General features: G+C 59.3%; 53 protein-coding genes, 3 tRNA genes and 1 pseudogene (2 of these 57 cut by a window edge). 26 read left to right on the top strand and 31 right to left on the bottom strand.

Features of this window, described 5'->3' with window-relative positions:
* The 3 genes in view from ACTG2G_RS01565 to ACTG2G_RS01575 are tightly spaced (at most 59 nt apart) and all read left to right on the top strand, a layout consistent with a single transcriptional unit that may run on beyond the window.
* Positions 1–74, top strand: the 3' portion of a protein-coding gene (locus tag ACTG2G_RS01565; protein ID WP_041210334.1) for an isochorismatase family protein. It extends 664 nt beyond the left edge of the window; 74 of the gene's 738 nt are visible here — the last part of the coding sequence; its start codon lies off the left edge, out of view; the stop codon is at positions 72–74.
* A 59-nt stretch (positions 75–133) separates the two neighbouring features.
* Complete coding sequence (locus ACTG2G_RS01570) at positions 134–1,033, top strand: pirin family protein (RefSeq protein WP_429205011.1); 900 nt, start codon at positions 134–136, stop codon at positions 1,031–1,033.
* Complete coding sequence (locus tag ACTG2G_RS01575; protein ID WP_439985096.1) at positions 1,030–2,256, top strand: MFS transporter; 1,227 nt, start codon at positions 1,030–1,032, stop codon at positions 2,254–2,256. Before ACTG2G_RS01570 ends, ACTG2G_RS01575 begins: the two co-directional genes overlap by 4 nt.
* 31 nt (positions 2,257–2,287) lie before the next feature.
* On the opposite strand, the gene ACTG2G_RS01580 is transcribed toward ACTG2G_RS01575, so the two are convergent.
* Entirely contained in the window at positions 2,288–3,172 is an 885-nt protein-coding gene (locus ACTG2G_RS01580) for a LysR family transcriptional regulator (RefSeq protein WP_429205015.1), read from the bottom strand.
* A gap of 101 nt (positions 3,173–3,273) precedes the next feature.
* On the opposite strand from ACTG2G_RS01580, the gene ACTG2G_RS01585 reads away from it, so the two are divergent.
* Complete coding sequence (locus ACTG2G_RS01585) at positions 3,274–3,912, top strand: NAD(P)-dependent oxidoreductase (RefSeq protein WP_021231373.1); 639 nt, start codon at positions 3,274–3,276, stop codon at positions 3,910–3,912.
* Between the two features lie 52 nt (positions 3,913–3,964).
* On the opposite strand, the gene ACTG2G_RS01590 is transcribed toward ACTG2G_RS01585, so the two are convergent.
* On the bottom strand, positions 3,965–4,213 hold the full coding sequence (locus ACTG2G_RS01590) for a hypothetical protein (protein ID WP_429205017.1): 249 nt from the start codon (positions 4,211–4,213) through the stop codon (positions 3,965–3,967).
* A gap of 122 nt (positions 4,214–4,335) precedes the next feature.
* Here ACTG2G_RS01590 and ACTG2G_RS01595 point away from each other — a divergent pair.
* Together ACTG2G_RS01595 and ACTG2G_RS01600 are read left to right on the top strand one after the other, a co-directional pair.
* A pseudogene (locus ACTG2G_RS01595) lies at positions 4,336–5,378 on the top strand (isopenicillin N synthase family dioxygenase).
* 133 nt (positions 5,379–5,511) lie between these two features.
* Positions 5,512–6,675, top strand: coding sequence for a trans-sulfuration enzyme family protein (locus tag ACTG2G_RS01600; RefSeq protein ID WP_429205021.1), 1,164 nt, complete (start codon positions 5,512–5,514; stop codon positions 6,673–6,675).
* A gap of 113 nt (positions 6,676–6,788) precedes the next feature.
* Here ACTG2G_RS01600 and ACTG2G_RS01605 read toward each other — a convergent pair whose 3' ends face one another.
* The 3 genes from ACTG2G_RS01605 to ACTG2G_RS01615 form a co-directional block, all read right to left on the bottom strand.
* Positions 6,789–8,453, bottom strand: coding sequence for an AMP-binding protein (locus ACTG2G_RS01605; RefSeq protein WP_429205023.1), 1,665 nt, complete (start codon positions 8,451–8,453; stop codon positions 6,789–6,791).
* A 98-nt stretch (positions 8,454–8,551) separates the two neighbouring features.
* A complete protein-coding gene (locus ACTG2G_RS01610; protein ID WP_005333639.1) occupies positions 8,552–8,830 on the bottom strand; it encodes a YfcL family protein in 279 nt (92 codons plus the stop codon).
* Positions 8,831–8,929: 99 nt separating this feature from the next.
* A complete protein-coding gene (locus tag ACTG2G_RS01615) occupies positions 8,930–10,045 on the bottom strand; it encodes an ATP-NAD kinase family protein (RefSeq protein WP_429205025.1) in 1,116 nt (371 codons plus the stop codon).
* Between the two features lie 120 nt (positions 10,046–10,165).
* On the opposite strand from ACTG2G_RS01615, the gene ACTG2G_RS01620 reads away from it, so the two are divergent.
* Positions 10,166–10,903, top strand: coding sequence for a TerC family protein (locus tag ACTG2G_RS01620; protein ID WP_042083356.1), 738 nt, complete (start codon positions 10,166–10,168; stop codon positions 10,901–10,903).
* A gap of 95 nt (positions 10,904–10,998) precedes the next feature.
* On the opposite strand, the gene ACTG2G_RS01625 is transcribed toward ACTG2G_RS01620, so the two are convergent.
* The 18 genes from ACTG2G_RS01625 to pspA form a co-directional block, all read right to left on the bottom strand.
* The gene (locus ACTG2G_RS01625; protein WP_280531486.1) at positions 10,999–11,487 is read right to left on the bottom strand and encodes an OmpA family protein; all 489 of its coding nucleotides are present in this window, start codon (positions 11,485–11,487) and stop codon (positions 10,999–11,001) included.
* Positions 11,488–11,522: 35 nt separating this feature from the next.
* Positions 11,523–12,752 carry a diguanylate cyclase domain-containing protein gene (locus tag ACTG2G_RS01630; RefSeq protein WP_058056947.1) on the bottom strand — a complete coding sequence of 410 codons (1,230 nt, stop codon included), beginning with the start codon at positions 12,750–12,752 and terminating at the stop codon, positions 11,523–11,525.
* Positions 12,749–13,258, bottom strand: a complete 510-nt coding sequence (locus ACTG2G_RS01635) for a YfiR family protein (RefSeq protein ID WP_234916425.1) — start codon at positions 13,256–13,258, stop codon at positions 12,749–12,751. Before ACTG2G_RS01635 ends, ACTG2G_RS01630 begins: the two co-directional genes overlap by 4 nt.
* A 236-nt stretch (positions 13,259–13,494) precedes the next feature.
* Positions 13,495–15,042, bottom strand: a complete 1,548-nt coding sequence (gene tyrR, locus ACTG2G_RS01640) for a transcriptional regulator TyrR (RefSeq protein WP_005333656.1) — start codon at positions 15,040–15,042, stop codon at positions 13,495–13,497.
* Positions 15,043–15,190: 148 nt separating this feature from the next.
* Positions 15,191–15,328: a 4a-hydroxytetrahydrobiopterin dehydratase gene (locus ACTG2G_RS01645; protein WP_080559464.1), complete on the bottom strand. Its 138-nt coding sequence runs from the start codon at positions 15,326–15,328 to the stop codon at positions 15,191–15,193.
* 12 nt (positions 15,329–15,340) lie between these two features.
* On the bottom strand, positions 15,341–15,679 hold the full coding sequence (locus ACTG2G_RS01650) for a 4a-hydroxytetrahydrobiopterin dehydratase (RefSeq protein ID WP_040097539.1): 339 nt from the start codon (positions 15,677–15,679) through the stop codon (positions 15,341–15,343).
* A 63-nt stretch (positions 15,680–15,742) separates the two neighbouring features.
* Complete coding sequence (phhA, locus tag ACTG2G_RS01655) at positions 15,743–16,537, bottom strand: phenylalanine 4-monooxygenase (protein WP_429205028.1); 795 nt, start codon at positions 16,535–16,537, stop codon at positions 15,743–15,745.
* A 153-nt stretch (positions 16,538–16,690) separates the two neighbouring features.
* The gene (locus ACTG2G_RS01660; RefSeq protein ID WP_429205030.1) at positions 16,691–18,121 is read right to left on the bottom strand and encodes a gamma-aminobutyraldehyde dehydrogenase; all 1,431 of its coding nucleotides are present in this window, start codon (positions 18,119–18,121) and stop codon (positions 16,691–16,693) included.
* Positions 18,122–18,150: 29 nt separating this feature from the next.
* Positions 18,151–18,978, bottom strand: a complete 828-nt coding sequence (locus ACTG2G_RS01665) for an ABC transporter permease (RefSeq protein WP_227342658.1) — start codon at positions 18,976–18,978, stop codon at positions 18,151–18,153.
* A gap of 35 nt (positions 18,979–19,013) precedes the next feature.
* Positions 19,014–19,982, bottom strand: a complete 969-nt coding sequence (locus tag ACTG2G_RS01670; protein WP_005346227.1) for an ABC transporter permease — start codon at positions 19,980–19,982, stop codon at positions 19,014–19,016.
* Positions 19,979–20,992 (bottom strand): ABC transporter ATP-binding protein, encoded by a 1,014-nt coding sequence (locus tag ACTG2G_RS01675; RefSeq protein WP_139708577.1) that lies wholly within the window; start codon positions 20,990–20,992, stop codon positions 19,979–19,981. The genes ACTG2G_RS01670 and ACTG2G_RS01675 overlap by 4 nt, the downstream gene beginning before the upstream one ends.
* A 143-nt stretch (positions 20,993–21,135) precedes the next feature.
* A complete protein-coding gene (locus ACTG2G_RS01680) occupies positions 21,136–22,281 on the bottom strand; it encodes an ABC transporter substrate-binding protein (protein WP_019444922.1) in 1,146 nt (381 codons plus the stop codon).
* 197 nt (positions 22,282–22,478) lie between these two features.
* Complete coding sequence (locus ACTG2G_RS01685; protein WP_429205033.1) at positions 22,479–23,402, bottom strand: LysR family transcriptional regulator; 924 nt, start codon at positions 23,400–23,402, stop codon at positions 22,479–22,481.
* A gap of 190 nt (positions 23,403–23,592) precedes the next feature.
* Positions 23,593–24,624 (bottom strand): YcjF family protein, encoded by a 1,032-nt coding sequence (locus ACTG2G_RS01690; RefSeq protein ID WP_439985098.1) that lies wholly within the window; start codon positions 24,622–24,624, stop codon positions 23,593–23,595.
* Positions 24,625–24,691: 67 nt separating this feature from the next.
* Complete coding sequence (locus ACTG2G_RS01695) at positions 24,692–26,098, bottom strand: YcjX family protein (RefSeq protein ID WP_439985100.1); 1,407 nt, start codon at positions 26,096–26,098, stop codon at positions 24,692–24,694.
* Positions 26,099–26,199: 101 nt separating this feature from the next.
* Positions 26,200–26,604: an envelope stress response membrane protein PspC gene (gene pspC / locus ACTG2G_RS01700; RefSeq protein WP_005333670.1), complete on the bottom strand. Its 405-nt coding sequence runs from the start codon at positions 26,602–26,604 to the stop codon at positions 26,200–26,202.
* Positions 26,601–26,837, bottom strand: a complete 237-nt coding sequence (gene pspB, locus ACTG2G_RS01705; protein WP_005333672.1) for an envelope stress response membrane protein PspB — start codon at positions 26,835–26,837, stop codon at positions 26,601–26,603. The genes pspC and pspB overlap by 4 nt, the downstream gene beginning before the upstream one ends.
* Before the next feature lie 3 nt (positions 26,838–26,840).
* A complete protein-coding gene (gene pspA, locus ACTG2G_RS01710) occupies positions 26,841–27,527 on the bottom strand; it encodes a phage shock protein PspA (RefSeq protein ID WP_005361184.1) in 687 nt (228 codons plus the stop codon).
* A gap of 196 nt (positions 27,528–27,723) precedes the next feature.
* On the opposite strand from pspA, the gene pspF reads away from it, so the two are divergent.
* The 6 genes from pspF (at position 27,724) to ACTG2G_RS01740 (ending at position 34,165) form a co-directional block, all read left to right on the top strand.
* Positions 27,724–28,752: a phage shock protein operon transcriptional activator gene (pspF, locus tag ACTG2G_RS01715; protein WP_421387834.1), complete on the top strand. Its 1,029-nt coding sequence runs from the start codon at positions 27,724–27,726 to the stop codon at positions 28,750–28,752.
* Between the two features lie 108 nt (positions 28,753–28,860).
* A complete protein-coding gene (sapA, locus tag ACTG2G_RS01720) occupies positions 28,861–30,456 on the top strand; it encodes an ABC transporter substrate-binding protein SapA (protein ID WP_041202111.1) in 1,596 nt (531 codons plus the stop codon).
* Positions 30,457–30,458: 2 nt separating this feature from the next.
* Positions 30,459–31,418: an ABC transporter permease gene (locus tag ACTG2G_RS01725; protein ID WP_021231386.1), complete on the top strand. Its 960-nt coding sequence runs from the start codon at positions 30,459–30,461 to the stop codon at positions 31,416–31,418.
* Positions 31,419–31,453: 35 nt separating this feature from the next.
* On the top strand, positions 31,454–32,347 hold the full coding sequence (locus ACTG2G_RS01730; protein WP_216953434.1) for an ABC transporter permease subunit: 894 nt from the start codon (positions 31,454–31,456) through the stop codon (positions 32,345–32,347).
* Positions 32,347–33,345, top strand: coding sequence for a peptide ABC transporter ATP-binding protein (locus ACTG2G_RS01735; protein WP_227342654.1), 999 nt, complete (start codon positions 32,347–32,349; stop codon positions 33,343–33,345). Before ACTG2G_RS01730 ends, ACTG2G_RS01735 begins: the two co-directional genes overlap by 1 nt.
* A gap of 34 nt (positions 33,346–33,379) precedes the next feature.
* Positions 33,380–34,165 carry a peptide ABC transporter ATP-binding protein gene (locus ACTG2G_RS01740; RefSeq protein WP_005333681.1) on the top strand — a complete coding sequence of 262 codons (786 nt, stop codon included), beginning with the start codon at positions 33,380–33,382 and terminating at the stop codon, positions 34,163–34,165.
* Positions 34,166–34,270: 105 nt separating this feature from the next.
* On the opposite strand, the gene htpG is transcribed toward ACTG2G_RS01740, so the two are convergent.
* Together htpG and recR are read right to left on the bottom strand one after the other, a co-directional pair.
* Positions 34,271–36,184, bottom strand: coding sequence for a molecular chaperone HtpG (gene htpG / locus ACTG2G_RS01745; protein WP_421387839.1), 1,914 nt, complete (start codon positions 36,182–36,184; stop codon positions 34,271–34,273).
* A 177-nt stretch (positions 36,185–36,361) separates the two neighbouring features.
* Positions 36,362–36,964 carry a recombination mediator RecR gene (gene recR / locus ACTG2G_RS01750; protein WP_421387841.1) on the bottom strand — a complete coding sequence of 201 codons (603 nt, stop codon included), beginning with the start codon at positions 36,962–36,964 and terminating at the stop codon, positions 36,362–36,364.
* A gap of 214 nt (positions 36,965–37,178) precedes the next feature.
* Here recR and ACTG2G_RS01755 point away from each other — a divergent pair, with 214 nt between their 5' ends.
* The gene (locus ACTG2G_RS01755) at positions 37,179–37,904 is read left to right on the top strand and encodes a DUF2982 domain-containing protein (RefSeq protein ID WP_266134807.1); all 726 of its coding nucleotides are present in this window, start codon (positions 37,179–37,181) and stop codon (positions 37,902–37,904) included.
* 468 nt (positions 37,905–38,372) lie between these two features.
* Positions 38,373–39,404 carry a LacI family DNA-binding transcriptional regulator gene (locus tag ACTG2G_RS01760; protein WP_439985103.1) on the top strand — a complete coding sequence of 344 codons (1,032 nt, stop codon included), beginning with the start codon at positions 38,373–38,375 and terminating at the stop codon, positions 39,402–39,404.
* 145 nt (positions 39,405–39,549) lie between these two features.
* Here the strand turns inward: ACTG2G_RS01760 and ACTG2G_RS01765 are convergent, their stop codons facing one another.
* Together ACTG2G_RS01765 and ACTG2G_RS01770 are read right to left on the bottom strand one after the other, a co-directional pair.
* Positions 39,550–39,969, bottom strand: coding sequence for a GNAT family N-acetyltransferase (locus ACTG2G_RS01765; protein WP_421263228.1), 420 nt, complete (start codon positions 39,967–39,969; stop codon positions 39,550–39,552).
* A 96-nt stretch (positions 39,970–40,065) separates the two neighbouring features.
* A complete protein-coding gene (locus ACTG2G_RS01770; RefSeq protein WP_439985105.1) occupies positions 40,066–42,087 on the bottom strand; it encodes an alpha-glucosidase in 2,022 nt (673 codons plus the stop codon).
* 289 nt (positions 42,088–42,376) lie between these two features.
* On the opposite strand from ACTG2G_RS01770, the gene ACTG2G_RS01775 reads away from it, so the two are divergent.
* From ACTG2G_RS01775 to ACTG2G_RS01815, 9 genes are all read left to right on the top strand, one after another.
* Entirely contained in the window at positions 42,377–43,765 is a 1,389-nt protein-coding gene (locus ACTG2G_RS01775) for a glycoside-pentoside-hexuronide (GPH):cation symporter (RefSeq protein ID WP_041234289.1), read from the top strand.
* 62 nt (positions 43,766–43,827) lie between these two features.
* A complete protein-coding gene (locus tag ACTG2G_RS01780) occupies positions 43,828–45,285 on the top strand; it encodes a glycoside-pentoside-hexuronide (GPH):cation symporter (protein WP_421255451.1) in 1,458 nt (485 codons plus the stop codon).
* A gap of 64 nt (positions 45,286–45,349) precedes the next feature.
* Positions 45,350–47,104, top strand: coding sequence for an L-arabinonate dehydratase (gene araD / locus ACTG2G_RS01785; RefSeq protein WP_216978944.1), 1,755 nt, complete (start codon positions 45,350–45,352; stop codon positions 47,102–47,104).
* A gap of 11 nt (positions 47,105–47,115) precedes the next feature.
* Positions 47,116–47,904 (top strand): HpcH/HpaI aldolase family protein, encoded by a 789-nt coding sequence (locus ACTG2G_RS01790; RefSeq protein ID WP_216978945.1) that lies wholly within the window; start codon positions 47,116–47,118, stop codon positions 47,902–47,904.
* On the top strand, positions 47,904–48,797 hold the full coding sequence (locus ACTG2G_RS01795; RefSeq protein ID WP_439985107.1) for an aldose 1-epimerase: 894 nt from the start codon (positions 47,904–47,906) through the stop codon (positions 48,795–48,797). The genes ACTG2G_RS01790 and ACTG2G_RS01795 overlap by 1 nt, the downstream gene beginning before the upstream one ends.
* Entirely contained in the window at positions 48,790–49,677 is an 888-nt protein-coding gene (locus tag ACTG2G_RS01800; RefSeq protein WP_439985108.1) for an SMP-30/gluconolactonase/LRE family protein, read from the top strand. The genes ACTG2G_RS01795 and ACTG2G_RS01800 overlap by 8 nt, the downstream gene beginning before the upstream one ends.
* Complete coding sequence (locus tag ACTG2G_RS01805) at positions 49,674–50,540, top strand: NAD(P)-dependent oxidoreductase (RefSeq protein ID WP_069556391.1); 867 nt, start codon at positions 49,674–49,676, stop codon at positions 50,538–50,540. The genes ACTG2G_RS01800 and ACTG2G_RS01805 overlap by 4 nt, the downstream gene beginning before the upstream one ends.
* 95 nt (positions 50,541–50,635) lie before the next feature.
* Complete coding sequence (ompL, locus tag ACTG2G_RS01810) at positions 50,636–51,325, top strand: porin OmpL (protein WP_216953422.1); 690 nt, start codon at positions 50,636–50,638, stop codon at positions 51,323–51,325.
* Positions 51,326–51,367: 42 nt separating this feature from the next.
* Complete coding sequence (locus ACTG2G_RS01815; protein ID WP_266134800.1) at positions 51,368–52,135, top strand: SDR family NAD(P)-dependent oxidoreductase; 768 nt, start codon at positions 51,368–51,370, stop codon at positions 52,133–52,135.
* Positions 52,136–52,491: 356 nt separating this feature from the next.
* Here the strand turns inward: ACTG2G_RS01815 and ACTG2G_RS01820 are convergent.
* Positions 52,492–52,579, bottom strand: a tRNA-Ser gene (locus tag ACTG2G_RS01820).
* 183 nt (positions 52,580–52,762) lie between these two features.
* Positions 52,763–54,499 (bottom strand): C4-dicarboxylic acid transporter DauA, encoded by a 1,737-nt coding sequence (dauA, locus tag ACTG2G_RS01825; protein WP_139739904.1) that lies wholly within the window; start codon positions 54,497–54,499, stop codon positions 52,763–52,765.
* A gap of 487 nt (positions 54,500–54,986) precedes the next feature.
* Here dauA and ACTG2G_RS01830 point away from each other — a divergent pair.
* Both ACTG2G_RS01830 and ACTG2G_RS01835 read left to right on the top strand, forming a co-directional pair.
* Positions 54,987–55,062, top strand: a tRNA-Asn gene (locus ACTG2G_RS01830).
* A 2-nt stretch (positions 55,063–55,064) separates the two neighbouring features.
* Positions 55,065–55,140: transfer RNA gene (locus tag ACTG2G_RS01835), tRNA-Asn, on the top strand.
* 44 nt (positions 55,141–55,184) lie between these two features.
* Here ACTG2G_RS01835 and ACTG2G_RS01840 read toward each other — a convergent pair.
* Together ACTG2G_RS01840 and ACTG2G_RS01845 are read right to left on the bottom strand one after the other, a co-directional pair.
* The gene (locus ACTG2G_RS01840; RefSeq protein ID WP_439985110.1) at positions 55,185–56,258 is read right to left on the bottom strand and encodes an HNH endonuclease; all 1,074 of its coding nucleotides are present in this window, start codon (positions 56,256–56,258) and stop codon (positions 55,185–55,187) included.
* On the bottom strand, positions 56,242–56,513 hold the 3' portion of the coding sequence (locus ACTG2G_RS01845; RefSeq protein ID WP_421387749.1) for a class I SAM-dependent methyltransferase. It continues 355 nt past the right edge of the window; only the last 272 of its 627 coding nucleotides appear in the window; the start codon falls outside the window, past its right edge — the gene reads right to left on this strand; it ends in the stop codon at positions 56,242–56,244. Before ACTG2G_RS01845 ends, ACTG2G_RS01840 begins: the two co-directional genes overlap by 17 nt.

Here is a 56,513-nt window from a genome sequence, read left to right on the forward strand (position 1 = left end):
ATGTCTACAGCGCCCTCGACATGCCTTTCGCCACCCTGGTGTGGCAGATGCAAGAGGGTGCCAAGAAGTCGTAACTCGCCCCGCCTTCGGTCAGATAACCGAAGGCTTCTTTTGTCTTCAAGAGGTTATATCGATGACCAGACGCCTGACTCTCTCCGACCCCGTCAAGAGCCAACCGCTGCGCATTGGCAGCGGCTTTGCAGCCCGCCATTTTGGCGAACATTTTTTCAACGGTCTGATAGACCCCGTGGTGATGGTGGATCACTTCCAGATGACCGCCCCCACCTTCGAGCCCCATCCCCATGCCGGGATCTCTGCCGTCACCTATCTGTTCGAGGATTCGACGAGCCCCCACGTGAACTACGACTCCCTCGGCAATCAGGGCCCCATCGAACCGGGAGCGCTCCACTGGCTGGCGGCCGGGCGCAGGGCCGTGCATACCGAGCAGCCGGAGGGGGAATCGCCCTATGTCCACGCCCTGCAGATCTTCGTCAACCTGCCTGCCCGTCAAAAAATGATGTCGCCTTTTGCCGTCCACGCAGCCGCTGCCACCATCCCCGAGTTTCATGGCGAAGGGGTGCGAGTACGGGTGGTCGCAGGCCACAGCAACGGGATAACGGCGCCACACTCGGCAGAGCTGCCCCAACCCTTTACCTTGCTCGATGGCCATTGCGCGCTCGGCAGCCGCTTCACCCATCTGCTGGCGGCAGGCTGGAATGGGATGATCTATCCCCTGACCGGATCGCTGACCCTGCAGGCGGAGGGAGAGCGGCACCTCATCCCGGCAGGTCACGGGATGGGTGTCAGCCTCCCTACCGATGGCGGCGAGGCGGTGGCTCTGCAACTGGAGGCCACTGAGCCCTGCCACTTTGTGCTGCTCTCAGGCCAGGCACTCAATGACCCCCTGGTCAAACATGGCCCCTTCGTGATGAACAGCCACGACGCCATTGCAGATCGGCTGCATGCCTATCAGCGCGGCGAATTTGGCCAGCTCAACGATGAGTGGCTGCACAACGGCCAATCTCAGCCATGAGCACGCTCACTTGCCACCAGCCACAAAGCACGCGCTGGCCTCTGGTCTTCCTCGCCATTTTTGCCGGTGCCAGCGGCGCTCTCTGCTTGGGCAAAGTGCCCGCCGTGCTCGGCATACTGCGCAGCGAGCTGGAGCTGACACTGGTTGAAGCCAGCTATCTCGCCTCGGCTTTCAATACGCTGGCGATCCTCTTCAGCCTCTTTCTCGGCCTACTGCTGACGCGCTGGAGTGGACGGCAAACCGGGGTTGTCGGGCTGCTGGTTATCGTGGCAGGCGGGGCGTTGGCGCTGCCCGCCACCGGGCTGGCCATGATGCTGCTGTCGCGCATTGTCGAGGGGATTGGCTTTTTGCTGGTCTCGGTGGCCATGCCCGCCTTTATTGTGGCGGTGACCCGGGAGGAGGATAAGCGACTGGCCTTGAGCCTGTGGGCGGTCAACCTGCCTCTCGGGGCGGCGGCGGGTATGCTGCTCACCCCCTGGCTCACTGCGCAAGGTGGCTGGCGCCTAGCCTGGCTGATCCTGATGGCTCTGCAACTCTCGGCCCTGCTGCTTCTGCTGGCCAGTCTTTCGGCAGATGGGCTGCGGCTCGGGACGCCCCAAAGAGCGATCAATGTGGGCCATCCACTGCGCCAGCTCACGGTGCTCCGGCAGAAGGCACTCTGGCGCTACGGGTTGGCGTTCACGCTCTACAGCCTGATGCTATGGGCGCTCTTTGTCTGGCTGCCGACCATGTTGCAAGGCACTCCCGGGATTGGCCAAAGCCAAATCGCCCTGCTCTCGGCGCTGGCGGTAGTCGCCAATATTCCCGGCAACCTGATGGGGGTATGGCTGCTGCGCCGGGGCGTAGCGCGAGATCGGCTCATCAGCTGGGCACTGAGCCTGATGGCGCTGTGCGGCATGCTCGCCTTCTGGCCCGGCCTGTCGCCGTGGTGGGCCTATGGATTGTGCCTCGTCCTCTCCCTGTCGGGCGGTATGGCGCCGCCAGCGATCCTCTCGTCTGCGCAGGGAGTGAGTCAGGGGCCGGTGCAACTGGCCATCGTGCAGGGCTTTTTTGTCCAGCTCGCCAACCTCGGTCAGCTGCTGGGGCCCTTGCTGCTGGCGGCCCTGATGACGGACAGCGGCCATTGGGGGAGCGCTCGCTGGCTCTTTCTGGGCGGCTTGCTGCTGGCAATCGAACTCTATCTGTGGCGCCGCCAGCCCGTTGGCGGGCAAGAGCCCAACTGACCGCAACTAGGCCAAGCCGCATTGATATGTGTCAGGAGGTGCCTGCGAAGTAGCTGCGCAGCGCCTCCACCACCCGCCGCACCTTCTCCGGGATCTCCCGCTGCGGCGTGATGGCGTGGATCTCCATCGCCGCCACCCGAAAACCGGGCAACAGTTCGAGCAGACGCCCCTGTGCCAGATCCTCGCCAATTTCTCCCTCCGGTTGTAGCGAGATCCCCTGCCCCGTCAGCGCAAACTGGCGCAAGGGCAACACGTTATTGCAGAGCACCTTGGCCTTGAACCTCACCCTGTGCTCGCCCCCCTTCTCATCCTGCAGCAGCAAACCGTTGCCCAGCATATCGCCGCAAAGCCAGTCGTGGGTGGCCAGATCGTCGGGCGTGCGCGGCGCTCCCTTGCGCGCCAGATAGGCGGGGGCGGCGCAGAGCAGCATCCGGGTTTGCCCCAGCTTGCGGGCCACCAAGGTTGAGTCGGGCAAGGTGCCGACCCGCAGTGCCACATCGATCCGCTCGGCAATCAGATCCCGCTTCTCGTCGTCGGCGATGATCTGGATGGTGAGGCCGGGGTGGGCCTGCAGCAGCGGCGAGAGGGCCAGCGCCAGCGGCTGGCCCGCCATCCCCACCGGGGCGGTGATCCGCACTTCCCCTAGCAGGGCGTCGCGCACCTCCGAGAGGCGCAGTTCGGTCTCGCTCAGGGTCTGCTGCAATGCCCGGCATCCTTGCCATACCACCTCTCCCGCCTCGGTCAGACTGAGGCGACGGGTGGAGCGATGGAGCAGGGGCAGCCCGAGCAGGCTCTCCAGCTGGCTGATATGCTGACTGACGGCGGAGGGGGTCATGCCAAGGGATTTGGCCGCCCCTGTCATGCTGCCCGCTTCCACCACGGCGGCGAAGATGGCGTAACGTCTGAGCTGTTCCATTATTAAATCCAGCTTATAAGTGAATGCATTTTTGAGGTGATTATTAAATCATAAATGGCGGCGTAGGATAGCCCCATTCCAACAGTGAAGGAGAGTTCCCCATGAAGATTGCCCTGATCGGTGCCAGCGGTTTTGTCGGTTCAGCCATCCTGAACGAGGCCATCAGCCGCGGCCATCACGTCACCGCCATCGTCCGCGATGTCAGCAAGGTGGCCGCCCATCCGCAGGTCACCGCCGTGGCGGTGGATGCCCAAAACCCGCAGGCATTGGCCGAGGTGCTCAAGGGGCACGATCGGGTGATCAGCGCCTACAACCCGGGCTGGACCACACCGGATATCTACGACCAGTACCTCAAGGGCGCCAACGCGATAGTCGCAGCAGCCAAAGCGGCCAACAGCTGGCTGCTGGTAGTAGGTGGCGCCGGCAGTCTGGAGGTTGCCCCCGGCGTGCAACTGGTGGATACCCCTGAGTTTCCGGCCGAGTGGAAACAGGGGGCGCTGGCGGCCCGCGACGGTCTCACCGCCCTGCGTCGTGAAACCACCCTCGACTGGCGCTTTGTCTCTCCCCCGGTGTTCCTCGAACCGGGCGAGAAGCGCGGCGGCTATCGGATTGGTGGCGATCAGGTGCTGTTCAGCGGCGAACAGCCTGCCGGGATCACCGCCGGAGATCTGGCCGACGGCGTGCTGAACGAAGTGGAAAAACCGGCTCACCAGCGCCAGCGCTTTACCCTGGGTTACTGAGAGCCCACAGTCGGTTAAGGCCAGAATGCGCGGTCACTCGCATACCTCTCGGTCAGGTAATAACCCGCGCAGACAGAAGGGAGGCATCCGCCTCCCTTCTGTTTTCGGCATTTTCTGTTTTGGTTATGTTGCTGCTGGCAGCTTGCCTCTGGTTATCACTCTCCTTCGCATCATTTACCACTCCGCCCTTAATGGCTGCGCAAAAAGCAGCCAGCCCATTACACACCGAATTCCATTTCGAATTTTGCATATAACTAAGAATAATTTGTTGTTTCCGTCTTATAACGCCGAACAGTAGCATCCCCTTTATTCCAGATGGCGCCACACTGTCGCGCCATCCCGTTTGCCGCTTATCAGGTCTGCCAACAGCGGAGGCAGTGCAAGAGATGGCGCCAGAGATAACGAAAGAGTGAGGAGGTGCACATGGAACATTCACCACTGCCGATCATCGATCTGGCTGCCCTCAAGGGGGCGCCCGAGGTACGTCGCCCTATGCTGGCCAGGCTGGCCGCAGCCGCCCGCGACGTCGGCTTTTTCTATCTGGTCGGCCACGGCTTGAGCAAGGTTGAGATGCTAGAGACCCTGGCGCTGGCAGAGCGCTTCTTTGCTCTGCCGGAGCAGGAGAAGTTGGCGGTGCAGATGGTCAACAGCCCCCACTTTCGCGGCTACAACCGGGTCGGTGCCGAGCAGACCCGTCAGCGGCCGGATCTGCGAGAGCAGTTCGATATCATGAACGAAGCGCAAGCCCTGCCTGCGGCGCAGATCCGTGAACCCTGGCAGCGGCTGATCGGCCCCAACCAGTGGCCGACCGCCCTGCCCGAGATGAAAGGCCATCTGCTGGCGTGGCAGGAGCGGCTGAGCGATATCACCCTCACCCTGCTGGCCGCTTTTGCCGAGGTGCTGGAGCAACCGGCCAACGTGTTTGACGACAGTATTCGCGGCGCCCCCTACCAACACATGAAGCTGATTCACTACCCAGGGCAAGAAGCGGGTGGCAGCAGTCAGGGGGTCGGCGCCCACAAGGATCCTGGCTACCTGACGCTGGTGATGCAGGACAATCACTCGGGGCTTGAGGTCGAGACGGCCGACGGCTGGATCTCCGCGCCCCCCTGCCGGGAGCGCTGGTGGTCAATATCGGCGAGCTGCTGGAGCTAGCCTCCAACGGCTATCTCAAGGCGACCCTGCATCGTGTGGTGAGCCCGCCGCCCGGCGTCTCGCGCCTCTCCTGCGCCTTCTTTATGGCGGCGCGGCTCGATTCCACCGTGCCCCTGCTCAGCCTCTCCCCCGCGCTGGCAGCGCAGGCGCAAGGGCCGGAGAGTGACCCGACCAATCCGCTCTTCTATCAGGTGGGGGAGAACGTGCTGAAAGGGCGGCTGCGCTCCCACCCGGATGTGGCGGCCCGTCACTATGGGCCGGTGGAACCCGCTCGCCTCCCACGCACAGAGAGCGAAGCGGTACCGGCCTAAGCAACGCAGAGATCCGCAGGCGGGTATATGCATAAGCCACAAGCCGCATGCACATACCCGCGCTGACAAAATCAACAAGCAACGAACAACAAAACAAGTCATGGCCAGAGCCTGGCCATCACGGAGCAACACGATGAAATTCAAGACCATGAGCGTACACAGCGGCCAGCGGATCGACCCACAGACCGGTGCCCTCACCACCCCGCTCTACCAGAGCAGCACCTTCAGCTACTTCAACGCCCAGGCGGGCAAGGAGCGCTTTGCAGGTCAAGCCCCCGGCTTTATCTACAGCCGCTTTGGCAACCCCACCACTGCCGAGCTGGAGCAGAAACTGGCGGCGCTGGAAGGGGCCGACGAAGCGCTGGTGGTGGCGAGCGGCATGGCGGCGGTGAGCGCCATCATGTATGCCCTGGCCGACAGCGGCGATGAGGTGGCCTATATCGGCCCGCTCTACGGCGGCACCGATGCCTTCCTCAAGCAGACCTTCAGCCGCGCCGGTATCAAGATCACCGCTTACGAGAGCGATCGGGATCTGCTGGCCAACATCCGTCCCGCCACCAAGGTGGTACTGTTCGAAACCCTGACCAACCCCACCCTCAAGGTGGTGGATCCGCGGCTGGTGGTGGAAGCGGCCCGCAAGGTGGGCGCCATCACAGTGTGTGACAACACCTTCCTCACCCCCTACCTGCTGCGTCCGCTGGAACTCGGGGTCGATGTAGTGATGCACAGCGGCACCAAATATCTGGGCGGCCACGGCGACATCATCGCCGGGGTGGTGGCGGGCTCTCACGCCCTGATGAAGTCGATCCGCACCGTGGCCCTCAAGCATATCGGCTCCCCCATCGGCCCGCAGGAGGCCTACCTGCTGCAACGCGGGGTCAAGACCCTGCCGCTGCGGATGGATGCCCACCTGCACAATGCCCAGAAAGTGGCCGAGTTTCTGGCGGCACATCCGGCGGTGAAGAAGGTGATCTACCCGGGGCTTGCCAACCATCCGGGCCACGATGCTCTCAGCGCCTTCGCCAGCGGCTTTGGCGGCATGGTGAGTATTGAACTTGAAGGCGGGTTTGAGCGCTGCGCCACCCTGCTCGACAACCTGCAGCTATTCGTGCAGGCGGTGAGTCTGGGGGATCTCGAGAGTCTCGCTTGCCATCCGGCCAGTACCACCCACGCCGCCATGGACGAGGCGAGCCGCCTCGCCGCCGGGGTCAACGACGACCTCATCCGCTTCAGCATCGGGGTGGAAGATGCGGACGATCTGATCGCCGATCTGACCGCCGCGCTGGCGCAGATCTAACCGGGAGCTCGTTTCTCACTTGCCCGCAACATAGCTGCGAGTGATAACCCCCAAAAACAACAACGGCCCATCAAGGGCCGTTGTTGTTTGTCGCGATGTGGAAAATGGGGGATTTACTCCTCCCACACCACCACTTGCGATGAGGGCCAGCGCTCCCCGACATGGGCATATTTTTGCTCCAGCAGGTGGCGCTTGATCTTCATGGTGGGGGTCAGCACGCCGTTTTCGATATTCCAAGGGGTTTTCACCACCAGAATACCGCGAATTTTGGCATGGGATTCCAGCTGATCGTTGACCCGAACCCGCGCCGCTTCCAGTCTGGTGTTGACCTCCTCCCGATTGCCCTTCATGGAGCTCTCGGCCAGTTGCACCAGCGCAATGGGCTGGGGCATGCCGTAACCAATCACGCAGAGCTGTTCGATAATGGGCTCCTGCCCCAGCAGTCCCTCGATGGGCACCGGCGCCACATACTTGCCCTTGGCGGTCTTGAACACATCCTTCATCCGGCCGGTGATGGTGAGATAACCCTCCTTGTCCAGCTTGCCCATATCGCCGGTGTGGAGCCACCCCTCGGCATCGATGGCCTCGGCGCTGTGCTCGGGATCCTTGTAGTAACCCAGCATCATCCCTTCGCAGCGGCAGAGGATCTCCCCCTCGTCGGAGATCTTGATGGTCACTCCGATCCCCGCCTTGCCGACGGTGCCGATCTTGTCGGCGCGGAACGGGTAGTTGATGGTGGAGTAGGCATGGTTCTCGGTCATGCCCCAGGCTTCCGTCACCTTGAGACCGATGCTCAGATACCACTCAAGCAGCGCAGGGGAGACAGGCGCGGAGCCGCAGCCGAGTACCCGGGCCTGATCCAGTCCCAACCCCTTTTGCAGCTTGCGTTTGATAAGGCCGGAGATAAGCGGGATCTTGAGCAGCAGTTCGAGTTTCTTCTGGGGCAGCTTCTCGTGGATCTTGATGCGGAACATGGCCCACAGCCGCGGCACCGAGATAAAGACGGTGGGACGGCAGCGTTTGACATCTTCGATAAAGGTGTCGAGAGATTCGGGAAAGGCGATGGTAGCGCCGCCATAGAGACTACCGCCGTAGATGTAGACCCGCTCGGTAATATGGGCCAGCGGCAGGTAGGAGAAGCCCCGATCGGCCTGGCTCAGGCTCACCGTCTCAACCAGCTTCTCGCACGACCAGGCGTAACGCTCGACGCTCAGCATGGCCCCTTTCGGCTTGCCGGTACTGCCGGAGGTGTAGACCAGACTCAGCAGGGAATCAGGGGCCTGCACCGGGCTGTCAGGGATCGGCTCATGCGCCTCCAGCAGATCGTCCCACTGGTGGCTGGCCGGCATGGTGTCATAGGGGAAGGCGATGCGCAGCAGATCGGCGGGTACGCCCGCCTCCTGACTCTTCCAGTCATCCAGCTTGCCGACGAAGATCGCCTTGGCCTCGCTGTGGCGCAGCACATATTCGATGGTGTCGACGTTGGCAGTCGGGTAGATGGGCACGCTCACATACTGCCCCATCTGCATCGCCAGATCGGCGATAAACCACTGGGCGCAGTTCTTGGAGAGCAGCGCCACCTTGTCACCGGCCACCAGACCGAGGTGACGCAAGGCCGTCACCATCCGCCGCGCTTCATCGGCCACTTCACCCCAGGTGAAATCGACATATTCGCGGTTGATGGTTTGACGCAGGTAGGTTCGATCAGGACACTGCCGCTCCCAGTGATAGAGCATCTCGAGCGGCAGTTTATTGGCAATGCGTGAGGAGGAGGCCATAGTTTAATCCCTGAAACAAAAGGCGAAACTTATTATTAACCTTTCACTAACTTCAGAGGAAGGATAAACTCAAACTTCAGTTTGAATTGTGTATCCGATCAAGCTTCTGCGTCTTGTTGCAAACGACTCCACATCGCCTGCACCAGTTTTTCATCCTCTTCAGAAAGCTCACCTTGCAAGATCGCCTCGTTGAGGCTGCGCAGCACATAGCTCTTGACGTCCCGCACCAGGGTCTTGCCTTCCAGCTCGGCCCGGGCAACGGCCAATGAGATATGACCTCGCAGGTAACCCCCCGCAAACAGCTCATCGTCGGTCGCGGTGGCAACCATGCTGTCGATCAGTCCCAACAACTTGTGCTCAAAATCGTGAATCGTCATGTAACGCAGCCTCATTTGCGGCAAAAAATTCGGGGGTATGGAACCGCAATCCGGTTGATTGCAGCTCTCTGGCGCCAGGCCAGCAGCGTCCTTGGCGTCCTATTCCGGGTTGGCCACCGGGTAGATGACCTGATCCTTGTATCCTGTGGTTATTCGCAGATAACCACGCAACGCCCGGTTTAATTCGGGATCATCGGTGTCCACCAGCAGCGGCCTGCCCGCAAGGGCGGCAAGCTTGGCTTTGGTTGCCAGCACCTGGATATTGTCCAGCCCGACACACCGAATCACCTCAGGACTCAATTGCTGATTTCCGCGCCCGAACAGATGTCCCTGTCCGCCTATCAGGGTAATGATCAGTCGGCAGCGACGACCGCGGATCCGGGTCAGGATCTCGGCGGCGCTGAGATCCTGCCCGATAAGTCGGCCATTTTCCACCAGATCCACACCGAGCAAAGTATTTTCCAGACCGAGCTCTGCCATACAGGCTGCCACCGTGCTGCCGGAGCCCATCAGATAGAGGGTATCGGGCTCCATCTGCTCCACCACACCGGCGGCGAGATCCGCCAGCACCAGCTCTTCGGACTCCTTGCCCCCCTGCTTGACCGCCTGCACATAACGCAGATCATCGGGCACCTTCAGCTGGCCGTAGTGGCGGGCCCGCACCTTGCCCGCGCGAAACGCCTCCTCGTCGATGTCGCGCACCTCGGTATCGATCAGGCTGAGCAGTTCCCCTGCGATCATCCGCGCCACCACCCGCCCGCTGGCTGCGGGCGTCACCCCGTAGACGCCGGAGTGGATCTTGCACCCCGCGGGAATGCCGAGCACATGGCAGGACTCCCCCACCGCGGCGCAGATATCCCGCGCCGTGCCATCGCCACCGGCAAACAGCAGCAGATCGACCCCGGCTTCGCGCATCAACTCGGCGGCGTGGCGGGTATCATCGGCTGAGGTGTTCTCCCCGGCCGGTTGATAGATGACCCGACAGAGCAACCCCAGCTCGCGGGCCACCGCCTCCCCCATCTCTCCCGCCACCGTCAGCAGTTCGAACGGGACATTCAGCTCGCACAGTGGCAACAGAGCTTGCAGCGCCCGCTCCTGCGCTTTGGGCACAGCGCCTCGGGCCAGCGCCTCGGCAACTACACCGTCACTGCCCTTGAGCCCCACTGCACCGCCAATCCCGGCGACCGGATTAATAATGAACCCTAATCGAAACATGCCTGCCTCCCTTGCGATGGCCACCATTTTTATCTTTTCCCCCCTCTGGGACAAGCAGTGGCGCCCCTGCTAGAATGCGCTGCTTCAATTTTCCAACCAATTTTCAACCAAGGTTCAATCATGCTGGAATGGGTTCTTGATCCCTCTGCCTGGGTCGCACTCGCCACCCTTACCCTGCTCGAGATCGTGCTGGGCATCGACAACATCATCTTTATCTCCATCCTGGTAGGTCGCCTGCCGGAGGCGCAGCGTCAAAAAGCGCGTATTCTGGGTCTGGGGCTCGCCATGGGTACCCGGATCCTGCTGCTGCTCTCGCTGGCCTGGGTGATGCGCCTCACCGATCCGCTCTTCACCGTGCTGGGTGAAGCCATCTCCGGCCGCGATCTGATCCTGCTGCTGGGGGGCCTGTTCCTCATCGGCAAGAGTGCCCACGAGATCCACGTCACCCTGGAAGGGGCGGCCGAGCCGGAAAGCGTCAGCAAAGCGGCCTCGGGCTTCATCAGCACCCTGATCCAGATCGCCATTCTGGACATTGTGTTCAGCCTCGACTCGGTGATCACCGCGGTCGGCATGGCCGATCACGTGCCGGTGATGGTGCTGGCCATCATGATTGCCGTCTTCATCATGATGTTTGCCGCCAAATCCATCGGTGATTTCGTCGATAACCACCCCACCATCAAGATGCTGGCCCTCTCCTTCCTCACCCTGGTGGGCTTCGCCCTGATGGCCGAGGGGATGGACCTGCATATTCCGAAGGGCTACATCTACTTCGCCATGGCCTTCTCGCTGGTGGTAGAGATGATCAACATCCGCCTGCGCAGCCATCACGACAATAACGGGCAAAATAGCGCGCAGTAACCCTGCCCCACATGCCCTCGCGACCCCAGCTGTCGCGATCAAAAAGAGCGCCGGTCGGGCGCTCTTTTTTTATGGGTAACGAAACGATGAAAGGGTTATTGATCGCTGATGACGATGGCAACCCGGCGGTTGGCGGCCCGGCCCTCTCTGGTCTTGTTATCCGCCAGCGGCATGGTCTCGCCACGGCCATGGATCTCCAGATTGGCTGGCTTCATGCCGACCGAGACCAGCACATCGGCTACCGACTGGGCCCGCTTCAGGGAGAGCTGCTGGTTGTAGCTGCTCTCGCCGGTATTATCGGTGTGGCCATCAACCCGCGCCTTGTCCAGCCCTACGCCAAGCAGTGTTTTACCCAGCTTTTCAACGGATTGGCGAGTCTGGGGATTAAGCGCCCCCACGTTGTTGGCAAACAGCACCCGGTTGGCCAGATCCAGCGTCCACCCCTCATCGGTCAGATAAAAGCCCTGCTCCTTGAGCACGGCGATTTGCTCCAGGGTCAACCCTTTGGGGGCACTCTGGCAACCGGCCAGCAGTGACAACATCAACCCCAGCAGGGTCACTTTCAACAGGTGGGTGATCTTCATGGTTTGCTCCTTGTTTATGTTGTTATTCTTGCCAGTCAGGCGATGGTTTGCTGTTCGCTGCGGCGCGCCCGTTTCGCCAGATACATGGCTGCATCGGCCTGATCACACAGCACGCTGGCACTCATGCCCGCCTGATAGACGGCGAAGCCGACACTCACCTCTGCCACCAGCTGACGACCGTCACGCAGCGCCACCGGTTCGCTCATCGCCTGCTGGATGCGGCCAATCACCTCTTCCACCTCATGCTGTCGCTGGAGTGGGCCAACCAGCACCGCAAACTCGTCACCACCGAGGCGAAACACCAGATCATCCGGACGCAGCTGATGCTGCACCCGTCTTGAGAGCGCGATCAGTACATCGTCACCGGCGTTGTGCCCCAGCGTGTCATTAATTTGCTTAAAGCGATCGCAGTCGAGATAGAGCAGCGCAAACCCCTCTTGCTCGCCGAGGGAGATGGCCTGCGCGAGCCGCGCTTCAAACAGGGCACGATTGGGCAGTCCGGTGAGGGCATCGTGAGTCGCCTGATGGAGCAGGCTGGCATTTTCGCGGGCCTGCTGGGCCTGCCAGGCTTGCAGCTCGTCCAGCAGGGAGTTGAAGTCATCCCCCAGCTCGTTAATCTCGACGATATCGGCCGGTGGCGCCCGCATCCCCAGGGTGCGTTGTCGGCGTACCGAGTGGGCGACAAGTGCCAGTTTGCGCAGCGGTGCGGTGATGGAGACCTGCATCCGGTCAGCCACATAGAGTGCCACCATGGCGCTCAGCATCAGGCAAACAACCATCACCAGCAGCGCCGAGAGCAAAAACAGCAACAGATATTCACCGTGGCCGCGCAGCTCGATGGTGGCGATCTGCTCACCACCCCGCAGCATGGGGAGTTTGACAGGCCCCGGCATCAGCAGTTGGGCCAGATAGTCTTCGAGCGTCACCAGCGGATTGCTTCTGGGGCGCTCCCAACTGGCAAGCAGCTGACCATTGGTCAGCACGATAGTGGCTTCGGCCACCTCTTCCTTGGCAACGATGCCGCTGAGCGCCTCGCTCGCCGCCTCCTCATCGTGGAACACCACCGCCGCCTCGGCGCTGTAGCTGATGGCGCGGGCTACCAGCTCCAGATTGTGGTCGGCGTAAAAACGCACTACCAGCAGGGCCACCAGAGTAAAAAAGAGTCCCGCCACGCTGACGGCTGTGATGGCGGCCACCAGATGGGTTCGCCCCAGGCTCTGACGCAGGGTCAGACGGCGGGGAGCCGCGCTCACCTGTCGTCTCATGGAACCCCCTTGTCGGCATGGGCCAGCTTGAGCACGGCGGGATGCACCCGCACGCCGCTCAGGGCCAGGGCATCGAGGTTCACTTTAAACCGCACCCGCACGCTGTCCGGCGAGGTCTGCAGGCAGAACACCGAGCTGGTGGAACAGTCGTGGTTGTATTCGCTGATGCTAAGCACAGGGTGCCCCTGCAGGCGGGCAAACAGCGCAATCCGGGTCGGCTCGTCGAGCACCCCCAGATAGAGCACATCGCAGTGATCGCTGATGGCCGGATCGCTCGCCTCGTAACGATGGACCTGCACGGTACGGCCATTGGCCTGACGATCGATGGTAAAGAGGGCGCCGGCATATTCGGTCGGCGCCGCCACACACATGCGCAGCACCGCAGGCTCGGTGGGCCAGCGGGTATAACTCATGATATCGAGCACCAGCTCCCTGACCGCCGTCGCCCGGCTCTCTGCGGCCGTTTCCGCCAGCGCGCGGGGCAACAGCAGGCCAAACGCAACCAACAGGAGCGCCAGACGGGCAGTTAAACGGGGGAAAAGAGTAACAGCATGATCGGGAGGTGGTCGCCTTGACAATACCGCTGCTATGGCATTGCGGTTCGGGTAGATGAACCCAGATAGTAAGTTGGCTGACTCTGGCCTGACAAGCCTCACCCCGCCATCAACTACAGAGTTCGTGTAAAGAAAACGGAGAGCCCGTCTGGTAACGGGCTCTCTGGTGGCAGGCTGCAAGGTGGAAATCACTTCTTGCTGATGCCGTATTCCCGCAGCTTGTTGGCGATGGCGGTATGCGACACACCCAGGCGTTTGGCCAGCTGGCGCGTCGACGGGAAGGCGGGATAGAGCCGGGCCAGCAGCTGGCTCTCGAAGCGCTTCACCGCATCGTCGAGATTCCCCTCAAACCACTCATCGATCAGCGGCATGGTATCGGCCGCCACCGGCAGGTCGATCTGCTCGGGCCCCAGTTCATCCCCTTCCAGCAGGGTCATGGCACGGTAGAGACAGTTGCGCAGCTGACGCACGTTGCCCGGCCAGCGGTAGGCGGTCAGGTAGTCGGCCATGTTGCGGGTAAAGCGCGGACGGGGTCGCTGCAACTCGCTGGCAAAGCGGGAGACAAACTGCTGGGCCAGCACCATGATGTCTGCCTTACGCTCGCGCAGGGGTGGCAGCGCCAGACTGAGCACGTTGAGGCGATAGTAGAGATCCTCGCGGAAGGTTCCTTCGTGCACCAGATCCAGCAACTGCTTCTGGGTGGTGCAGATGAAACGCACGTTGACCTTCACCTCCTGCTCGTCACCGACCCGGCGGAACACCCCATCCTGCAGCACCCGCAAAAACTTGGTCTGCAGATGGGGAGACATGTCACCGATCTCGTCCAGCATCAGGGTGCCGCCGCTTGCCAGCTCCAGCACGCCGCGCTTGCCCTCGGTGTTGTTGCCAAAGGCGCCGGGGGCATAACCAAACAGCTCGCTCTCGGCCACGTTATCGGGCATGGCGGCGCAGTTGAGGGCCATAAAGGGGTGGCTGGAGCGCAGGCTGGCCCCGTGACAGGCACGGGCCAGCAGCTCCTTGCCGGTACCGGTTTCACCGACGATCAGCAGCGGCGCATCCTGCATCGCCAGTTTGCGCGCTTGCGACAGCACCTCTTTCATCTTGGGGCTCTCGGCCTGCAGATGCTCGAAGCCCCCCACTTCCACCGCATGAAGCGCGCTGAAGTGCAGGCCGACCCGACGGGCAGATTTGAGCACCACCACGGCACCGGCCAGCGCCTGCTTGCCGCGGGCTTCTGCCACGAACAGCGGCATCAGATCTGCCAGATACTCTTCGCCATTGAAACTGAGCTTGCAGGTCTGCGGCTTGATCTCGCTCGCCTCCAGCCAGCGGGTGAAGGAGAAACCCTTGACCAGCGAACCGAGCGCCACGCCGCGCACCTCCTCCACCGGCAAGCCGAGGGTGGTGAGGGCAGACTGGTTGGCCTGGGTCACCTTGCCCTTGCTGTCGAGGGAGAAGACCAGATCCGGCAGCGCCTTGAGCAACGCCTCGATCTCGTGATGCTCTCGCTCGGAAGGCATGTAGGGGATGGTCTTGACGTCGTAGACGCCGGGAATGCGGCGGATCTCCGGCATCAGGTGCTGAAAATCACTGAACTCCAGCTCGGGAAAGTTGAGATAGATGATGCCTGAGGTATCGATTTCGATGCCGCGCAGATCGATATTGTGCTCCACCAGGCGGTCGAGCAGTTCCCGGGTCAGGCCCAGGCGGTCTTCACAGCTGACTTCAAGACGCATTCGGGACACACTTCCTAGCTAACTCTATGAATGAGCGGATAATACAGTCTCGATCCCCCCAGTGCGAGCGTCAGCCCATAAAAATGCGGGCCTGCCCCGCTTTCGCAGGCAGGCCCGGGTCAACCGATGACGCTGGTGTGGGGTGCGATTACCGAAGCAACTGATCGGTGCGCGCCGCCATGATGAAGTCGTTGCGATGCAAACCGCCGATCTTATGCATCCACCAGCTGACGGTCACCTTCCCCCATTCAGTCAGAAATGCAGGAAGGGGGATACTCCGCCTCAACCTGTTCTCAGATTATCTGGGCAATTGGTCTGTACGCGCAGCCATGATGAAGTCGTTGCGGTGTAATCCGCCGATCTTGTGGGTCCACCAGCTGACGGTCACCTTCCCCCACTCGGTCAGGATGGCCGGATGATGGAACTCCGCTTCCGCCAGCTCCCCCAGGCGGTTGGTAAAGGCCAGCGCCTCCTTGAAGTTGCGAAACGTAAATTCCCGCCGCAGTTGCAGCGCCCCCTCCACCACCAGCGGCTGCCAGTCGGGAATAAGCTGCATCAGCTCGCGCAGCTCCTCATCGCTCACCTTGGGGGCATCGGCGCGGCACGCTTCACACTGCTGGCTGGCCAGTTCGGACATGGGTTACTCCTGCTTGAATTAATGAAAAATTAATGAAAATGAAATAGGGTTGTTTGCTTTTGGTCAGCTCGCCTGTTTGCCAGCGGGAACCTCAAAACGTGGCGGATAGAGGCCAAGCCGACTGGCCTCCGCCAGAGCAGCCATGATCTCCTCCCCTGTCAGCTGGTAGAGATGATCGAGACTCGGCAGCACAAAATAGGTGGGCTGCATGATGTCGATGCGATAGGGAGTGCGCAGCACGGTCAACAGATCGAAAGGTTGCAGCAGCGGCTGGCCACAGAGGGCATAAGCTGTCTCGCCGATGGAGGATAGAATGCCGCCACCGTAGATACGCAGCCCGTCCGGCGTTACCAAGAGGCCAAACTCCACGGTGAACCAGTAGAGCCGCGCCAGAAAAACCCGCTGATCCTTGCTCGCCTGCTGCCCCAACTGACCGTAGAGGTGGGTGAAGTGGGCAAAGGCCGGATTGGTCAGCATGGCGCAGTGGCCGAAGATCTCGTGAAAGATATCGGGCTCTTGCAGGTAGTCGAGCTCGTCCCGGCGCCGGATAAAGGTCGCCACCGGAAACTGGCGATTGGCCAGCAGGGCGAAGAAGCGATCGAACGAGATAAGCGCAGGCACCGCTGCCACCGACCAGCCGGTCGCAGGCTGCAAGACGGCGTTGATCTCGGCCAGCTGGGGGATGCGATCACGGGGCAGCCCCAGCCTGTCGAGACCGGCCAGATACTCGTCACACCCCTTGCCATCGAGAGCGGCGAACTGACGTTCGATCAGGATCTGCCAGGTGCCGTGCTCTTCGTTGCTGTAATGGATCACCCCGTCAGCATCCGGCTGGTGGGCGGTGTAGAAGGTTGCCATAGCGGTTCCATCCTCTGGCGCCATATCAAGGCGCCTTGCCGTTTCATCACGGTTTCACTGTAACGAAATGGCAACAAAAAAAGCAGCCGACCCATGAGTCGGCTGCCTGAAACAGTTGTAAATAAATTGTGACAACTCGCTAGCCAGTCCCCACTACAGCTTGACCATGATGTGGCGCGGCACCGTGTAATCCTCCAGCGCATAGAGGGAGAGATCCTTGCCGTAGCCCGACATCTTCATGCCGCCGTGGGGCATCTCGGAGGTGAGCATGAAGTGGGTGTTGATCCAGGTGCAGCCATATTGCAGGTGGCTGGCCACCTTGCTGGCGAGGCTCAGATCCTTGGTCCAGACCGACGAGGCGAGGCCATAGTCCGAGTCGTTGGCCCACTGCACCACCTGCTCGGCATCGTTGAAACGGGTAACCGACACCACGGGGCCAAACACCTCGCGCCGCACGATCTCATCCTCCTGCCGGGCCCCGACAATCAGGGTCGGCTCGAAGAAGAAGCCGTTGCCTGGGCGGATCTTGCCCCCCGCCGTCACCTCCACATGACCGCTGCTCTGGGCCCGCTCGACAAAGCTGGCAACCCGGTTGCGCTGTCTGTCCGAAATAAGCGGCCCCATCTCGACCCCCTCCTCGTACTGGCTACCTACCTTGATGGAGGCCACCGCCTCGGTCATGGCGGCGACGAACTTGTCGTAGATCTTGCCCTGGGCATAGATACGGCAGGCGGCGGTGCAATCTTGCCCGGCATTGTAGAAACCGAAGGTGCGAATGCCCGCCACCACCGCCTCCAGATCCGCATCGTCGAAGATGATCACCGGTGCCTTGCCCCCCAACTCAAGGTGGGTACGCTTCATGGTGCGGGCAGCGCTCTGCAGGATCTTCTGACCGGTGGCGATATCGCCGGTGAGCGACACCATCCGCACCAGCGGGTGCTCCACCAGCGGCGCCCCCACACTCTCGCCCCGCCCGCAGATGACGTTGATAACGCCGCGGGGAAAGATCTCGCTGGCCAGTTCGGCAAGACGCAGGGCGGTAAGCGGGGTCTGCTCGGAGGGTTTGAGCACCACCGTATTGCCCGCCGCCAGCACCGGCGCCATCTTCCAGGCCGCCATCATCAGCGGGTAGTTCCAGGGGGCGATACTGCCCACAACACCTATAGGATCACGGCGGATCATGCTGGTGTGCCCCTCGAGATACTCCCCCGCCAGCGGCCCTTGCAGGCAGCGGGCCGCCCCGGCAAAGAAGCGGAAGCAGTCCACCACTGCGGGCAGCTCGTCGTTGAGCACTGCCAGATAGGGCTTGCCGCAGTTGAGGGATTCGAGCGCCGCAAACTCCTCGGCGTGGCGCTCGACGAGATCCGCCAGACGCAGCAGCAGGTTGCTGCGCAGGGCAGGGGTAGTGCGGCTCCACTGGGCGAAGGCGCGCTGGGCACCGTTCACCGCCCGGTTCACCTGTTCGAACGAGGCTTCGGGCACGGCGGCGATCTGTTCGCCGTTGGCCGGGTTGAGAATGGGTTCGGCCTGCCCCTCGCCGGTCACAAACTGGCCATCAATCAAGAGTTGGGTAGAGAGTTTCATGGTTGCATCCTTGCGCACGCGTTGAGTCATCATTTGCCACTGCCAGCGACATCGTGGGTGTCGCGAGTGAGGTAGTAGGCAAGCAAAATAGGGATAGTGGTGAAGGCCACTATGATGAGGGCCACCACGTTGGTGACCGGCCTGTCACGGGGACGGATCAGCTCCTGATACATCCAGATGGGCAGGGTGGTCTGCTGGCCCGCCGTAAAGGTGGTGACGATCACTTCGTCAAAACTCAGGGCAAAGGCCAGCATGCCCCCCGCCAGCAGCGCCGTGGCCAGATTGGGCAGGATCACGTAGCGCAGGGTCTGGAAGCCGTCTGCCCCGAGATCCATCGACGCCTCGATGAGGCTCTGGTTGGTGCGGCGAAAACGGGCCAGCGCATTGTTGTAGACCACCACCACACAGAAGGTGGCGTGGCCGATAACGATGGTCCAGAAGCTGAACGGGATCTCCATCAAGCCGTAGGCCGAGCGCAGCGCGATACCGGTGACGATACCGGGCAGCGCGATGGGCAGCACCAGCAGCAGTGACACCACCTCCTGACCGAAAAAGCGGCTGCGAGCAATGGCCCCTGCTGCCAAGGTGCCGAGGATCATGGCCGCCAGTGTCGCCAGCCCCGCGACCTCCAGTGACAGCTGGATGGCACGCCACACATCGGGGCGATTGAGGGTCACCTCGAACCACTTGAGGGTGAGTCCGGGGGGCGGAAACTGGTAACTCTTGCTCTCGCTGGTGAAGGCGTAGAGGAAGATAAACAGAATGGGAAAGTGCAGGAACAAGAGCCCGCCGATGGCGGCGTACTTGAGCAGGCCCGAAGGGCGCTCTCCCTGACTGCTCACTGAGCTAGCTGACATGAAGGCCTCCTTGCTGCCGGTTCAAAGCGATAGGGTCAAAGCGCATCAAAGGCTCCTAACCGTTTCGCAATCGCCAGATAGATGGCGATGATAAGGATCGGCACCAGCGAGAAGGCGGCGGCAAAGGGCAAGTTGCCCGCCGTCCCCTGCTGCATGTAGACCACCTGACCGATATACATGGTCGAGTTGCCGATGATGCCGGGGATGATGTAATCACCGAGGGTCAGCGAGAAGGTGAAAATGGAGCCCGCCACCACACCGGGCAACGCCAGCGGCAGGATCAGGTTGCGAAAGGTCTGGGCGGGTGTCGCCCCCAGATCGCTGCTCGCCTCCAAGAGGGATCGCGGAATACGCTCCACCGCCGCCTGAATGGGCAGGATCATGAAGGGCAGCCAGACATAGACGAACACGATAAAGGTGCCGAGCCGCGAGAAGGAGAGCGACGGGCCACCGATCACCGGCAGGGAGAGGATGGCATCGAGCAGCCACTCCAACCCCATGCTGTCGGCCAGCCAGCTCACTACCCCCTCCTTGGCCAAGATCAGCTTCCAGGCGTAGACCCGCACCAGATAGCTGGACCAGAGCGGCAGCATGATCCCCACATAGAACAGCGCCCGGGTCTTGCCACTGGTGTAGCGCGCCATGTAGTAGGCAACCGGAAAACCGAGCAGGGCGCAGGCCAGGGTCACCAGCAGCGACATGCCGACGGTGCGGCCGATCACATCCAGATTCTCCGGCCGTAGCAGGGCGACGAAGTTTTGCAGCCCCAGCTCGTGGCGCACCTGACCGCTGAACTCGTCCAGCCCGAACAAGGAGTTGGAGAGCAGCATCAGCAAGGAGCCGACATAGATGATGCCGAGCCACAGCAGCGGCGGCCCCAGCAGGATCGCCAGCAGCAGGCCGGGCCGACCATAGAGCAGGGTCGAGAGGCGCCGCAGCGGCCTGAAACGGGCAGGTTCGGGCTGATGGTTCATGGCAAGACTCGCACTGTGAGGGGCACTCATGGCTGCGCCCCCTGATGGGCGCCGCTCAGGCGATGGATGGCCTGCTCCGGCCAGCTGAGGCTGACCCTGCTGCCACGGGCCAGACGGGCCTGCCCCTCATTGGGGTGGTTGACGATGATCTCGAGCTGCTCCCCGAGATCAACCCGATAACGGACGAAGGGACCCAGATACTCCACCTCGCGGATCTCCCCCGACCAGCCCGGCGTGCCCGCCTCAGCGAGCCGGATCCGCTCCGGGCGCACCATCATCTGGCTGCCGTCACCGCACAGCCGTCTGGCCTGCTCCCCTTCGAACAGATTGACGGTACCGACGAAGCGGGCCACAAACGGCGTCGCCGGAGCGTCGTAGATGGTATCGGGCGCAGCGATCTGCTCGATCTTGCCCTGACTGAAGATGCAGATCCGGTCGCTCATGGAGAGCGCCTCCTGCTGATCGTGGGTAACGAAGATAAAGGTGATGCCAAGCTGGCGTTGCAGCGCCTTGAGCTCAAGCTGCATCTGCTCGCGCAGCTTGAGATCGAGGGCCCCCAACGGCTCGTCCAGCAGCAGGATGCGTGGCTGGTTGATGAGGGCTCGGGCGATGGCGATGCGCTGGCGCTGGCCGCCGGAGAGCTGGCTTGGGCGGCGCTTGCCGACCCCGGGCAGTCGCACCAGCTCCAGCATCTCATCCACCTTGCGGTAACGCTCCGCCTTGGCGACCCCCTTGAGCATCAGGCCATAGCCGATGTTGTCGCGCACATCCATGTTGGGAAACAGGGCATAGTCCTGAAACACGGTGTTGAGGTTGCGATCATAGGGCGGCACGGTGGAGCAGGGTTCGCCAAACAGGCGGATCTCCCCGTCGCTCGGGTACTCGAAGCCCGCGATCATCCGCAGGCAAGTGGTCTTGCCGGAACCGCTCGGCCCCAGCAGGGTAAAGAATTCCCCGGAGGGGATCTGGAAAGAGATGTCATCGACCGCCTTCACCTCGCCATAGTGGCGGCTGACCCGGTCAAATTGTACGGCGTTCATGGGGCATCCTTGTCTGTGCTGGGATGGGCCGGACTCCTGTCCGGCCCGCTTGATTATCCGCTCTCGGCAGTCGTGCAGAGGAGGCGCAGCTCCCCTGCCGTTGGCAAGGTGGCAGCGGTTCCGACCACCTTGATCACCCCGCCTTAGCGGCCGCCCAGAATGGCGATATAGTCGGAAACCCAGCGGTAATAGGGCACGCAAGTTCCCTGGCTCTTGCACTGGGAGACCGGAGTGCGCCAGAAACGAACCCGATCGAAGTTGTCGATACCGTTGGTTTTGCACCCGGTAGGGCCCAGCAGGGCATTGCCCTCACAGGCGGCAGGTACCACAGGCACCGAACCAAACCAGGCGGCGAGATCTCCCTGCAACTTGTTGCTCAGGGAGTGCTCCAGCCACTTGTAAGCGCAGGTGAGGTTCTTGGCATCGCTGTGCACCATGCTGGTATCGGCCCAACCGGTGACGCCCTCTTTGGGCACAGTGGTGGCGATAGGTTGCTTGTCGGCGATCAGGGCGTTGGCCTGGAACGGCCAGGAGCCTGACGCGACCACCCCTTCGTTCTTGAAGTCATCGATTTGAACGAAAGCATCATGCCAGTAGCGTCCCACCAGCTGGCGCTGCTTGCGCAGCAGATCGAGGGAGGCCTTGTACTGATCCTCGTTCAGCTCGTAAGGATCCTTGATGCCCAGGGCAGGCTGATGGGTCATCAGATAGAGGGCGGCATCGGCGATGTGGATCGGGCCGTCAAAGGCCTGCACCCGCCCCTTGTTGGATTTGCCATCCGCCAGAGTCTGCTCCTCGAACACCACGTTCCAGGAGTCCGGTGCCTTGGGGAACACCTTGGTGTTGTACATCAGGATATTGCCGCCCCACTGGTAGGGCACGCCGTAGTGCTTGCCATCCACAGTGTGCCAGGGGGCATTTTGCAGCCGGGGATCAATCTTGCTGTAGCTCGGGATGAGCGCCAGATTGAGCGCCTGCACCTTGCCACCGGCAATCAGACGCAGACTGGCATCGCCGGAGGCGGTCACCAGATCGAAGCCCCCCTCGTTCATCAAGGCCACCATCTCGTCCGAGGTGGCCGCCGTCTTGACGCTCACCTTGCAGCCGGTCTCTTTCTCGAATCCGGTCACCCAGTCGTAGTTCTTGTCGGTCTCGCCACGCTCAACGTAGCCAGCCCAGGCCACGATATTGAGCTGGCCTTCACCCTTGCCGAGCTCGGTCGGGGCAGCCTGGGTCTGGCCTGCCAGCAGCGCCGGAACAAGAGCCAGCATCAGAGGGGTCAATTTCATCATGCACTCCTTGCATTGTGTTGACTTGCATCAGGTGAAGGAACGCCACCATGGGCGTTAACATCCTGTTAACCAGCAATGAGCTTAGGGGAGTGGCAATACGATGAATATTTCAATTTTTGGTGGCTCAGGTATCAGCTAAATCGATATCGAGTGCAGATGAATCTGATTTTTGGTGGCTACCCCGCAAGAGATGGCTAGCGAGGGAGCGCCTGACGGGCCCGCAACCGGCTCTGATCCCGCGCAATATCGATAAATTCCCGCGCCGTCCAATCCAGCCGAGAACCACGGCGCCACACCAGCCCGATATCGATGGCGGGAATGGGCTCCTTGATGGGGCGCGCCTCGACCCGCTCCTGCTCCAGCGACCAGGGGCGATAGGCAAAGTCGGGCAACAGGGCGACCCCGAGCTGGCTTGCCACCAGACTGCGCACCGCCTCCACCGACGCGGTGCGCAGCACGATACGGGGGGAGATGCCGTAGCGACGCAGGCCGCCACCGATGATCTGATCCAGCTGATCGGCGGTCAGCGAGATCATCGGCTCCTCCCCCAGTGCGGTGAGCGAGAGGGTCGACTCGGCACAGAGCGGGTGGTTGGCGGCCAGCCAGAGCCGTAGTGGCGAGCGGGTCAGCAACTCGGTATCAAACGCCTCTTGGCGGATGGTGCGGTTGGTCATCAGGATCCCCACATCCACCTCGCCGTTGACGATCTGGTGCTCCAGAAAAAGCTGTTCATCCTCCTTCACCTCGATCTGTACCGCCGGAAAGGCGCGGCGAAAGCGGCCGAGCGCCTCTGAGAGGTAGTAACCCGCCACCAAGGTGGTCACGCCGATGGTGAGTCGCCCCTGATCCTGCTGGGCCACCGCTTTGAGGGAGTGGCTCGCCTCGGTCATGGCGCCGAGAATGCGGCGGGCGTGGAGCAAAAACTGGTGCCCCTGAGTGGTGAGGGTGACGCCGCGCGGATTGCGCTCGAATAGCGGGGCGCCGAGCTCGGTCTCCAGCTCGCGAATGGCGCTGGTGACCGCCGACTGGGAGATATGCAGCTCGGCGGCGGCACGGCTCACTGAAAAGCTGTCGGCCACGGCCACAAAATAACGGATCTGGCGAAAGGTAAAGTTCATCGGGCATCCTTGCCGATTGGTACTATTGGTGTGATTGGTAAGATTGACTGCCAGCTTAACCGTAAACGGGCGTCTCGCCAAAACCGGGCACTGCTGCCAACTCAATGATCTGCCGATTAAAACCATGCCCCTGCGGCTTGGCGAGCACGACAGGGGCATGGGTCATCGCAGCAAGGTGCAGACAGGGCTATCAGGATTTGTTGAGATACCCCGCCAGCTGGCCGATCAGCCGCTTGCGCAGCTCGCCGAGTTTGGGTTTTTCGTCCGCACACCAGGGCAGCGGACGGCACGTTTCGATGGTGCGCAGGCCAAGACGGGCGGTGAGCAGCCCGGCCCCCACCCCTTGCGCCGCGCGGGCAGAGAGCTTGGCGGCAAACTCGGCGCCCAGCAAGTCCATCCCCACCTCGGTCACCAGCTCGGTGGCACCGGCGTAGAGCATGTTGCGAAACACCTGACGGATGAGGCGTATGCGGCTCCAGTAGCCAAGTTCGATGGCATAGACATCGGCGATATCCTCGATCATCCGCAAGTTGCGCCACAACATCAGCATCATGTCGACGGTGGCGAGCGGGCTGAGCGCCACCAGAACAGCGGCCTCCCCCGACCATTTGGCCACCCGCGCCTGGGCAAGCTTGTCGCGTTCGCTCAATACCAGCTGACTGTAAAGGGTCAGCACTTCCCGATCGCTGTGGCTCTCGTCGAGCTGGGCCAGCCAGGTTTGATACCCCTCGCGCCCCTTGTCGCCACTTTTGACCGCCAACCCTTCGCAAAAGGCCTGCCCCTGCCCGACTCCCTGATGAGCAAGCAGATCTTCTGCTCGCGAGCGCACATCCTGACGCCGCTTGAGGGTGCGCAGCCGCAGCCACTCGCGCCCCACCACGCTGGCGGTCCCCGCCGCCACCAGCGCCGAGGCCGCCAGCCAAGCGCTGCCCCAGAGCGGGGTGGTGAGGAACTGATCGTAAAGAAAGGCGCCATACTGGCCCAACGAGAGCAGACCGACCGCCCCCAGCCCCCACGCCAGCAGCCGATGACGGCGACGCGGTTTGCTGACGAGGGCGCTCTCCACCTCGGTGAAATCGTCCAGCTCGTCGAGGCGCTCGAAGCTCGCCTCCTCCAGCCGCTGGGCCGGTGCGGGCGGTCGCTCGTCACTGGCCACCGTCAAGACTGGCTCAAGGATCACCTTGCCCTGCAGCGGTGGCCGCTCTTTTATCTGATCGTTCATCGCCTTATTCTCCTGAAAACAGTCTCCTGTGCGCAGCCTTCGGCTCAGGTGCCAAGACCGCACACCGTTATTCGAGGTGATCCCCGAGCAGAAACTCCAGCGCCGCATCGAGCCGGATATGGGGCAGCGCCTGATGGTGGCTCATGGGCATGGGGCGAAACGCCTGAAAATCAAAGCCCTGATTGTTCCACCACTGCGCAGGCGGAATATGGGGCGGCACCTCCCCGGGGAACAGCAGCAGCGGCTCACCGCTCAGGCTGGTGCCACGGATGGCGGGGAACTCGCGGCCATTGGCCACCCCCTTGCCAACTTCGGTCGCCTTGATGGCGGCGAGCGCCAGACACTCGGTGGTGATCCCCTCAAAACGGGCCTGGCCGCGGCCACTGCGCACCAGATGCTGGAGCAGGGAAACCATGGGCGCATGCTGTTCGGGGGTAACGTGATCGGCCTTGCTCGCCACAAACAGCAGCTTGTCGATACGGGGCGAGAAGAGTCGCCGCCACCAGTTGCTCTTGCCGTAGGCAAAGCTCTCCATGATGCGGGCGATGGCCTGCTGCATGTCGCCAAAGCTGGCCGCCCCGGCGTTGAGGGGCTGCAGGCAATCCACCAGCACGATCTGGCGATCAAAGCCTGCAAAGTGCTGCTCATAAAAACCCTGCACCAGATGCTGCTTGTACTGCTCGAAGCGCTGCTTGAGAGTGGCGTAAAGAGTGCCATCGGCGGGCTCGCTGTCAGGCATCTCCCACACCCAGGGGACAAATTGCAGCATGGGGGCACCGGCATACTCCCCCGGCAAGACGAAGCGGCCGGGCTGGATCAGGTGCAGCCCCAGCTCCTGTTTGCAAGCGTGTAGATAGGCGTTGTAGCGCTCGGCCAGCTCAGCCACCGGTCGCTCTTCGAAGCGCTGCTCAGCCTGCCACCCGGGTGTCAGCCAGCTGGCGGCGAGCGCCTGCAGCTCTGGGCGACGAAGTTGCTCGCGCACCTGTTCGCTCCACTGCTCGTAGTTCATCTCAAGGAGCGGCAAGTCGAGCAGCCACTCCCCGGGGTAATCCACCAGATCCACGTAGAGGGTCGAGATCTCCCCCAGATGCTTGCGCAGGGGATGACGGGTGCGATAACGGATTTCGAGGCGCACTTCGGCCACGCCGCGGGTCGGCTCGGGCCAGGCAGGTGGATCGCCAAACAGGGAGTCGAGGCCACGCTCGTAGGCAAAGGTGGGGATGTGGGCATTGAGCTGCGGCACCCGGCGGGCACCGAGGATGCGCCCCTGACGCAGGGCATCCCACAACGGCAAACGGCCGTCGATGGCCGCGTGTTCCAGCTGGTTGACCAGCGCCGTGATAAAGGCGGTTTTGCCGCTGCGAGAGAGGCCGGTCACCGCCAGCCGGATATGGCGATCCCGCACCCGGTTCACCACGTCGTTCGCCTTGTGTTGCAGGCGAGTCAACTTCTGTTCCAGTTTATTGAGTATCAAGGCTTGATCCGTTCTCCCTTGGTGGTTGCATCTGGATAGCTGGTGTCGATGGTGGCGCATCACGGGAGGCGCCGCCATCGACATGGGTGCTTCAGCAAGAACTACAGCTTGCGAAACTCCCGCTGCAGGGTGAACTCCCTGGAGGTCACCAGCTTCTCGATCCGCTGAACTCTGGGCTCCAACGCGTCAAGTTCCTGCGCGATGCGGCCCAGCGCCTGATGAGGGGTGATCCCCGCCTGCCAGCTGCGCGCTTTCATCCGCACCTCGGCAAAGTCGGCATCCTCTTGCGAATAGAGGGTGACCGGCTTTTTATCGAGCAAGAACCAGGCAGCGATATAGGCGGTGAAGGTGATGAAACCGGCGAAGATAAGGCCACTGATGGCGAGCAGCCGCACGATCCAGGTCTCCACCCCGAAATACTCAGCCAAACCGGCACAGATCCCGGCTATCTTGCCACGCTGGGGATCGCGATAGAGGTTACGCCCTTCACGACTGACACTGCTCATACCTTGTTCCTCCAACCGGGTACTTCCGCATCCAGAATCGATTCCAGCGCGCCCACTCGCTCCTGCATCTTCTCGGTGCGAGCCAGCAGCCCTTGCAGCTGTTCCCGCTCGCTATCGGCAAGACCGGCGCCAATCCGCCCCTTGGCACGATAGTGCAGCACCAGCCAGATGGGGGCTACCACCACCATGAAGACCACCATGGGAACCATCAATACGCCCAGCAGATCTTCCATCTGTTACTCCCCCTGTTTGCCTTCGCTTTTGCTGTCGCCCTGGCCCAGCTTCTGGCGCATGGCTTCCAGCTCACGACTTATCTGATCGTCCACTTCCAGCTCGGCAAACTGCTGCGCCAGCGCCTTGTCGGACTGTCCCAGATCGGCGCGCGCTTCCATTTCGTCGATGCGACGCTCCATCCGCTCAAACTTGCTCACCACCGCCTGGCTCTCGCCACGGGCTACCTGGCTCTGCACATTGAGACGGCTGCTGGCCGCTTCGGTGCGAATGGCCATCGCCTTTTGACGGGCGCGGGCATCTTCCAGCTTGGCTTCGAGCTGGCGGATCTCCTCACCCAGCTTCTCGATGCCGCTGTCGACCGCCTGCTGCTCGCGATAGAGGGTCTCTGACAACTCGGTCTGTTTCTTCTTCTCGATAAGGGCTGCGCGGGCCAGATCTTCACGCCCCTTGGTCAGGGCCAGCTCGGCCTTGGCTTGCCACTCGTCGACCCGCTCCTGATGGCGGGCGACCTGACGGCCAATCTCTTTCTGGCTGGCGAGGAAGCGGGCCAGATTGGAACGCTCCTTGACCAGCTCGTCCTCCATCTCCTGGATGATCAGGCGCACCATCTTCTGGGGATCTTCTGCCTTGTCGAGCAGGGCCGTCAGGTTGGAATTGATGATGTCGGCCAGACGGGAAAAAATACTCATGATTGCACTCCTGTTATTGGCATGGCGTTGTTTCTCCATTGACAATGGCAACTTGTGTGCCAATCTGGAACAAAATTTAACTTGTTGATTTATATGGGGCAGAATAGCCGAATTGCAAGATGTCTCGCGCAAGTGATGATTAAAATCACCAACTTTTGGTAAGATTGACCAGCTTTTACAACTGACAGGGATCACTATGACCACGGCCACGGAAAGCCTGCTGGGGGAATCCAACGCATTTCTCGAGATCATTGAGCAGGCCTCACGGCTCGCCCCGCTGCGCAAACCCGTGCTGATCATCGGTGAGCGGGGGACGGGCAAGGAGCTGATCGCCCACCGCCTACATTATCTCTCGGCGCGCTGGGATCAAAGCTTTGTCACCATCAACTGCGCCACCCTGAGCGAGAGCCTGCTGGAGACCGAGCTGTTCGGTCACGAAGCGGGATCGTTTACCGGCGCGGCCAAGCGCCATCAGGGCCGCTTCGAGCGGGCCGATGGCGGCACCCTATTCCTCGACGAGCTGGCCACCACCAGCGCCCGGGTGCAGGAGAAGTTGCTGCGGGTCATCGAGTATGGCGAGTTCGAGCGGGTGGGTGGGGCCAAGCCCCTCAAGGTGGATGTGCGGCTGGTCTGCGCCACCAACGAGGATCTCCCTGCGCTGGCCGACAAGGGGCAGTTTCGCCACGATCTGCTCGATCGGCTCGCGTTTGATGTGATCACCCTACCCCCCTTGCGGGAGCGGCGGGAAGATATCCTGATGCTGGCGGAGCACTTCGCCCACAGCATGACCGGGGAGCTGGGCTATCCGCTGTTTGCCGGTTTCTCGCGCAAGGCAACCCAGCTGCTGCTGGATTACCACTGGCCGGGCAACGTACGGGAGCTGAAGAACGTGGTGGAGCGCAGTATCTATCGTCAGGGCAATCCCCAGTTGCCGCTCTCGACCCTGGTGCTCAACCCGTTTGATTCCCCCTGGCGACCACAGGTCACGCAACCTGCGCAAGAGGCCCGAAGCGAGGTACAATCTGCATCCCCCCTCGCCTTGCCGCTCGATCTCAAGCAGGCTGTGGCGGAGTACGAGATTAATTTACTCAAGCAAGCGATGCAGCAATCCCAGTATAATCAGCGCAAAGCCGCTCAACTGCTGGCCTTAAGCTATCACCAGTTCCGTGGCATGCTACGCAAATATCAGCTGCTGGATGGCGATAACGATGCAGAACAAGAGTGAAGGAGCGCGGTTGATGCCGACTCCAGCAACACGCCAGCCTTCGCGCTGGCACATTTGTATCAAAACGTGCGTACAAAACCCCTATAAGAACATGGTTCAACAATGAGAATGCTCACACCCTTGCTGCTGGGTCTGCTGGTGCTGGTCACCGGCTGCCAGAAGCAACCCGAGGCCTCCAAAACCGGACTCATCTATTGTGCTGAGGGATCCCCCCTCTCCTTCAATCCCCATGTTTCCAACTCCGGGGTGACACTGGATGCCAGTGCCCGTCCGCTCTACGACCGCCTGCTGGAGGTGAACCCCAACACCCTGGCGTTGGAGCCGGCGCTCGCCACCAACTGGCATGTCAGCGAGGATGGCCTCACCTATACCCTGACCCTGCGCAAGGGGGTGACGTTTCACCATACTCCCTGGTTCAAGCCCACCCGCACTTTCAATGCCGATGATGTGGTCTTTACCTATGCCCGCCAGCTTGACGAGCAGCACCCCTATCACAATGTCTCCGGCGGCGATTACCCCTACTTCTACAGCCTGGGGCAAGATCTGCTGATCAAGCGGGTGAGCAAGAAGGGGCCACAGACGGTAGTATTCGAGCTGAACCAGCCGAACGCCTCCTTCCTCGCCACTCTGGCGAGCGACTATGCGGTGATCCTCTCCGCCGAATACGCCGAGCAGATGTTGCAGGCGGGCACACCAGCCCTGCTGGATAGCCGCCCCATCGGCACCGGGCCGTTCAGCTTCAAGGAGTATCGCCACAACGAGTTCATTCGCTATCTGCGCCATCCCGGCTATTGGGGCGGCGATGCCAAGATTGAACAGCTGGTCTACGACATCACCCCCAAATCCGCCAAACGGCTGGCCAAGCTGCTGACCGGCGAGTGCGACGTGATGAGCACCCCTTCCGCCAGCCAGCTCTCGGTGATCAAGCAAAATCCGGCGCTGAGCCTCTCGGTCCAGTCGGGGATGAACGTCGCCTTTTTGGCCCTCAATACCCGCAAGCCGCCGTTCAACAACGTCAAGGTGCGTCAGGCCATTGCCAGCGCCATCAACATCGACAACCTGTTGCAGGCGGTCTATTTCGATACCGGCCTGCCCGCCAACAGCCTGTTGCCGACCCTCTCGTGGGGGTACAACCCCAGCCTGCCCGAGCGCAAACCCGACCTGAAACGGGCGCGCCAGCTGCTCAAGGAGGCGGGACTGGAGAAAGGGTTCGAGATGCAGGTGCTGGTACAGCCAGACGCCCGCCCCTACAACCCGGATGCGGTCAAGACCGCCCAGCTGATCCGCAGCGATCTGGCCAAGGTCGGGATCAAGCTCAAGATCGTGCAACGGGAGTGGCCGGTGATCGAAGGCCGTCTCACCAAGGGGCAGTACGACAGTCTGCTCTCCGGCTGGATTGCCGATAACGCCGATCCGGACAACTTCTTCCGCCAGCTGCTGAGCTGCTCGGCAGTGGAGCGCGGCAACAACTACAGCCGCTGGTGTAGCCCGGCCTTCGATCAGTTGCTGGATGATGCGGTCACCACGCCCCAGCTCTCGTTCCGGCTGCGTAACTACTACTATGCCCAGACCCTGCTTAACGAACAGCTGCCGCTGATCCCGCTGGCGCACGCCTTGCGTACCCAGGTCAGCCGCAGCGACATCGAGGGGCTGACGCTGATGCCCTTTGGCGGCACCTCCTTCAACCAGGCTCACAGGGAGTAAGCATGCTTCTATACACCTTGCGCCGCATCAACCTGCTGCTTATCACTCTACTGGCGCTGACCTTTGTCGCCTACCTGCTGGACTATCGGCTGATCGGCAATCAGCTCAGCTTCTGGAGCGGCTATCCCGACTTCCTGCGCCGCATTTTTGCAGGCGACCTGGGGCTCTCCAGCGTCTCCGGGCTGCCGGTGCTGGACGAGATCCGCCACTACTTCCCGGCGACCCTGATCCTCTGTCTGGCGGCGTTCGCCATCTCGCTGCTGGTGGGGATCCCTCTCGGCACCCTAGCGGCCCTGTCACAGGGAAAGACGCTGGATCTCTCCATCATGACTGCCGGTCTTATCGGCTATGCGGTGCCGGTGTTCTGGCTGGCGCTGCTGGTGGTGATGCTCTTTTCGCTGGATCTCGGCTGGCTGCCGGCATCGGGCCAGATCAGCCTGCTCTACGACGTGCCCCCCATTACCGGCATCGCGGTGATCGATGTGCTGCTCAGCAACGAGCCCTGGCGACAAGCGGCGCTGCATGATGCCCTGCGCCACCTGATCCTTCCGTCACTGGTGCTGGCGGTAGTGCCTACCACCGAGGTGATCCGCCATGTACGCAGCTCCCTCATCGACGTGATGAAGCAGAACTACATCAAGGCGGCGGCGAGCCGGGGCCTTTCCAAGGCGCAGATCGTCTGGCGCCATGGTCTGAAGAACGCCTTGCCGCCGGTACTGCCGCTGCTGGGTCTGCAACTGGGTAGCGTGCTCACCTCCGCCATGATCACCGAGGTGGTGTTCGAGTGGCACGGGATCGGCCGCTGGCTCATCAGCAGCATCGCCCTGCAGGATTACGCCGCCATTCGCGGCGCGACCCTGGTGGTGGCCAGTTTCGTGATCCTGACCAGCGTCAGCACCGAGTTGCTGACCACCCTTATCTATCCGGCACGGCGCAAAGAGTTGTATGCCAAACAAGATTGAACGCGCTCATGGCGTGACCAGGAGCTAGGTATCCTATGCAAGATAAATCGAACATCTATCCCGAGCTCAAGATCCTCTCGCCCCTTGAGCAGACGTGGGCCTCCTACAGCCGCAATCCGTTGGCAATGGCGGGGCTATGGTGCTTTTTGCTGTTGCTGCTCATCACGCTGGTGGGGCCGCTGGTCGTCCCCTACGGCATCGATGAACAGCACACCGACAAGCTGCTGCTCGCCCCCTCATGGGCTGCGACCGGCAACATCGACTACTTCCTCGGCACCGACGATCTGGGGCGCGACATGCTCTCCCGGCTGGTGGTGGGGGCTCGTCTCACCTTCGGCTGTGCCCTTGTCGTGGTGGTGATCGCCATGGTGGTGGGCTCCGCCATCGGCATACTCGGCGGCATGAGCAAGGGGCTGAAATCGAGCGTGCTGCACCACCTGCTCGATACCCTGCTCTCCATCCCCTCCCTGCTGATGGCCATCATCATGGTTGCCATTCTGGGGCCGGGCCTTGGCAATACCCTGATCGCCATTACCCTGGCATTGATCCCCCCCTTTATCCGGGCCACTTACAACGCGGTGCATGCCGAGATGCAGAAGGAGTACATCATTGCCAGTCGGCTCGATGGCTCGCCCCCCTTCAGGATCATGCGGCTGGCTATTTTGCCCAATATCGTCGAGACCCTGGTGGCCCAGACTACCCGCACCTTGTCTGCGGCCATTCTCGATATCTCGGCAGTCGGTTTTCTCGGCCTCGGCGCACAATCCCCTCAACCGGAGTGGGGCACCATGCTGGCCGATTCGAGTGACCTCATCTATCTCGCACCCTGGACCGTCACTTTGCCGGGCATGGCTATCCTGTTCAGCGTGCTGGCCACCAACCTGGTTGGTGAAGGCATCCGCGAAGCACTCAAAGAGGGGAATGACTGATGCCGCTGCTCGATATTCGCAATCTCACCATCGAGATCGACACACCGCAAGGCAAGGTCAAGGCGGTGGACAAGGTGAGCCTGACCCTGACCGAGGGGGAGATCCGCGGTCTGGTGGGTGAATCCGGCTCAGGTAAAAGTCTGATCGCCAAGGTGATCGTCGGCATCGAGAAGGACAACTGGACGGTACGTGCCGACCGGATGCGCTTCAACGACATGGATCTGCTGAGCATGCCTCCCAAGGAGCGCCGTCGCATCATGGGTCGCGAGATCGCCATGATCTTCCAGGACCCCATCAGCTGTCTCGACCCCTCCGAGGAGATCGGCACCCAGCTGGAAGAGGCAATCCCGACCGATTCGTTCGAGGGGCAATTCTGGCAACGCTTCCAGTGGCGCAAGAAGAAGGCCATCGCCCTGCTGCACCGGGTCGGCGTCAAGGATCACCGCAAGGTGATGCGCGCCTATCCCCATGAGCTGTCGGATGGCATGTGCCAGAAGGTGATGATCGCCATGGCCATTGCCAACCAGCCGCGTCTGCTGGTAGCCGACGAGCCCACCAGCGCCATGGAGTCCACCACCCACTCCCAGATCCTGCGACTCCTGGACAAGATGAACAAGCTGGGCAATACCACCATCCTGATCATCAGTAACGACATCGCCGCCATCGCCAACCTGACCGATACCATCAACGTGATGTACTGCGGTCAGATGGTGGAAGTGGGCACCCGGGAGCAGATCCTTGAGACCCCGCATCACCCCTATACCGATGCCCTGCTCAAATCGATCCCCGACTTTGACAAGCTGGTGCGCCACAAGTCGCGCCTCGAGACCCTGCCCGGCGTCATCCCGCCACTGCAACACCTGCCCATCGGCTGCCGTCTGGGGCCGCGCTGCCCCTACGCCCAGAAGCAGTGCGTGCAGACTCCTTTGATGAACAAGATCAAGGGCCATCAGTTCAGCTGTCACTTCCCGCTGAACATGGAGGAGCCCAAAAAATGATGACCGTTAATGCCCCCATGAAGGAGCCCCGCTTGTGATCGAGCCATCCCTGTTGCAGGTCAGAGGCCTTAGCAAAACCTACCAGAACCGTACCGGTCTGTTTCGTCGTCAGGCAGTAGAGGCGATCAAGCCCCTCTCGTTCGATCTCGAAGTGGGCCAGACCCTCGCCATCGTCGGCGAAGCTGGCTCCGGCAAGAGTACCCTCGCCCGCATTCTGGCCGGCATGATCGAACCCACCAGCGGCGACATCGCCATCGACGGCCAACTGATGGTGCATGGCGATTACCAGACTCGCTGCAAACTGCTGCGGATGATTTTTCAGGATCCCAACACCTCGCTGAACCGCAAGATCCGGGTCGGCCAGATCCTGGAAACCCCGCTGCGTCTCAACACCGAGATGACCGAGGAGGAGCGCCGCGAGAAGGTGGTGCAGACCCTGCGTATGGTGGGGATGCTGCCGGATCACGCCCTGTTCTATCCGCAGATGCTCTCCTCCGGTCAGCAGCAGCGGGTGGCGCTGGCGCGGGCGCTGATCCTCAACCCCAAGATAGTGGTGGCCGATGAGGCGCTCTCCACCCTGGATATCTCGGTACGCTCCCAGATCATCAACCTGCTGCTGGAGATGCAGGAGACCATGGGGCTGAGCTATGTGCTGGTAGCCAACGATTTGGGCATCGTCAGCCATATCAGCGACGAGGTGCTGGTGATGCACGAAGGTCGGGTGGTGGAGCGCGGTAAAACCCTCAAGGTATTTGCCGATCCCCAGCATGAGGTTACCCGGCGTCTCATCCAGAACTACAACAACGAATACCGCAAATAGAGAGGCGCTGGCCGCCTCCCTTGCCGCTGTGTTTCGCCGAGCTCACTCGGCGGGATCAAAAAAGCCCACTGCATGCAGTGGGCTTTCTGTTACCGGCGTTGCTGCTTAGGCTTGCAGCAGCAGACGGTTGATGCGGGAGACGAAGCTCGCCGGATCGTTCAGCCCGCCCTGCTCGGCCAGCTGGGCCTGTTCGTGCAGCAGGGTGACCCACTCACCGAACAGTGCCTCGTCTTCAATGGTGTCGAGTTTCTTCACCAGCGCATGGTCAGGGTTGAGCTCCAGAATGTACTTCTGCTCCGGTACCGGCTGGCCGGCCGCACGCATCAGCTTGATCATCTGGGTGCTCATACCGTAAGCGTCGGTGACGATGCAGGAGGGGGAGTCGGTCAGACGGTGAGTAATACGCACCTCTTTCACTGCATCACCCAAGCTCTTCTTGACCCGCTCAACCAGACCGGCGTTGGCCTTCTCGGCCTCTTCCTGGGCCTGCTTGGAGGCTTCGTCTTCCAGATCGCCGAGATCCAGTTCGCCACGGGTGACGGAGATAAGCTGCTTGCCGTCGAACTCGGTCAGGTGGCTCATCAGCCACTCGTCCACGCGTTCCCACATCAGCAGCACTTCGACACCCTTTTTGCGGAAGATCTCGAGGTGCGGGCTGTTCTTGGCAGCGGCATAGGAGTCGGCAGTGATGTAGTAAATCTTCTGCTGACCTTCCTTCATGCGGCCAACATAATCCTCGAGAGAGACGGTCTGGGCTTCGCCCTCGCCAGCGGTGCTGGCAAAGCGCAGGAGCTTGGCGATCTCTTCGCGGTTGGCGTAATCCTCGGCAGGACCCTCTTTAAGCACGTTACCGAACTCTTTCCAGAACTTGGCGTACTTCTCGGCATCGTCTTTCGCCAGCTTGGAGAGCATGGTCAGCACCCGCTTGGAGCAAGCCTTGCGCAGGGAGGCAGTCACCTTGTTGTCCTGCAGGATCTCGCGGCTGACGTTGAGCGGCAGATCGTTGGAGTCCAGCACCCCTTTGACGAAGCGCAGGTAGGTCGGCATAAACTGCTCGGCGTCATCCATGATGAAGACGCGCTGTACGTAGAGCTTCAGACCGTGCTTCTGCTCGCGGTTGTAGAGGTCGAACGGTGCGCGGGCCGGTACGTAGAGCAGGCTGGTGTACTCCTGCGCCCCTTCCACCCGGTTGTGACCCCACAGCAGCGGATCTTCAAAGTCGTGGGCGACGTGCTTGTAGAACTCCTGATACTCCTCGTCCTTGATATCTTTCGGGTTGCGGGTCCACAGTGCCGTGGCGCGGTTGACCTGCTCCCACTCGCCCGGGGTGCCGACGATGGTCTCACCATCCTCTTCGCGATCCGGGGTACCCTCTTTGAACATCTCGACCGGTACGCTGATGTGATCGGAATATTTGCCCACCACGGAGCGCAGACGCCAGTCGTCGAGGAACTCGTCCTCTTCGGCACGCAGGTGCAGGATGACATCGGTACCGCGACCTTCTTTGGTCACATCAGCCACGGTGAAGGAGCCTTCCCCTTCCGATTCCCACTGTACGCCCTGCTCCGGAGCAGTACCGGCGGCGCGGGAGACCACGGTCACCTTGTCGGCCACGATAAAGGCGGAGTAGAAACCGACCCCGAACTGACCGATCAGTTGGGAATCCTTACCCTGATCGCCGGAGAGGTTTTTGAAGAATTCTGCGGTGCCGGACTTGGCGATGGTACCCAGGTGCTCAATCACCTGATCACGGGTCATACCGATCCCGTTATCGGAGATGGTCAGGGTACGCTTCTCTTTGTCCACCACCAGACGCACACGCAACTGGCCGTCGTTTTCGAACAAAGAGGCATCGGAAAGCGCCTTGAAGCGCAGCTTGTCCGCCGCATCGGAGGCGTTGGAGATCAGCTCGCGCAGGAATACTTCTTTGTTGGAGTAGAGGCTGTGAGCCATCAGGCTCAGCAGTTGTTTGACTTCAGTCTGAAAGCCGTGGGTTTCGGCATGAACACTTTGGGTCATGGACCAATCCTCAGAAACATCGGGTTGAACATATGCCCAACCTAGATGGGGACAGCGATCCAAATATCAAGGGGGCGAATGTGCAATCCTGCTCATTCGCCCCTTCAAAGCCGCTCAAACGGCTATTTATTGCCCAGCGCTACCGCTATTAATGCGGGGCAATTGGCTGGCACCTTGCTATTTCAAGCGCTGGCGCCCCATCAGGGAGTGGGAGAGCGTAGTGCCATCCACCAGCTCCAGCTCGCCCCCTACCGGCACCCCGTGGGCGATGCGGCTCACCTCTACCCCGGCGGTACGGGCCATATCGGCGATATACCAGGCGGTGGCATCCCCTTCAATGGTGGGATTGGTGGCGAGGATCAGTTCGCTGATGTGATCTTCCTTCAACCGGCGCTCGAGAATATCGAGCCCCAGCTCCTCCGGGCCGATGCCGTCCAGCGGCGACAGATGACCCATCAGCACAAAGTAGCGACCGGAGAACTGGCCGGTCTGCTCGATGGCCGCCACGTCCGCCGGGCTCTCCACCACGCAGAGCAGGCCATTCTCTTCCCGCTTGGGATTGGCGCAGATATCGCAGCGATCGTTCTCGGTAAAGGTGCGGCAGTGGCTGCAATGACCAATCTCGGTCAGGGCGCGAGAAAGCAGCTGGGCCAGCCGCAAACCGCCGCTGCGCTCGCGCTCGAGCAGGGTAAAGGCCATCCGCTGGGCAGACTTGGGCCCCACCCCCGGCAATACCTGCAGGGCTTTCATCATCTCATCGAGCAGGGGACTGAACTTCATAACACTCCTTACACAGGCCTGGCCCTCGCCACCACCTGGGCCACGACGGGTCAGCAAAACAGGATAACGCCATTGGCGCAGGACTATACCCGAGCCGGCCCATGACTGTCATTTGCTTTGCTGGCCAGCGCAAAAACGCGGCGCTTATACTTGCTCAAAGACAATCAGGTGGTGTCATAAAAGATCGCCCCCCTCATCAGGACAAGGAGGTTAAATGGAGACACAACATATAAAGCCTCTGGTCCGCCGAAACGGGCTGACCCTGATCTGGGCCGGGGGGCTCATCACCAGCCTGATGCTATTACTGCTCTGGTTGCTTGTGGAAGGCCCGGTGCTCCCGGCCTATATATTGTTGCTACTGAGTGGCATGATGATAACCTTGATAGGCTGGTTCAAGCTCAATGAGCCCCCGATCAGCCTATCCCTATGCCAGCACTCCCTCCACTATCACCACAAATATGGCGGCTGGGCACTGAAGTGGCACAACATCCAGCGTATCGATCAACCCAGAATCCATGTTGGTTGGGATCTCCAGCCCCTGCCCTATATCGGTTTCAAGATAAAACAGTATGACGAGTTTCTGACACTGATCACTCCCAGACTGGCCGTGCATCTGTTGACAGAGCAGCGCCCTGTGTTGCTGCATGCCCTACATAATGAGCAGCTCCATGGGCAGCCAGTGCATACAAATGACCCCTTACAAGGCATCGACTGGCTGGAGGAGAGTCACTTTTGCTCCCCGCAAGGGCTGCACTACGATGGCGCATTGGCCATGCTGGCTCAACGGATGATTCGCATGCGCCACTTGCTCGGTTATGACCTGTTGATCCCGGTAGGCAGCCTGGATCGGGAACCGGATGATTTCCTCAAACTGCTGCGCCAATACAGGCAGGAGGCGATCGTCTCTCCACTACCTTCATCAGAGCCACACGCTCAATAACCCCCCTGCCAAGTGGTTGTCGCTACGTCCCAGGCACTAAACGGTGAGCTATCCAACGCGGTTGTAACACCCATTAGACGATTGCAGAGAGTGCTGATGAGAACTACCGATTCCCATAACACTAAATACTCATACCCTGAAGTAACCACCCTTCACCATGTGGTGCGGTGTTTATTTGAACAGTTAACTGCCATGGGTCATGGCAGTTAAAGAGGCTCATTTTTCGACATTGGATGCCAAAACGCTCAAGCGCTCTTGGCAACACGTTTTTATTTGTAATGGCTAACCAAAATCTAATTACCATACAAGTAACCCGAATTGCCGACGCACCTCCTACAGCGAATCATCACTTTTATTTAAGCCTTATTTTTTATACACTTAAATACATGTCGGGAGATTATTGGATGGCTTTTCCCTCAGATAACGAAGGATGTCGAGCCGAGTAAAACCAATCAGGAAGCAGAACACGTGTCCTCGAGAAGCAAACAAACCGTCAAGCTTGATGATGTCGCGGCCCTGGCCAAGGTGTCCCCCTCGACAGTCTCACTTTATGTACGTCATCCAGACAAGGTAAAAGCCAATACCGGCCATAAAATTCAGCGTGCCATTGATGAATTGGGTTATGTGCACAACAAAATTGCCAGTCAGTTTACTGCCGGGCGAAGCTCGGCAATGGCAATTATCGTTCCTTCCATTTCCAATATTACCTTTAGTACCTTTGTCCAGCAGATTGAACATATCGTGAGTGATGCAGGTTTTCAGCTCTATATCGCATCTCATGATCACTCAATGGAAAAAGAGGAGCAGCAGATCCGCTCCATTTTACAATGGTCTCCTGCTGCCATAACCCTCACTGGCGCGAAGCACAGTGATACTACGATTCGTATGCTGGAGCACAGTGCGGTGCCTGTGGTTCAAGCATGGCAAATCGGTGAAGCCAGTCCGTTTGTCGCGCAGGTCGGTATAGATCATTTTCAGGTGGGTTACGATGCCGCATCTTACCTGATACGCTCCGGCTGCCATAAAATTGCCTATTTCACGACCCGTTTTAACGATGACGTGCGTGCGCAGAGCCGCTACAGCGGCTTTTGCCAGGCACTTGAGACGGCGGGTATGGATCCCTTGTTGGTCGAAATCCCTTACAGCGACAATATTTACCCCGCCGCACGCGAACTACTCATCAAGACACTGCTCAAAGAGCGCAAACTCGACGGCATTTTTGCATCAAACGATACCATTGGTACTGCATTGCTGATGGAGGCGATTGCACGCAATATCCCGGTACCAGAGCAACTATCTATCATCGGGTTTGGCGATTTTCCTAGCAGCGGTTATCTGGCCCCCGTGACCTTGTCCAGTATCAATATCAATATTCACTCTGTTGCCAGCCAGGCTGCATCCATGATGTTGCGGATGGCTCGCGATCCCGATTATAAGGGCGAGATCATTGATGCCGGATTTGACTTGATCCCCAGACAGAGTACCCGGTTTGTTTTGTGACCAAGCCAATATAGTCACACCATGAACCATCACAAAACCATGGCCTTGATAAATAGCCCATGAATATAAATGCCCCCCATGTATCTACCAGAACACTATCCATTGCGTCAGATATTTTTAAGCAGGGCACCAGTCACTGCCAGCGCTACAAGGTTTTGGTTAAGTAATATCGCTGATGAAACACCGGGCACTTTTCCAACGTCATGACGACGGAATAACCCCTCGCTTGGTAAAAAGGCTTTGCTTGAAAACTAAAAGTATCGAGCTGTGAAAAACGGCAGCCGCGCTCTCGGGCAGCCTGCTCCATTGCCGCCAATAACCGGCCTCCTACACCGCGCCCCCGCAGACTGCGGGCCACCCACAGATACTCGATATAGAGCCAGTTGCCGTAGGTATGGCCACTGCATCCTCCGGCACGACGTTGCTGCTCATCCTGATAGAAGATGGCAAGTGGGCGACGTATCTGTTCACCGACAAACTCACGATTGGTGGTGATCAGATTGTCTCGTAAAAAATCGATGTCGTCCTGGCTGGGGTTTTGCACAACGTAAAGAGTGTCAATCATGCTGCTCTGCTCCTCTGGTGAAACATAATGGCCGTGAACATTGTCACGGCCATGGGTTATCCGGGTCGCATCCTCTATGGCGAACGCCGGTGCGATTTACGCCAGATCCTTTAGCTCGGCAAACAGCGAAGCCCAGGGGCTTTTGGCACGATAGAACACAGGCGGCTGGCCAATCGGTGCAGGCAGAGTGACCCGCTGGCCCCCTGTAAAGCTCTGGCCGCTCCAGACATGCGTCCACTGCTCACCTGCAGGCAGGTAAGTTGTCCACTCACACGCATCCCCTTGGTGAACCGGTGCCACCAGCAACTCTGACCCATAGAGGTATTGATCCTGTATGACGTAGGTCTCGGGATCATGTTCAAAATGCAGCATCATGGCACGTTGAACCGGATACCCTTTCTCGGCCGCTTCGTCCACCATGCTACGCAAGTAAGGAGTCAGGTGGCAATAAACTCGGGTCATCCGGGCAAAATGCGCCAACGTGCTGCCATCCTGGTCAAACTGGAAGTTCTCATCAGGGCGGTTACCTTCGTGGGTACGCATGACTGGGGTAAAGGCAGCCATTTCAACCCAGCGGTCAAACAGCTCCTTGGTTCGACGGTTGCCAAACAGTGAGGTGTAGCCACCGATATCCGAGTGGTGATAAGCGTTCCCCAACATACCGGAGGAGAGCGCCCCCGAGATCACCGTGACCAGACCGTCGTGACGGCTGAAATCGACACATTGATCGCCTGCCCACAGTAGCGGGCAGTATTGCTGCACCCCGGTGTAACCGGCTCGCATAAAGAACAGGGCATCACCGGTTTGGCCGTTCATCGCGATCGCGTCAGCGTTGCACTGGGCCCACAGAGTCGGCCAGGCATTGTGCATCAGCTTGGCATCGACACCGTTGTGCAGGTAGATGTTATCGGTCGGCAGGTACTCGCCAAAGTCAGCCATCCACCCCTTGATCCCCATGTCCAGCATGTTTTTACGCAGCACGGTATCACGGAACCAGGCCATAGCGTCTGGATTGGTAAAGTCGACACAGCCGCAATAGAATTCGCCAAAGTCGACCAGCGCAACTTGACCATCCTTGTCCAGCGCCATATAGCCGAACTCTTTGGCGATTGGAAACAGCTTGCCATCTTCACACAGGTAGGGGTTGACGTAGGCCATGAACTCGATGCCCTGGTCATTGAGCGCCTTGATCCTGGCGGGCAGATTGGGGTAGCGATCCTGATGGTGCTGCCAATCCCAGTCCCAGAACAGGCGCTTGCCAAACGAGGTGACCCGCAAGCCGCACCAGTCTTCACTCCACAGACCCGAAACCTTGATACCATGGTCAAGGGCGTTTTCCAGACGACTGAAGGTATTGACCTCCCCCCCCTTCAGACCAAGGATCGCCCCCTTGTAAACCCACTCCGGCAACCTGGGCTGGCGGCCAAACCGGGCAGACAGTTTTTCGATAATGCCCAGATAGCTCTCTGCGGTGCGCAACTCGATGGCCTGCGGGATCGCCCACACTTGCAGCTCATGAAACCCTTCGTGACGAAAATCGAAATCGGCATAAGCGGTGGTGTCGATATGGCAGCTGTATTTGCGAGAGGAGACAAACGTGGGTTGCGGATAGTTGGTGTGGTAGTAATCCCCACCGGCTTTGCCCATCACATCGGCTTTCCATTTGATCTCGCTGTGGGGATGGCGACCAACACCGGGCTCTGAGGTCCACAACGGAAAGTGACGGCCACGCAAATCAAAATAGGACATCTGCTCGCCACAACCCCAGACATGCTCTTTACGTTCGGCCGGCAATCTGACCCAAAAGCGGTTATATGCCTCGTCCAGTATGGTCGGATAAAGCATCACATCATCGCCATCACACACCACAGCCACCTGTAGCAAAGCCGGGGTCAAGGCATTCGGGGCAAAAACGAACAGGTTGTTGTCAACCTGTTCGATATGAGTCAATGCGACGCGAGACTCGATGTAGTCTTCGATGTCAAAGTTGCCGCGATAAATTTCCATTTTTTCCCGGCCCTTACCTATATAAAACGCCGGGACATCCGCTTGATGAGAAAATAACAACTGCTGCTGGTGCTGAATCGTTAACGCCTGTGACGAAAATTCGAGTTGCATTGCATAAGCTCCTGTTTAGTCGGGCCATCCCCGCTTGCTCGCAAACACAATAATAGCGCTACGATTTCATTTCAATCGCGTAAAACCCAAACAGCGATCTCGATCACCAATCAACACTCGCCACACGAAAACGTTTGGCTCGTTTGCAAACACCATTTGTAAGAGAATCCTTAACCACCAGCGCAATCTCTCGATCTGGATCCCACTTTTTAACAATCACCCTTGCGCCCGCAATCGCATCGCTACGATTATTGTCGTGCCGGATGGGTTCCACACTATGGAGAATAAAATGGTTGTTCAGGCGCATATCGAAAGCAGACTGCCTTTTAGGGAAAAACTTGCCTATGGCGTCGGCGATTTTGGTTACAACTTTGTATTGAATATCACCACCCTCTACCTGCTTAAATTTCTGACCGATGTAGCAGGTATCAATGCGGCGTGGGCAGGCGTCATCTTTTTGGTGGCGAAAGTGTTCACCGGCTTCACCGACCTGGGCACCGGCATTTTCCTCGACACCCGCAAGAGCTTCGGACCTCGCGGCAAGTTTCGTCCGATGCTGCTCTGGACCATAGTGCCCCTGTTTGTCTGCAACATGTTGCTGTTTTGCAATTTTGAGCTCGACAGCGAGACCAAGACCACCCTGTTCATCGTCTGCTTTATGGCCTTTGGCCTGTTCTTTAGCTTGGGCAATGCCAGCTATGGCGCCATGGTGCCCTCTATGACCAAAAATGTTCAGGATCGCGCAGAGCTGGCAGCATGGCGTCAGGGCGGAGCCAACACCGGCCTGTTGTTAGCCACCGTCGGTTTCATGCCCATCGCCATGTTGTTTGAATCCCAGGAGACCGGCTACATGGTGGCAGCCCTGGCCTACACCTCGGTCGGCTTGGCGGCGGTGCTCTTTTGCTACCTCAACGTCAAAGAACACCACACCATCATAGGTAATGACCCTGACCAGATAGTCGAGAAGCCCACCATCAAGGAGGGGCTCAAGGCGGTACTCAAGAACAACCAGTTGCTGGTGCTGGCAGTAGCCAACCTGCTGACCCTCTCCGCATTCAACGTCAAACTCACCGTGCAGGTCTTCTACGCCCAGTACATTCTGGGTGATGTCTCCATGGTCTCTTACATGAGCTTTGTCAGCATGGGGTGCATCTACCTCGGGGTGTTGTCTGTGCCTGCGCTGGTACGCCGCTTTGGCAAAAAACCTGTCTATCTGGCCGGATTGTGCCTGTGGATCTCCGGCGACATTGCCAATTACCTGTTCGGTGGCACCGTCATGAGTTACGTGCTGTTCACCTCGCTGGCGTTCTTTGGCACCTCTTTCGTCAACAGCCTTAACTGGGCGTTTGTCTCAGATACCGTTGAGTACGGTGAGTGGAAAACCGGTACCCGTACCGAAGGCTTGGTCTACTGCGGCATGACCTTCTTTAGAAAGTGTTCGCAAGCTATCGCAGGGTTCGTCCCCGGGTTTGCTCTGGCACTGGTTGGCTACATGCCCAATGTGGAGCAAACCGATGCCGCCAAAGCCGGGATCACCGGACTGATTTTCATCTACCCGGCAAGCCTGGCCATCGTAACGGCACTGGTGATGGCCCTCTTCTACACCCTCAACGAGCAGCGCTATCAAGAGATCATCGCCAGCCTTGGTGCCCGCCGTGTGGCGACCACCCAAAGCTGACTCTCATGCAACTGGCAACGGCGTGCTGGCCACGCTGTTGCTCTCTTCAAGGATGTGATCCCATGACATATCGCAATGTGGCAAGTGACCGTCTGGCATGGCAGGAAAAGATGGCCTACGGAGTGGGTGATCTCGGCTATAACTTCCTGCTCAACTGCACAACTCTCTATTTGCTGATCTTCCTGACCGATGTGGCAGCCATTCCGGCAGCATGGGCCGGAGCAATCTTTCTGGTTTCGAAGTTCTTTACCGCCTGCACCGATCTGGTGACCGGCAGCGTGCTGGATAATCGTTCCGAGCTCGGCCCCAGAGGTAAATTTCGCCCCTTCCTGCTCTGGACCATAGTGCCACTGGCTCTTATCAACACCGCCCTGTTTACCAGCGTTGAGCTCCCGGTCATCGCTAAAACAGTACTGTTTACCCTGCTGTTCATGATGTTTGGTGCCTTTTACAGTTTTGGCAATGCCTCCTATGGCGCCATGGTCCCGGCCCTCACCAAGCGACTCCAGGACCGAGCCGAGCTCGCCGCCTGGCGCCAGGGCGGAGCCAATACCGGATTACTGCTCTGCTCGGTGGGGTTCATGCCGCTGGTATTGCTGTTTGACAAACCACAGGTCGGCTATAGCGTTGCGGTACTGATTTATTCGGTCATGGGGGCTGCAGCAGTACTCTTTTGCTACAGCAGAGTTCGTGAACGCCATGTGCTGCCATCGGTTGTCAACGAATCGGGGTTTTCGGCAGTACAAACCAACGCACGGGCCGTGCTGGCAAACCGTCCGCTGGGCATCCTGGCGCTGGCCAATCTGCTGACGCTAGCAGCGTTCAACACCAAGCTGATTGTTCAGGTTTTTTACGCCCAATATGTGATTGGCGACGTATCGATGATCGCCTACATGAGCTTCATCAGCATAGGGTGTATCTACCTGGGTGTATTGCTGGTCCCCTTTGCCGTGCACCGTTTTGGCAAACTGCCTGTCTATCTGGCCGGCATTGGCGTGTGGATATGCGGTGACCTGCTCAACTACCTCTACAGCGAGAGTGCTCTCGATTACATCCTCTTCACCTCCCTGGCCCTGTGGGGATCCGCTTTCGTCAACAGTCTCAACTGGGCGTTCATCTCTGACACCGTCGAGTATGGGGAATGGAAAACCGGCATCCGCACAGAAGGGCTGGTCTACTGCAGTCTGACCTTCTGCCGCAAATGTTCGGCCGCGCTTGCGGGCCTCATTCCCGGGCTGGTGCTGGCATGGTCAGACTATGTTCCCAACGCGACGCAAAGCACCGAGACCCAAAGCAGCATCGCCAATCTGATGTTTCTCTACCCGATCTGTGCCCTGATTTGCGCTGCTGCCTTGATGTTGCTGTTCTACCCGCTCACTGATGCTCGCTATCAACAGATCGTCCGGGAGCTGGCACAACGCCATGCCCTTGCTTCTCCCCGGAAACCCCATCACCGAATGAGTGAACAATCTACTCCATCGCCTGACCCCCCCCCTCTTCGTGCGGGTCAGAATGGCTGAATTTAACATGCTGTTTTTATTGAATTAATCCTTAACCAAATCAGACAAAGAGAGCGCTATTCCTATGTCATTCAACAGTGAAAACCTGGCCAAGCTCGATATCTCGGCGCTGCGTAGCCAACGCTGGTATGCCCCCGACACCATCCGAGCCTTCGCCCATCGTCAACGCAGTCAGCAAAGTGGCTTGAACCGCGACGAATTCATGGGCAAGCCCGTGATCGGGATCATCAATACCTGGAGTGAAATGAGCCCCTGCCATAGCCACCTGCGTGAGCGCGCCGAGGCCGTCAAGCGAGCCGTCTGGGCCGCGGGAGGCTACCCCGTTGAATTGCCCGCGCTGTCGGTCGGGGAAGTATTGGTCAAGCCGACCACCATGCTCTATCGCAACTTTCTGGCGATGGAGGCAGAAGAGCTGCTGCGCCAGCATCCGATCGATGGGGCTGTGCTGCTCGGCGGTTGCGACAAATCCACGCCAGCCCTGCTGATGGGCGCCATTTCGATGGACTTGCCAGTGATCTTCTGCCCCGCCGGCCCCATGTCGAGCGGCAAATGGCGCGGTCATGTCACCGGTGCCGGTACCCATACCAAGAAGTTCTGGGATCAATTGCGCTTGGGGGCCATTACCCAGCATGACTGGATCGAGCTGGAGGGGGCGATGACTCGCTCCATCGGCACCTGCAATACCATGGGCACAGCATCCACCATGACCTCCATCGCCGATGCCATGGGCTTTATGTTGCCGGGGGCCAGCTCCATCCCCGCCGCTGACTCACGACACGTCCAGATGGCAGCCCAATGCGGCCAAATCATCGTCGACATGGTGTGGCATGATCACAAACCTTCCCGCTGGCTGACCCGAGCCAACTTCCTCAATGGCGTAGTGGCCTACATGGCGCTCGGCGGCTCCACCAATGCCGCGATCCACATGATTGCGATGGCCAACCGGGCGGGCATCAACCTCACTCTGGAAGACATGGAGTCGGTGGCACGGGAAGTCCCTGTGCTGGCCAATCTGTTTCCCTCTGGTGATCAGTTGATGGAGGAGTTCTTCTTCGCCGGCGGTCTGATGGCCCAGCTGAAAAAGGTGGAGTCATTCCTCCACCTCGATGCGATCGGGGTCACCAATCGTCCCGTTGCACAGTGGATTGCCAACGCGACCTGTTATGACGACAACGTGATCCGCTCGCTAGATAACCCTGTGGTACCGCTCTCCCGTGGATGTGCATTGACAGTATTGCGCGGCAATCTGTGCCCCAACGGGGCTGTGATGAAATCATCTGCCGCCAAACCCGAACTGCGCCACCACAAGGGCCCTGCCATCGTCTTCGACAGCCATCAAGAGCTCTCGGATCGCATCGATGACCCCGCCCTGGAGGTAACCAAGGAATCAGTGATTATCCTGCGCAATGCCGGCCCGGTCGGCGCGCCGGGCATGCCGGAGTGGGGCAACCTGCCGATCCCGAAAAAGCTGCTGCAACAAGGCGTCACCGACATGGTGCGGATTAGCGATGCCCGCATGTCCGGTACTCACTATGGCACCTGTATCCTGCACGTTGCCCCTGAAGCGGCCATTGGTGGCCCACTGGCACTGGTACGTACCGGTGACCTCATCGAGCTCGATATCGCCAATGGCCGCCTCAACATGCTGGTCAGTGATGAAGAGCTGGCCGAGCGCCGCCGCACGCTCAAACCGGTACACAAAGTTTATGAACGCTCTTATGCCGCACTCTATCAACAACATGTGACCCAGGCCGATCAGGGCTGTGACTTCGATTTCCTCCAGGCTGGCAGCAAAGTGCCCGAGCCCCCGATTTTCTAAAGGAGCAAACAATGAATCCGTTCAAACTTGCGATTACTCAAGGTCCACGCCCACTGGGCACCTGGATGATGACTGGCAGCGATACGGTGGCGGAAGCCATGGCGACTGTCGGTTTCGATTTCTTGGTGCTGGACCAGGAACATGTGCCGGTCGATAGCCTGGATGCGATCCGTATCGATCGCGCCATTCGTGCCAGCAACCCGGCCACCACCCCACTCTACCGCCTGGCCTGGAACGACACTGTGTTGATCAAACGGGCGCTTGATGGCGGTGCAACGTCGCTGATGGTGCCGTTTGTCAACAGTGCAGCAGAAGCCCGCAAAGCGGTAGAGGCGGCCTACTACCCTCCCCTAGGCAAACGCGGCTTTGCCGCGGTGCATCGTGCGTCCGGTTACGGTGCCGAACCCGAATTCGTGCGTAAAGCCCGGGAAGAGCTCTGCCTTATCCTGCAAATTGAGACCCCTGACGCCATTGATGCCATGGAAGAGATGGCCATTGAAGGAGTGACCGGCTTCTTTATCGGCCCCGGCGATATGAGCGCAGCCATGGGCCATATTGGCAATCCCTCTCACCCCGAGGTGCAAGCCAAGATCCGTGAAGGGCTGGAGAAGTGCCAGCGCTTGGGATTGCCTTGCGGGATCGTCGGTGGCAACCCCGAGCTGGTGAACAAATATCAAGAGATGGGTTTTAGCTTCGTGGCGCTCGGCTCCGACATGAGTTACCTGCTGGCTCGCGCCCGTGAACAGCTCGCCGCGATCCGGGGGGAACGTCTGAGCATATCCGGTGGCGAGGTTTACTGATGAAGAGGCTTCACCGCCAAAGCGGCCCGCTTGATCTGGAGCTCATCCCCGAGCTTGGTGGCGCTATCGGCAAACTGACCTGGCATGGCAGGGAGATCTTGCGCTCCCTGCCCGATGGTCAGAACGTCACAGTCAACCAGGGGGGCTGTTTTCCCCTGGTACCTTACTCCAACCGTATTGCTCATGGACGGTTTCACTTCGCCGGATATGATTACGCCCTGCTGCGTAACTTTGGCGATCATCCCCACTCAATTCATGGCAACGGCTGGCAGCAGCCATGGCAAGAAGGGGATGCAGATGATTACTCTGTCGTGCTGACCCTGCACCATGACGCACAGGGAGCATCCGCGGCGCAATGGCCCTGGCCTTATCGGGCAACTCAGCGCTTCACCCTGCAAGAGAATGCGCTGCATATCATACTCACTTACCACAATCTGGCCGATCACGCTGTCCCGGCTGGGCTGGGCTTTCACCCCTATTTTCCCCGTGCGGCGCACGCCGAGATCCAGTTCGACGCAGGCGGTGTGGTACTCAACGACCACAAGTCCCTGCCCACTGGTCTCGCGCCACTACCGACCCAATGGAACTATCGCACTTGGCGCAAACCTGAACCCGCCAGTGTCGATAACTGCTTCCATCACTGGAGTGGCTGTGCACGGGTGCGCTGGCCAGATGAGAAGCTGATGGTGACCCTGAGCTCACCCGATGCGCCTCACGCCATCCTGTTTCTGCCGCCCGCCGATCGTGACTTCATCGCCATCGAGCCGGTTTCTCATATCAATGATGCCATCAACAACGGTGGCTTTGGTGACCCTGCGCTGGCCATGGCCACTGTGCCAGCCAATGGGCAGTTGCAGATCTCCATGCTGCTTGAGGTTTCTCACTATGCCTAATCCTGCTCTGCTACTTGCCGACTACCGCGGCCATCTGCCCGAGTGCCCGACCTGGAGCACTGATGAACAGGCGCTCTACTGGACCGATATTCTCGAGCGTTGCCTGCACCGCTATCACCCCGAAAGCGGCGCCATGACGACAATCCCCTTCCCCGAAGAAGTGGGCTGTTTTGCCCTGCGCGAACAGGGTGGCTTTATCGCAGCGATGCGCACCGGGATCTATCTGTGTGATCAACACGGGCAAATTGAGCGTAAAGTCGCCGATAACCCCAATAACCCAGCGCTGGCCCGTTTTAATGATGGCGGTACCGATCAGGCGGGTCGTTTCTATGCGGGCACTTACTGGAGCCCACGAGATTACAACGGCGCCCTGCTATGCCGGGTTGATGCCGAGCTGCAGATGTCGGTGATCCAGTGCGACATTCTGGGAGCCAATGGCTTGGCATTCAGCCCAGACATGCGCTGGATGTACACCACTGATACCCCCAACCGCCGCCTTTATCGCACTCCGTTGACCCGCGACGGTTCACTCGGTCAACGGCAACTGCTGCGCGAGTTTGCAGCCCGCGCCGACGAAGGGCGCCCGGATGGGGCTGCAATCGATGTCGAAGGATGCTACTGGAGCGCCCTGTTTGATGGCCATCGTATCGCCCGCTTCTCTGCAGAGGGGGTATTGCTGGCCGAATATCCCTTGCCGGTACGTTGCCCCACCATGGTCTGTTTTGGTGGTGAAGACATGAAGACCCTCTTCATCACCACCACTCGCGAAAATATGGACGCCGCCGAACTGGCAGCACGTCCGCTCTCAGGTGCGCTGTTCAGCATGCGTGTTGACATCGCCGGTCTTGCTAAACCCACATTTAAGGAAAACAACAGATGAAAACTATTGGCTTTATCGGTCTTGGTCTGATGGGCGAAGCGATGTCAAAGAACATCGTCAAAAAATTTGATGGCAATGTGTTGGTATTCGATATCAATCAGGAGGCTGTCGCCCGGGTGGTCGATGCAGGCGCCATCGCCTCCCCTTCCATTGCCAGGTTGGCAGCCGATGCGGATGTGATCATCTCCATGGTACCGCGCTCCGAACACGTCAAAGCGGTCTATACCGAACTGCTGCCACACCTTGGCCCCGGCAAGATCACCATCGACATGTCCACCATTGACCCGGCAGTGTCAATCGCCTTATCCCGCCAGGTAGCAGAAACCGGTGCCGTGATGCTCGATGCGCCCGTGGTCAAATCCGTCCCTGCCGCCGTGGCTGCCGAGCTCGGGATCTACATAGGTGGCGACCTGTCCGCCTACAAAAAGGTCAAGCCATTGCTAGCCATGATGGGCAGCAACCAGATCCACCTGGGGGGCAACGGCCGTGGTTTGATCATGAAGGTGCTGCACAACACCTTGGTCGCCCAAATTCAGAACAGTGTCAACGAAATGCTGGCCACCGCCGATCATTTCGGCATCGATAAAGAGAGCTTCAACACCGCCGTCTCTTACGGTGGCGGCAGCAACTTCTATCTGACCAGCAAGATAGGTGCCCTGATCGCCGAGAACTACAACACTGTCTTCTCGCTGGAGAACATGGCCAAAGATATCGGCATTATGAAGAACCTCATGGGAGAAGAAGCGCTGACCCTGCCCGGAGTCGAATTGGTGAATAACATTTACCAGCAAGGCCTGAATAACGGTTTGGGCCGTGAGGATTTCTGTGCCACTTATAAGTTGGTAAAGCAAAACATTCAATAGCTGGCTGATAAAAACCATCGCATGAGGTAATTAATTTACCTCATGCCAATCGCTGTACGATTTAATATCAACTTACCATTGGCGAGTCAATCACTATGCGTATCCACCCCAAAATATGCTTAATCCCTCTTATATGCTGCAACGCAGCTTTCGCGGGCGGTTATTTTGAAAGCCGTGAGGCATTTAACTTTGCTACCGACCAACATGAGTTATTGTTGCGACTCGGCTATAACTGGGAATCTGGTGCGGGTATTATGGCCAGCAATGCGTATAATACCGATAAACTAGACAAGCTAAAGCACAGTTATAACGAAATTGAAGGGTGGTATCCGCTATTAAATTTAACCACCAAACTCTCGGTCAATGCCGGTGGTTTGGTTAACTCCTCTAGCTCTGGCTCTGGTGGCTCTGCGTATCTGGATGGAAAGTACAACTTTACCGATAACTTTTCCGTTATTGCACGATACCGTTACAATCATCAAAATTATCTAACTACGGATCTTGATGGTTATGGCGATAATAACGATACCAATGAATACGCACTGTATATTGTCAATAAAATAACGCCAGCTTTGACCCATACTTTTGAATCGCACTATTTTTCTCGCGTTAATAATTTCAACAGTGCTAATGGGAAAGATCATCACTGGGAGCTAACCAGTCAAACCCGCTATCGAATCAATCCACAATGGATGCCTTATCTGGAATTACAGTGGTACGATAGAAATATTGCCTATGATGCAGAGGCATACCGGATCCGTATTGGTGTTAAATACTTTTTCTAATGTTGCCAGATGAATTCAATCTATGACTCACGGAGAGCAGTTATGAACTATTCCCAGCAAGTACAATATCACTCTATTGCCGGCAAGGTCGCCGTTATTACAGGTGGCGCCAGTGGCATTGGCGAAGAGTTGGTGCGCGCATTTGTCAGCCAAGGAGCCAAAGTCGCCTTCCTCGATTTTGATAAATCAGCAGGCGAAGCACTCGCGCATGAGCTCGGCTGCCTGTTTCTGTTTTGCGATGTCACCGACCTGACTCTGCTCAAAGCGTGTTTTACGACCATTGAACAACAGCTGGGCAGTGTCGATATCCTGATCAACAACGCGGGCAGCGATGATCACCATAAAATTGAGGATCTGACCGAGGAGTATTTCGAAAACCGCATCAATATCAATCTGCGTCACCAGTTGTTTGCGATCCAAGCCGTGCTGCCAGGCATGGAGCAAAAAGGGAGCGGCAGCATCATCAATATGGGCTCCATCAACTGGATGCGGGGCCGCCCCGGGAGAGTCTGCTACTCCCTGTCAAAAGCCGCCATCCATGGTTTTACCCGTACCCTGGCGCAGGAGTTGGGCGCGAGAGGCATTCGGGTTAACAGCCTGGTACCAGGCGCAATCCGCACCCCCAAACAGGATGCGATGTGGGCGCAACTCGACCCTGCCGCGGTGAACCAGTTTGTCGAACTGCAAGCTCTCAAATTCCGTCTCGATGGCTCACATTGTGCTCGCATGGCCCTCTTCCTGGGTTCTGACGAATCCAATGGCTGTACCGGCCAAGATTTCATTGTTGATGCAGGGCTTACTCTGAACTAGGGCTCTGTCCCAAGGCTGTCTGCTTGAAATGATGAGGTTTGAGCAATATCTGGCTGGCATGGCATTCAACCATGCCGGGCAATCCAGAAGAGGCAAATGCTGCAGATATTGCTTGTTTTTATAGATACGCGCTTGGCTAGATGGGACAGGTCTCGATGCAAATGGGGAAAACGCCATTAGCCTGAGTGCTCTCAATACTCCTCTCTTACAACGGGGAGTACCGGGAGAACCCACCATCTCCAGAATGATTCAATCAGAGAGCATGCCAGCCAACATCAGATGACATAGTGGATGGCATATCAAAAATCGCACATAAAGAAAAAGCCCAAGCAATGTAATTGCTTGGGCTTATCATTTGGCGGTGAGGGAGGGATTCGAACCCTCGATACGTTGCCGTATACACACTTTCCAGGCGTGCTCCTTCAGCCACTCGGACACCTCACCAAATTTTTGCTCACTGCTTTATGTTCTTGAGCTGCACATTCGCTGGCGGACCATGCCGCGGTGACGGGACGTAATGTAAGGGATACGATGGCTTTTGGTCAATGCAATTTTTTACTTTTTGCGTTCGTTTGCTCAATATCCGAACCAAGTGACCAAAAATATGTCGTTTCGTATCCCTTTCAATCAATTTACTGCCGCTTCGTGCAAATGTTCACCTTTGAGCGCCTCTTCCAGCGAGCCGTAGAATTCCAGCTTGCCGGGCTGCGGCCGCACCTTGGCACGGGCCAGGGTCTTGAGCGGTTGGAACTGCAACTCGGCCACCCGCAACTCGACACCGGCTTTAGCCATCTGCTTGCCAAAGTGGAGGAAGGCAGACAGGCCGCCCGCATCGAGGATGGAAACCGCCTCCATCTGCAACACCAGCACCTTGTGCCCTTTCACTTGTGATTCCAGCTCGGCAAAGACCCGTTCGGCCGCTGCGAAGAAGAGCGGGCCGTTGATCTTGTAGAGCAGGCCATTGTTCGGCACCTCATGGGCATAGCGCTTGTGCTCGGCCAAATCGTGCAGTTTGGTCATCTTGGCGATTTCGCGCATAAAGAGCAGGGACGCCAGGATCACCCCGAAAGTGATGGCGATGACCATGTCGAAAATGACGGTGAGCGACAGGCAGACCAGCAGCACCAGCACATCGGATTTGGGCGCGCGACGGATCAGCTCCACCACCTTGTGCGCTTCACTCATGTTCCAGGCCACGATGAGCAGCAAGGCAGCCATGGCCGAGAGCGGCAACCAGGAAAGCCAGGGGGCCAGCACCAGAATGGCGGCCAGCACCACCAGCGCATGGACGATCCCCGAGACGGGGGACGTAGCGCCTGCACGCACGTTGGCGGCAGAGCGAGCGATGGCGGCGGTAGCGGTAATGCCGCCAAAGAAGGGGGCGAAGATGTTGCCAAGCCCCTGCCCCACCAGCTCGGCGTTGGAGCTGTGCTTGCGACCTGTCATCCCATCAAGCACCACGGCGCAGAGCAGCGATTCGATCGCCCCCAGCATCGCCATGGAGAAGGCGGCAGGCAGCAGCCGCTCAACAGCCGCCAGGTTCCATTCAACTGGCAAGCCATCAGGTCCGGGCAAGGCCCAGGGCATCACCAGGGTCGGCGCGATGGGCGGGATCCCCATCCCCTGGGTGCCATCGGCCAGGGTATAGCTGAACTTGCTGCCGATAGTGGCCACATCCACCCCAAAGTAATGGAGGCCAAAACCCAGACCTACCCCGACCAGCACCGCGGGCAAGTGGCCGGGCACCGGCAGACGCAGGCGTGGCCAGAGCAGCAGCACGGCCAGTGTTGCGACCCCCACCAGGGTATCGCCCCACTGCCAGCTTGGCAGGGCGGCGGCCAGCGCTTCGACCTTGCCCAGATAGGTTTCCGGCATCTCGGGCACGCTCAGTCCAAAGAAGTCCTTGATCTGCAAGGTGGCGATCACGATGGCGATACCACCGGTAAAGCCCAGCGTCACTGACGGAGGAATGTACTCGATAAGGCGGCCAAGACGGGCCATCCCCATCGCCACCAGAAAGAGGCCTGAGATGAGCGTCGCCATCAACAGACCGCCAACCCCGAACTGCTGGGCAACCGGATAGAGGATCACTACAAAGGCAGCGGTCGGGCCGGAGATGGAGTAACGGGAGCCACCGGTCACGGCGATCACGATACCGGCGATGATGGCGGTATAGAGACCGTGTTGCGGCGGTACACCGCTGGCGATGGCCAGTGCCATGGCGAGCGGGATGGCGATGATGCCCACCGTCACACCGGCGATAAGGTCACGGCCGAAGCGGGCCATGCTGTAGGGTTCATCAATACAGGACTGGCGTAAGGCTATGGCGAGCTTCACGCTATTTAAAGAGGCTTGCTTGTGCATGTATATCGTAATACCAGAAGAGGGAGATAAAGGCCGGAGAGATCCGGCGCCCGATCATCATCAAGGGCCGGCAGGGCTGTCGACGCGGCGATGGTATCCTGCGTAACCTTACTCCAGACGGGCCATTTTTTCGATGGGCAGGATCAATGAAAAGCACTCTGCCCCATGATTTGGCCCATTTACCGCCAAATCGCCGATCTTGACTCCAGCTCTCCCCCTTTTAGCCACAAAGATTACCATTTGAGCCTCACCTGGTTACCAGCACGTTCGCGACATCATGCTGTCATCATCAGGTTGATGCGAACCGAACCAATGCCCCCTGCGCCGGTTGGGGGGAGCGATGGCAAGGGACTGATTGTGCTGAAAATAAACCGCAAAGCGCAACTTTTGGGCAAACAATCCGAAAATCCGGTTTTCGAGAAATTCGCGGGTTGACACCCGCCGCCCTGGTCATTAATATTCGCCCCGTCTTAACGAGACAGGCAATTCCTCCTTAGTTCAGTCGGTAGAACGGCGGACTGTTAATCCGTATGTCACTGGTTCAAGTCCAGTAGGAGGAGCCAATTCCCTCGTAGTTCAGTCGGTAGAACGGCGGACTGTTAATCCGTATGTCACAGGTTCAAGTCCTGTCGAGGGAGCCAAATTCTAAAGCCCAGCCTTTTGGCTGGGCTTTTTCGTATCTGCCTCAGAAGAGTCTAGAGAAGCCTGGATTACTCATCCCCACACTGGGGGCTGTCACGTCCACAAACAGGTCAAGACCACGCCACAACCGAGCATGTTCACGGAGTGCTTGCTGATAGGCCCAAGTAGCGATGGCAGTAGAACGCTCGGCATCGACGCTCACCAGAGGGGCCAGCTCGTCCGTGAGGTACGCCCCATGGGTCAGGATATTCTGCTCGTACCAGGCATCCCTATGCTCGGGCGCGGCAAGAAAATCCCGTTTGCTCCGATTACAGTTGGCGTGTGCCAGTACGAAGTTGTGGCCCAAATCGATTGGATAACGACGCCAGGGGATGAAATGGTCTACCTCACCACTCCCTTGTATCGCCTTGTTACAGTAAAAACAGGTTCCCCCCTGCAAGTCCCTCAATACCTCTCCTACTCGCCCCAGCGCCTGACGGCTTGAACCAAATAGAAAATTCTCCAACCCCACACTGGGGCCAATCAGTGGCTGATTACCCTTGATGTCGCAGATAAGCTGTAACCAATGCTGTCGGGAGAGGGAGACCACCAGATCGTAAAAGCGGTGGAGACAGTAGAGAATGCCGGGGTTAAGGCAGATATGATCCGCGCCCCTTTGGTGCGGATAGAGGTGGCACTCCTCTCGCCCACCCAGGATCTGCAGACGCCACAAGGGTCCCTCAACAAGGATGCGCCGAACTCGGGCAAGAAGAGGCAGCCAGGCGTCGTGACGACGCAGTGCAGTTACCGAGCGGACCCCCTCTTCACGCAGCCGGGACAACTCCGTCAGCATGATGGCCTGACGACCGCTGCTCTGTTTGAGCAAGGTGGCCGTTTCTTCCGTCGCCGAGTAGGGCAGACTGTGCTGCCAATAGAGATCCACAAACTTGGTGGCCAGTTCGTCCAGCGTAATAGTGCGCGCCGCCATCAGCTCATGGGTCTCGGTACTGCGCTCAATTGCGATATCTGCAATCCCGTGAAGCAAGGCGCACTTGTAAGTGGCAACAAAGTCGCCTTCGGTAAAGATGCGCTGCAGATAGGCAATAAAAGAGAGTTGCTGCTCAGGGGAAGCGTGCATGTTCGCCCCCAAGGATCAGACTCTGCCAACTCAAGCCGCTACGCGCCAAGGCATCCCCCTGTGGTTCTGACACATGGAGCAGTGTCATCCCCCCCTCCAATGCAAGCCGCTCCACTTCATCGACAGCTACCGGATACATGGCTCGCTCCCGCATCTCCAGCTCCGACACAGTCAGGCGAAGACTCAGTACCAGATAGCCGTCTGGTGAGAGCAGCTCATGAAGACGTGCCAGAGCCAAGGGTCGAGACTCCGGGG

The organism is Aeromonas sp. 55A, assembly GCF_051919665.1.
Lineage (GTDB): Bacteria > Pseudomonadota > Gammaproteobacteria > Enterobacterales > Aeromonadaceae > Aeromonas > Aeromonas veronii.

Bases quoted from the DNA above. Each gene is read 5' to 3' on its own strand.
- ACTG2G_RS01600 (WP_429205021.1), top strand. From the start codon at position 5,512: ATGAAATTCAAGACCATGAGCGTACACAGCGGCCAGCGGATCGACCCA.
- ACTG2G_RS01620 (WP_042083356.1), top strand. From the start codon at position 10,166: ATGCTGGAATGGGTTCTTGATCCCTCTGCCTGGGTCGCACTCGCCACC.
- ACTG2G_RS01580 (WP_429205015.1), bottom strand. From the start codon at position 3,172: ATGGAACAGCTCAGACGTTACGCCATCTTCGCCGCCGTGGTGGAAGCG.
- ACTG2G_RS01755 (WP_266134807.1), top strand. From the start codon at position 37,179: ATGGAGACACAACATATAAAGCCTCTGGTCCGCCGAAACGGGCTGACC.
- ACTG2G_RS01795 (WP_439985107.1), top strand. From the start codon at position 47,904: ATGAAGAGGCTTCACCGCCAAAGCGGCCCGCTTGATCTGGAGCTCATC.
- ACTG2G_RS01775 (WP_041234289.1), top strand. From the start codon at position 42,377: ATGGTTGTTCAGGCGCATATCGAAAGCAGACTGCCTTTTAGGGAAAAA.
- ACTG2G_RS01800 (WP_439985108.1), top strand. From the start codon at position 48,790: ATGCCTAATCCTGCTCTGCTACTTGCCGACTACCGCGGCCATCTGCCC.
- ACTG2G_RS01680 (WP_019444922.1), bottom strand. From the start codon at position 22,281: ATGAAATTGACCCCTCTGATGCTGGCTCTTGTTCCGGCGCTGCTGGCA.
- tyrR (WP_005333656.1), bottom strand. From the start codon at position 15,042: ATGCGTCTTGAAGTCAGCTGTGAAGACCGCCTGGGCCTGACCCGGGAA.
- ACTG2G_RS01790 (WP_216978945.1), top strand. From the start codon at position 47,116: ATGAATCCGTTCAAACTTGCGATTACTCAAGGTCCACGCCCACTGGGC.
- ACTG2G_RS01725 (WP_021231386.1), top strand. From the start codon at position 30,459: ATGCTTCTATACACCTTGCGCCGCATCAACCTGCTGCTTATCACTCTA.
- htpG (WP_421387839.1), bottom strand. From the start codon at position 36,184: ATGACCCAAAGTGTTCATGCCGAAACCCACGGCTTTCAGACTGAAGTC.
- pspA (WP_005361184.1), bottom strand. From the start codon at position 27,527: ATGAGTATTTTTTCCCGTCTGGCCGACATCATCAATTCCAACCTGACG.
- ACTG2G_RS01675 (WP_139708577.1), bottom strand. From the start codon at position 20,992: ATGAACGCCGTACAATTTGACCGGGTCAGCCGCCACTATGGCGAGGTG.
- ACTG2G_RS01685 (WP_429205033.1), bottom strand. From the start codon at position 23,402: ATGAACTTTACCTTTCGCCAGATCCGTTATTTTGTGGCCGTGGCCGAC.
- ACTG2G_RS01780 (WP_421255451.1), top strand. From the start codon at position 43,828: ATGACATATCGCAATGTGGCAAGTGACCGTCTGGCATGGCAGGAAAAG.
- ACTG2G_RS01610 (WP_005333639.1), bottom strand. From the start codon at position 8,830: ATGACGATTCACGATTTTGAGCACAAGTTGTTGGGACTGATCGACAGC.
- ACTG2G_RS01805 (WP_069556391.1), top strand. From the start codon at position 49,674: ATGAAAACTATTGGCTTTATCGGTCTTGGTCTGATGGGCGAAGCGATG.
- ACTG2G_RS01585 (WP_021231373.1), top strand. From the start codon at position 3,274: ATGAAGATTGCCCTGATCGGTGCCAGCGGTTTTGTCGGTTCAGCCATC.
- ACTG2G_RS01815 (WP_266134800.1), top strand. From the start codon at position 51,368: ATGAACTATTCCCAGCAAGTACAATATCACTCTATTGCCGGCAAGGTC.
- ACTG2G_RS01575 (WP_439985096.1), top strand. From the start codon at position 1,030: ATGAGCACGCTCACTTGCCACCAGCCACAAAGCACGCGCTGGCCTCTG.
- pspF (WP_421387834.1), top strand. From the start codon at position 27,724: ATGACCACGGCCACGGAAAGCCTGCTGGGGGAATCCAACGCATTTCTC.
- ACTG2G_RS01570 (WP_429205011.1), top strand. From the start codon at position 134: ATGACCAGACGCCTGACTCTCTCCGACCCCGTCAAGAGCCAACCGCTG.
- pspC (WP_005333670.1), bottom strand. From the start codon at position 26,604: ATGAGCAGTGTCAGTCGTGAAGGGCGTAACCTCTATCGCGATCCCCAG.
- phhA (WP_429205028.1), bottom strand. From the start codon at position 16,537: ATGGCAACCTTCTACACCGCCCACCAGCCGGATGCTGACGGGGTGATC.
- ACTG2G_RS01770 (WP_439985105.1), bottom strand. From the start codon at position 42,087: ATGCAACTCGAATTTTCGTCACAGGCGTTAACGATTCAGCACCAGCAG.
- ACTG2G_RS01735 (WP_227342654.1), top strand. From the start codon at position 32,347: ATGCCGCTGCTCGATATTCGCAATCTCACCATCGAGATCGACACACCG.
- ACTG2G_RS01660 (WP_429205030.1), bottom strand. From the start codon at position 18,121: ATGAAACTCTCTACCCAACTCTTGATTGATGGCCAGTTTGTGACCGGC.
- ACTG2G_RS01840 (WP_439985110.1), bottom strand. From the start codon at position 56,258: ATGCACGCTTCCCCTGAGCAGCAACTCTCTTTTATTGCCTATCTGCAG.
- ACTG2G_RS01650 (WP_040097539.1), bottom strand. From the start codon at position 15,679: ATGTCCGAACTGGCCAGCCAGCAGTGTGAAGCGTGCCGCGCCGATGCC.
- ACTG2G_RS01630 (WP_058056947.1), bottom strand. From the start codon at position 12,752: ATGAGACGACAGGTGAGCGCGGCTCCCCGCCGTCTGACCCTGCGTCAG.
- pspB (WP_005333672.1), bottom strand. From the start codon at position 26,837: ATGGAAGATCTGCTGGGCGTATTGATGGTTCCCATGGTGGTCTTCATG.
- ompL (WP_216953422.1), top strand. From the start codon at position 50,636: ATGCGTATCCACCCCAAAATATGCTTAATCCCTCTTATATGCTGCAAC.
- dauA (WP_139739904.1), bottom strand. From the start codon at position 54,499: ATGCACAAGCAAGCCTCTTTAAATAGCGTGAAGCTCGCCATAGCCTTA.
- ACTG2G_RS01605 (WP_429205023.1), bottom strand. From the start codon at position 8,453: ATGGCCTCCTCCTCACGCATTGCCAATAAACTGCCGCTCGAGATGCTC.
- recR (WP_421387841.1), bottom strand. From the start codon at position 36,964: ATGAAGTTCAGTCCCCTGCTCGATGAGATGATGAAAGCCCTGCAGGTA.
- ACTG2G_RS01590 (WP_429205017.1), bottom strand. From the start codon at position 4,213: ATGCTACTGTTCGGCGTTATAAGACGGAAACAACAAATTATTCTTAGT.
- ACTG2G_RS01665 (WP_227342658.1), bottom strand. From the start codon at position 18,978: ATGTCAGCTAGCTCAGTGAGCAGTCAGGGAGAGCGCCCTTCGGGCCTG.
- ACTG2G_RS01615 (WP_429205025.1), bottom strand. From the start codon at position 10,045: ATGTTTCGATTAGGGTTCATTATTAATCCGGTCGCCGGGATTGGCGGT.
- araD (WP_216978944.1), top strand. From the start codon at position 45,350: ATGTCATTCAACAGTGAAAACCTGGCCAAGCTCGATATCTCGGCGCTG.
- ACTG2G_RS01625 (WP_280531486.1), bottom strand. From the start codon at position 11,487: ATGAAGATCACCCACCTGTTGAAAGTGACCCTGCTGGGGTTGATGTTG.
- sapA (WP_041202111.1), top strand. From the start codon at position 28,861: ATGCTCACACCCTTGCTGCTGGGTCTGCTGGTGCTGGTCACCGGCTGC.
- ACTG2G_RS01730 (WP_216953434.1), top strand. From the start codon at position 31,454: ATGCAAGATAAATCGAACATCTATCCCGAGCTCAAGATCCTCTCGCCC.
- ACTG2G_RS01670 (WP_005346227.1), bottom strand. From the start codon at position 19,982: ATGAGTGCCCCTCACAGTGCGAGTCTTGCCATGAACCATCAGCCCGAA.
- ACTG2G_RS01690 (WP_439985098.1), bottom strand. From the start codon at position 24,624: ATGAACGATCAGATAAAAGAGCGGCCACCGCTGCAGGGCAAGGTGATC.
- ACTG2G_RS01765 (WP_421263228.1), bottom strand. From the start codon at position 39,969: ATGATTGACACTCTTTACGTTGTGCAAAACCCCAGCCAGGACGACATC.